This window comes from Bradyrhizobium sp. BR 10261, from assembly GCF_019455395.1.
In the GTDB taxonomy this organism is placed as follows: domain Bacteria; phylum Pseudomonadota; class Alphaproteobacteria; order Rhizobiales; family Xanthobacteraceae; genus Bradyrhizobium; species Bradyrhizobium manausense.
This window is the reverse complement of record NZ_JACOFQ010000030.1, coordinates 1-57,347: the sequence shown is the minus strand read 5'-3', so window position 1 is coordinate 57,347 and position 57,347 is coordinate 1. Positions and strand designations below refer to the sequence as shown.

At 63.6% G+C, this 57,347-nt stretch carries 53 protein-coding genes and 1 pseudogene (1 of these 54 running past the window's edge); 46 read left to right on the top strand and 8 right to left on the bottom strand.

Annotated elements, in window-relative coordinates:
- The 3 genes from HYH07_RS28765 to HYH07_RS28755 all read left to right on the top strand — a co-directional run.
- On the top strand, positions 1-465 hold the 3' end of the coding sequence (locus HYH07_RS28765; RefSeq protein ID WP_220005624.1) for an ABC transporter ATP-binding protein. It extends 573 nt beyond the left edge of the window; 465 of the gene's 1,038 nt are visible here — the last part of the coding sequence; the start codon falls outside the window, past its left edge; the stop codon is at positions 463-465.
- Positions 466-784: 319 nt separating this feature from the next.
- A complete protein-coding gene (locus tag HYH07_RS28760) occupies positions 785-4,162 on the top strand; it encodes an adenylate/guanylate cyclase domain-containing protein (protein WP_220005623.1) in 3,378 nt (1,125 codons plus the stop codon).
- 9 nt (positions 4,163-4,171) lie between these two features.
- Positions 4,172-4,858 carry a class I SAM-dependent methyltransferase gene (locus HYH07_RS28755; RefSeq protein ID WP_220005622.1) on the top strand — a complete coding sequence of 229 codons (687 nt, stop codon included), beginning with the start codon at positions 4,172-4,174 and terminating at the stop codon, positions 4,856-4,858.
- Positions 4,859-4,879: 21 nt separating this feature from the next.
- On the opposite strand, the gene HYH07_RS28750 is transcribed toward HYH07_RS28755, so the two are convergent.
- Both HYH07_RS28750 and HYH07_RS28745 read right to left on the bottom strand, forming a co-directional pair.
- The gene (locus HYH07_RS28750) at positions 4,880-5,704 is read right to left on the bottom strand and encodes a hypothetical protein (RefSeq protein ID WP_220005621.1); all 825 of its coding nucleotides are present in this window, start codon (positions 5,702-5,704) and stop codon (positions 4,880-4,882) included.
- Positions 5,705-5,875: 171 nt separating this feature from the next.
- The gene (locus HYH07_RS28745) at positions 5,876-6,091 is read right to left on the bottom strand and encodes a hypothetical protein (RefSeq protein WP_220005620.1); all 216 of its coding nucleotides are present in this window, start codon (positions 6,089-6,091) and stop codon (positions 5,876-5,878) included.
- 415 nt (positions 6,092-6,506) lie between these two features.
- Here HYH07_RS28745 and HYH07_RS28740 point away from each other — a divergent pair, with 415 nt between their 5' ends.
- From HYH07_RS28740 to HYH07_RS28710, 7 genes are all read left to right on the top strand, one after another.
- Positions 6,507-6,716 (top strand): hypothetical protein, encoded by a 210-nt coding sequence (locus HYH07_RS28740; RefSeq protein ID WP_220005619.1) that lies wholly within the window; start codon positions 6,507-6,509, stop codon positions 6,714-6,716.
- A 53-nt stretch (positions 6,717-6,769) separates the two neighbouring features.
- Positions 6,770-7,492, top strand: a complete 723-nt coding sequence (locus tag HYH07_RS28735) for a hemerythrin domain-containing protein (protein WP_228749814.1) — start codon at positions 6,770-6,772, stop codon at positions 7,490-7,492.
- 163 nt (positions 7,493-7,655) lie between these two features.
- Positions 7,656-7,826, top strand: coding sequence for a hypothetical protein (locus tag HYH07_RS28730; protein ID WP_220005663.1), 171 nt, complete (start codon positions 7,656-7,658; stop codon positions 7,824-7,826).
- A gap of 37 nt (positions 7,827-7,863) precedes the next feature.
- Positions 7,864-8,097: a hypothetical protein gene (locus HYH07_RS28725; protein WP_220005618.1), complete on the top strand. Its 234-nt coding sequence runs from the start codon at positions 7,864-7,866 to the stop codon at positions 8,095-8,097.
- The gene (locus tag HYH07_RS28720) at positions 8,094-8,231 is read left to right on the top strand and encodes a hypothetical protein (RefSeq protein ID WP_220005617.1); all 138 of its coding nucleotides are present in this window, start codon (positions 8,094-8,096) and stop codon (positions 8,229-8,231) included. The genes HYH07_RS28725 and HYH07_RS28720 overlap by 4 nt, the downstream gene beginning before the upstream one ends.
- 53 nt (positions 8,232-8,284) lie before the next feature.
- A complete protein-coding gene (locus HYH07_RS28715) occupies positions 8,285-8,881 on the top strand; it encodes a superoxide dismutase (protein WP_220005616.1) in 597 nt (198 codons plus the stop codon).
- 28 nt (positions 8,882-8,909) lie between these two features.
- Complete coding sequence (locus HYH07_RS28710; RefSeq protein WP_220005615.1) at positions 8,910-9,086, top strand: hypothetical protein; 177 nt, start codon at positions 8,910-8,912, stop codon at positions 9,084-9,086.
- A 68-nt stretch (positions 9,087-9,154) separates the two neighbouring features.
- Here HYH07_RS28710 and HYH07_RS28705 read toward each other — a convergent pair whose 3' ends face one another.
- Positions 9,155-9,445, bottom strand: a complete 291-nt coding sequence (locus HYH07_RS28705; RefSeq protein ID WP_220005614.1) for a hypothetical protein — start codon at positions 9,443-9,445, stop codon at positions 9,155-9,157.
- Here HYH07_RS28705 and HYH07_RS28700 point away from each other — a divergent pair.
- The 3 genes and pseudogenes from HYH07_RS28700 (at position 9,444) to HYH07_RS28690 (ending at position 11,429) form a co-directional block, all read left to right on the top strand.
- On the top strand, positions 9,444-10,349 hold the full coding sequence (locus tag HYH07_RS28700; protein ID WP_228749813.1) for a hypothetical protein: 906 nt from the start codon (positions 9,444-9,446) through the stop codon (positions 10,347-10,349). The genes HYH07_RS28705 and HYH07_RS28700 overlap by 2 nt on opposite strands.
- 28 nt (positions 10,350-10,377) lie before the next feature.
- Positions 10,378-10,879 (top strand): annotated as a pseudogene (locus HYH07_RS28695) (GlcG/HbpS family heme-binding protein).
- A gap of 220 nt (positions 10,880-11,099) precedes the next feature.
- On the top strand, positions 11,100-11,429 hold the full coding sequence (locus tag HYH07_RS28690; protein WP_220005613.1) for an MmcQ/YjbR family DNA-binding protein: 330 nt from the start codon (positions 11,100-11,102) through the stop codon (positions 11,427-11,429).
- 998 nt (positions 11,430-12,427) lie between these two features.
- Here the strand turns inward: HYH07_RS28690 and HYH07_RS28685 are convergent.
- The 3 genes from HYH07_RS28685 to HYH07_RS28675 are packed head-to-tail and all read right to left on the bottom strand — an operon-like array spanning position 12,428 to position 16,001.
- Positions 12,428-13,456 carry an ABC transporter permease gene (locus HYH07_RS28685; RefSeq protein WP_220005612.1) on the bottom strand — a complete coding sequence of 343 codons (1,029 nt, stop codon included), beginning with the start codon at positions 13,454-13,456 and terminating at the stop codon, positions 12,428-12,430.
- A 12-nt stretch (positions 13,457-13,468) separates the two neighbouring features.
- Complete coding sequence (locus HYH07_RS28680; RefSeq protein ID WP_220005611.1) at positions 13,469-14,971, bottom strand: sugar ABC transporter ATP-binding protein; 1,503 nt, start codon at positions 14,969-14,971, stop codon at positions 13,469-13,471.
- A 7-nt stretch (positions 14,972-14,978) separates the two neighbouring features.
- Entirely contained in the window at positions 14,979-16,001 is a 1,023-nt protein-coding gene (locus HYH07_RS28675) for a sugar ABC transporter substrate-binding protein (RefSeq protein ID WP_220005610.1), read from the bottom strand.
- A 771-nt stretch (positions 16,002-16,772) separates the two neighbouring features.
- Between HYH07_RS28675 and HYH07_RS28670 the strand changes: the two genes are divergently transcribed.
- From HYH07_RS28670 to HYH07_RS28625, 10 genes are all read left to right on the top strand, one after another.
- Positions 16,773-17,156 (top strand): DUF2946 family protein, encoded by a 384-nt coding sequence (locus tag HYH07_RS28670; protein WP_409363920.1) that lies wholly within the window; start codon positions 16,773-16,775, stop codon positions 17,154-17,156.
- 62 nt (positions 17,157-17,218) lie between these two features.
- Positions 17,219-18,250, top strand: coding sequence for a hypothetical protein (locus HYH07_RS28665; protein WP_220005609.1), 1,032 nt, complete (start codon positions 17,219-17,221; stop codon positions 18,248-18,250).
- A 39-nt stretch (positions 18,251-18,289) separates the two neighbouring features.
- Positions 18,290-18,610: a copper resistance CopC family protein gene (locus HYH07_RS28660; RefSeq protein ID WP_228749812.1), complete on the top strand. Its 321-nt coding sequence runs from the start codon at positions 18,290-18,292 to the stop codon at positions 18,608-18,610.
- Complete coding sequence (copD, locus tag HYH07_RS28655) at positions 18,607-19,557, top strand: copper homeostasis membrane protein CopD (RefSeq protein ID WP_228749811.1); 951 nt, start codon at positions 18,607-18,609, stop codon at positions 19,555-19,557. Before HYH07_RS28660 ends, copD begins: the two co-directional genes overlap by 4 nt.
- A gap of 25 nt (positions 19,558-19,582) precedes the next feature.
- On the top strand, positions 19,583-20,101 hold the full coding sequence (locus HYH07_RS28650; protein WP_220005658.1) for a copper chaperone PCu(A)C: 519 nt from the start codon (positions 19,583-19,585) through the stop codon (positions 20,099-20,101).
- A gap of 31 nt (positions 20,102-20,132) precedes the next feature.
- A complete protein-coding gene (locus tag HYH07_RS28645; protein ID WP_220005607.1) occupies positions 20,133-20,651 on the top strand; it encodes a YcnI family protein in 519 nt (172 codons plus the stop codon).
- A complete protein-coding gene (locus HYH07_RS28640) occupies positions 20,651-22,213 on the top strand; it encodes a CopD family protein (protein ID WP_220005606.1) in 1,563 nt (520 codons plus the stop codon). Before HYH07_RS28645 ends, HYH07_RS28640 begins: the two co-directional genes overlap by 1 nt.
- Before the next feature lie 146 nt (positions 22,214-22,359).
- Entirely contained in the window at positions 22,360-23,679 is a 1,320-nt protein-coding gene (gene proS, locus HYH07_RS28635; protein ID WP_220005605.1) for a proline--tRNA ligase, read from the top strand.
- Between the two features lie 73 nt (positions 23,680-23,752).
- Positions 23,753-25,033 (top strand): lipoprotein-releasing ABC transporter permease subunit, encoded by a 1,281-nt coding sequence (locus tag HYH07_RS28630; RefSeq protein WP_220005604.1) that lies wholly within the window; start codon positions 23,753-23,755, stop codon positions 25,031-25,033.
- A gap of 7 nt (positions 25,034-25,040) precedes the next feature.
- Positions 25,041-25,745 (top strand): ABC transporter ATP-binding protein, encoded by a 705-nt coding sequence (locus tag HYH07_RS28625; RefSeq protein ID WP_220005603.1) that lies wholly within the window; start codon positions 25,041-25,043, stop codon positions 25,743-25,745.
- 130 nt (positions 25,746-25,875) lie between these two features.
- Here HYH07_RS28625 and HYH07_RS28620 read toward each other — a convergent pair whose 3' ends face one another.
- The gene (locus tag HYH07_RS28620) at positions 25,876-26,955 is read right to left on the bottom strand and encodes a zinc-binding alcohol dehydrogenase family protein (RefSeq protein WP_220005602.1); all 1,080 of its coding nucleotides are present in this window, start codon (positions 26,953-26,955) and stop codon (positions 25,876-25,878) included.
- Positions 26,956-27,063: 108 nt separating this feature from the next.
- Between HYH07_RS28620 and HYH07_RS28615 the strand changes: the two genes are divergently transcribed.
- The 5 genes from HYH07_RS28615 (at position 27,064) to HYH07_RS28595 (ending at position 31,838) form a co-directional block, all read left to right on the top strand.
- Positions 27,064-27,837: a helix-turn-helix transcriptional regulator gene (locus tag HYH07_RS28615; RefSeq protein WP_220005601.1), complete on the top strand. Its 774-nt coding sequence runs from the start codon at positions 27,064-27,066 to the stop codon at positions 27,835-27,837.
- A 173-nt stretch (positions 27,838-28,010) separates the two neighbouring features.
- Complete coding sequence (locus HYH07_RS28610; RefSeq protein ID WP_220005600.1) at positions 28,011-29,177, top strand: serine hydrolase; 1,167 nt, start codon at positions 28,011-28,013, stop codon at positions 29,175-29,177.
- Between the two features lie 94 nt (positions 29,178-29,271).
- Entirely contained in the window at positions 29,272-29,886 is a 615-nt protein-coding gene (locus HYH07_RS28605; protein WP_220005599.1) for a TetR/AcrR family transcriptional regulator, read from the top strand.
- A gap of 70 nt (positions 29,887-29,956) precedes the next feature.
- The gene (locus tag HYH07_RS28600) at positions 29,957-30,814 is read left to right on the top strand and encodes a DMT family transporter (protein WP_220005598.1); all 858 of its coding nucleotides are present in this window, start codon (positions 29,957-29,959) and stop codon (positions 30,812-30,814) included.
- A gap of 91 nt (positions 30,815-30,905) precedes the next feature.
- Complete coding sequence (locus tag HYH07_RS28595; protein ID WP_220005597.1) at positions 30,906-31,838, top strand: dihydrodipicolinate synthase family protein; 933 nt, start codon at positions 30,906-30,908, stop codon at positions 31,836-31,838.
- A gap of 20 nt (positions 31,839-31,858) precedes the next feature.
- On the opposite strand, the gene HYH07_RS28590 is transcribed toward HYH07_RS28595, so the two are convergent.
- On the bottom strand, positions 31,859-33,133 hold the full coding sequence (locus tag HYH07_RS28590) for a hypothetical protein (RefSeq protein ID WP_220005596.1): 1,275 nt from the start codon (positions 33,131-33,133) through the stop codon (positions 31,859-31,861).
- A gap of 587 nt (positions 33,134-33,720) precedes the next feature.
- On the opposite strand from HYH07_RS28590, the gene HYH07_RS28585 reads away from it, so the two are divergent.
- The 18 genes from HYH07_RS28585 (at position 33,721) to lpxB (ending at position 57,282) form a co-directional block, all read left to right on the top strand.
- Positions 33,721-34,440, top strand: a complete 720-nt coding sequence (locus tag HYH07_RS28585) for an outer membrane protein (protein WP_220005595.1) — start codon at positions 33,721-33,723, stop codon at positions 34,438-34,440.
- 502 nt (positions 34,441-34,942) lie between these two features.
- Complete coding sequence (gene dnaE, locus HYH07_RS28580; protein ID WP_220005594.1) at positions 34,943-38,446, top strand: DNA polymerase III subunit alpha; 3,504 nt, start codon at positions 34,943-34,945, stop codon at positions 38,444-38,446.
- 187 nt (positions 38,447-38,633) lie between these two features.
- Positions 38,634-39,314 carry a carbonic anhydrase gene (locus HYH07_RS28575; RefSeq protein ID WP_409363921.1) on the top strand — a complete coding sequence of 227 codons (681 nt, stop codon included), beginning with the start codon at positions 38,634-38,636 and terminating at the stop codon, positions 39,312-39,314.
- Positions 39,315-39,467: 153 nt separating this feature from the next.
- On the top strand, positions 39,468-42,101 hold the full coding sequence (locus HYH07_RS28570) for a caspase domain-containing protein (protein WP_220005592.1): 2,634 nt from the start codon (positions 39,468-39,470) through the stop codon (positions 42,099-42,101).
- 209 nt (positions 42,102-42,310) lie between these two features.
- Positions 42,311-43,306: a 30S ribosomal protein S2 gene (locus HYH07_RS28565; protein WP_220005591.1), complete on the top strand. Its 996-nt coding sequence runs from the start codon at positions 42,311-42,313 to the stop codon at positions 43,304-43,306.
- A 136-nt stretch (positions 43,307-43,442) separates the two neighbouring features.
- Complete coding sequence (tsf, locus tag HYH07_RS28560) at positions 43,443-44,366, top strand: translation elongation factor Ts (protein ID WP_220005590.1); 924 nt, start codon at positions 43,443-43,445, stop codon at positions 44,364-44,366.
- 61 nt (positions 44,367-44,427) lie between these two features.
- Positions 44,428-45,144 (top strand): UMP kinase, encoded by a 717-nt coding sequence (pyrH, locus tag HYH07_RS28555; RefSeq protein ID WP_220005589.1) that lies wholly within the window; start codon positions 44,428-44,430, stop codon positions 45,142-45,144.
- A 66-nt stretch (positions 45,145-45,210) separates the two neighbouring features.
- Positions 45,211-45,774 (top strand): ribosome recycling factor, encoded by a 564-nt coding sequence (frr, locus tag HYH07_RS28550; RefSeq protein WP_057756077.1) that lies wholly within the window; start codon positions 45,211-45,213, stop codon positions 45,772-45,774.
- Between the two features lie 11 nt (positions 45,775-45,785).
- Positions 45,786-46,544, top strand: coding sequence for an isoprenyl transferase (locus HYH07_RS28545; RefSeq protein WP_220005588.1), 759 nt, complete (start codon positions 45,786-45,788; stop codon positions 46,542-46,544).
- Positions 46,541-47,383 (top strand): phosphatidate cytidylyltransferase, encoded by an 843-nt coding sequence (locus HYH07_RS28540; protein WP_312016700.1) that lies wholly within the window; start codon positions 46,541-46,543, stop codon positions 47,381-47,383. Before HYH07_RS28545 ends, HYH07_RS28540 begins: the two co-directional genes overlap by 4 nt.
- A gap of 4 nt (positions 47,384-47,387) precedes the next feature.
- On the top strand, positions 47,388-48,611 hold the full coding sequence (gene dxr / locus HYH07_RS28535; protein ID WP_220005587.1) for a 1-deoxy-D-xylulose-5-phosphate reductoisomerase: 1,224 nt from the start codon (positions 47,388-47,390) through the stop codon (positions 48,609-48,611).
- Between the two features lie 44 nt (positions 48,612-48,655).
- On the top strand, positions 48,656-49,807 hold the full coding sequence (gene rseP / locus HYH07_RS28530; protein ID WP_220005586.1) for an RIP metalloprotease RseP: 1,152 nt from the start codon (positions 48,656-48,658) through the stop codon (positions 49,805-49,807).
- 174 nt (positions 49,808-49,981) lie between these two features.
- Positions 49,982-52,516: an outer membrane protein assembly factor BamA gene (gene bamA, locus HYH07_RS28525; RefSeq protein ID WP_220005585.1), complete on the top strand. Its 2,535-nt coding sequence runs from the start codon at positions 49,982-49,984 to the stop codon at positions 52,514-52,516.
- 145 nt (positions 52,517-52,661) lie between these two features.
- A complete protein-coding gene (gene lpxD / locus HYH07_RS28520) occupies positions 52,662-53,729 on the top strand; it encodes a UDP-3-O-(3-hydroxymyristoyl)glucosamine N-acyltransferase (protein WP_220005584.1) in 1,068 nt (355 codons plus the stop codon).
- Positions 53,726-54,187 (top strand): 3-hydroxyacyl-ACP dehydratase FabZ, encoded by a 462-nt coding sequence (gene fabZ / locus HYH07_RS28515; RefSeq protein WP_057756061.1) that lies wholly within the window; start codon positions 53,726-53,728, stop codon positions 54,185-54,187. The genes lpxD and fabZ overlap by 4 nt, the downstream gene beginning before the upstream one ends.
- A 251-nt stretch (positions 54,188-54,438) precedes the next feature.
- Positions 54,439-55,230: an acyl-ACP--UDP-N-acetylglucosamine O-acyltransferase gene (lpxA, locus tag HYH07_RS28510; protein WP_220005583.1), complete on the top strand. Its 792-nt coding sequence runs from the start codon at positions 54,439-54,441 to the stop codon at positions 55,228-55,230.
- A gap of 19 nt (positions 55,231-55,249) precedes the next feature.
- Positions 55,250-56,107 (top strand): LpxI family protein, encoded by an 858-nt coding sequence (locus tag HYH07_RS28505; protein ID WP_220005656.1) that lies wholly within the window; start codon positions 55,250-55,252, stop codon positions 56,105-56,107.
- Positions 56,104-57,282 carry a lipid-A-disaccharide synthase gene (lpxB, locus tag HYH07_RS28500; protein WP_220005582.1) on the top strand — a complete coding sequence of 393 codons (1,179 nt, stop codon included), beginning with the start codon at positions 56,104-56,106 and terminating at the stop codon, positions 57,280-57,282. The genes HYH07_RS28505 and lpxB overlap by 4 nt, the downstream gene beginning before the upstream one ends.
- Positions 57,283-57,347: the final 65 nt, after the last annotated feature.

The window sequence follows — 57,347 nt, the reverse complement described above, 5'->3', positions numbered from 1 at the left end:
CTCGACGTCTCGATCCGCGCCCAGATCATCAACCTGCTCTTGGAATTGAAGGACACGCTTGGTCTGTCCTACATCATGATCAGCCACGACCTCGGCGTCGTCGAGCATATGAGCGACCGTGTCGCCGTGATGTATCTCGGCCGCATCGTCGAGAACGGCGACTGGCGCGAGATCTTCGAGCGGCCTGCGCATCCCTATACGCGCGCCTTGATCGCGGCGATCCCCGATCCCCTCCACCATGCACCGCTGGCGACGACGGGCGGGGATCTTCCCAACCCGCTCAATCCGCCCAACGGATGCGCTTTCAGCCCGCGCTGCCGTTACGCGGAAGATCTGTGCCGCCATGAGCCGGGACCGAGGCTTGAGACGCGGCCTGATGGGCATGCAGTGAGGTGCTGGCGGAGCGAGGAGATTGCCGGGCAGGCAGCAATGGCCTCGGGCGAAAATGGGCCTACCCAGGCATAGAGCGCACCGACGGTCTGCGGCAAACGACTGGACGGCTCGCATGAAAGGGTGCTCCCGCACGCTGTGCCCGGGCCAAGAAGGCAACAGAACGTGTGTTCGGGGTTGTGGAGCGAGGGTTGACAACCTGAGACCGCAGTATGGCAAAACTCAACTATGGCGATGGGCTGAGTCTTCCCGGTTAGGGGATCCGAAGCCGTCGTCATGGCAGTCCCATGCCCGGGCGGTGGTTGCCGAAGGGGCAATGATTTTGTCGCAGTACCCCTGCCGCCACGTGACAGCGGGCCAGCACGACTCTAAGCTTTTGTCAGGATCAAGTGTGGTGTGGTACGGTCCGGATCAGCAGGTGGAAATGCTCTGCTCGCGCTGTGGATTGCATGTTGCGACCGGCTCCAAGTTTTGCCGAGACTGCGGCATGCCTCTTTCATGGCAATGCGCTTCGTGCGAACACCAGAACGCTGCGGGCGCGCGCTTTTGCTCTGTCTGCGGCCAGACGAGCGCCAAGGAATTTCCCGAAGATCGCGAAGCGGCCGATGCTGTCAAGGCCAGCGCAAAGCCGCAGGTTGAGCGTCGCCGGCTAACGGTCATGTTTGTCGACCTGGTTGGGTCGACGGCGCTTGGAACGAGGCTGGACCCGGAAGATTTGCGCGAGGCGATTTCCGCGCACCACAATTGCGTAACGAACCTGGTCACCGAAAACGGAGGATATGTCGCTCGTTACATTGGCGATGGCATCCTCGCATATTTTGGCTATCCAAGCGCGCACGAGGACGACGCCGAATGCGCGGTGCGGAGCGGCTTGCTCGCGGTCGAGGCCGTTCATCGTCTGAGCAGCCCGGCCGGGCCTCCGGGCTCGCTGAGCTGTCGCGTGGGTATCGCGACGGGCATCGCCGTGATCGGCGCTATCGTGGATGGGGACAGGGATTCGCAGACCGCGGTCGGCGAAACTCCGAATTTCGCAGCTCGATTGCAGGCCATCGCAGAAACCGGCGCGGTGGTGATCGATGAGGCGACTCGCCGACTGACTGGCGAGATCTTTCAATACCGGCGCCTGGGGCCGCTGGCCCTGAAAGGCCTGGCGGGGCCGGTCACGGCCTGGGCGGTCACCAAGGAAAATATCATCGAGAGCCGTTTCAAGGCTCTTCGTTCGATCGAGACGCCGCTGGTCGGCCGAATCGAGGAGAAGAGCCTGCTTCTGCGCCGATGGGAGCAGGTTCTCGCCGGTCAGGGGGTGATGTGTCTGTTGATCGGTGAAGCGGGGGTCGGGAAATCCAGGCTCATTTCGGTCCTCGAAGATGCAAGTCAGGAAGGAGATCGACTTCCGCCGCTGCAATTCTCGTGCTCGGCACACCAGCAGGACGCTCCGCTCTATCCGATCATCCGCCACATCGAACTCGCCGCGAAGATCGAGAGCGGAGATTCGATGTCTGTGAGGTCGCAGAAGTTGGCGCTTCTGCTCGCGGAATACGGCGCGACCGAAATCGATGGATTCCTGATCGGCGATCTTCTTTCGATTTCCATGCCGGCGCCAAGCCTGCCGCTCGACTTGTCGGCGCGCAGGAAAAGGGACATGACCCTGGCTTCGATCATTCGGCTGCTGAGAATGCAGACGGCTCAATCCGCCCGGTTGGCTGTCTTCGAAGACTTGCATTGGGCGGATCAGGTGACGTTGGATCTGATCGACAGGCTGGTCGACGAAATAGATCAATTTCCTCTCATGGTGATCGCCAGCGGTCGGCTGGAGTTCCGGCCGCCCTGGATCACCCGTCCGCAGGTGAGCCACTTGATGCTGACCGGGCTCGACCGGCGTCATGCCGCCCTGCTTGTCGGCGCGGTCGCTGGCGAGCATGCCCTGTCCGCAGAAATCATCGATGAAATCGTATCCCGCTCCGATGGGGTGCCGCTGCACATCGAGGAGCTGACCAAGTCAGTGTTGGAAATCCAGCTGGACCAGCTCAAGGTCGGCGTGGGACGTTCGTTGGTCCCTCCCTCGCTCCACGCTTCCTTGACCGCGCGATTGGATCGTCATCCCGATGCGAAAGAAGTGGCCCAGACCGCATCGGTGATCGGACGAGAGTTTTCGTTCGACGTTCTCAGGAGCATCAGTGACCTCGATGAGAGCGTTTTGATTGCCGCACTCAACGAACTGACCGCGGCCGGGCTCGTGAATGGCCGCGGGTACGCGCCCGAGAGCGCCTATTCGTTCAAGCACGCCCTGGTCCAGAATGCCGCTTATGATTCCATTCTGCGCAATCGCAGGCGGCACCTGCATCTCCGCCTCGCTTTGCTGCTGGAAGGAGCTGCCGAACATAGTCCGATCACCAACGCCGAGGTGTTGGCCCTGCATTTTGAAGAGGCCGGCGAGCCCGAGAGGTCCATAAAGTACTATCTGCTTGCCGCAGAAAAAGCATCGGGTCGCTCGGCACTGGCTGAGAAAGCCAGCCATTTGAAGAATGCCCTGCGTCAACAAGAGCTGCTTCCATCACAGGCACAGAGCGCTGAACGAGAGCTGATGTTGCAACTGCAGCTCGGTCGGGCACTGATAGATCTTCGTGGATCGGGCAGCGCAGAGGTCCTGACCTGCTATGAGCGGGCTCGTGCATTGGGCCTGCGCACCGGTGACGCCGTATCTCTCCTGAGAGTCTATGACGGTCTCATCAATTACTACTTTACGCATTCCGATGCGGAGAGCCTGTCGCGATGCGCCGCAGATATTCGAAATCTTCACCAGGATACAAACCTGGCCGGCTCCCGGTCGGAGGTGATGTCGTTGCGCGCTGCCGGATTGGCGCATTTCATCCGTGGACAGTTCGGCGAAACCTGCGATGTCCTCTCCAGGTTGCTGACCGACTATGAAGTCGATCGGGACGGCCCCGAGGCCAATTTGGCCAGCCGGGACATGAAGGCATCCATGTATACGATCATCGGGATGTCGCAGACCGCCATGGGCTATCCCGAATCCGGCTGCGATACGGCAATGAAAGGCGTGAGGCATGCGGAATCGCTCAATCACGTCATAACGCTGGTGCTCGCCATGAGGAGGGCGTGCGTACAGCGCATCATGTGGCGCGACGTGGAGGGCTGTGCAGCGCTCTCCGCACGGCTTCTGGAAGTCAACAGAGACCACGAAACCTTTCTGGGAAAGCGTGAAGGTGGTTTTTTCCACTCATGGGCGTTGTCGCGGACGCAAGCCTCGGTCAGTCATCTGGAAGCCATGAGGCGCCATATTGCCGAGCTGGACGAGGCTGGTCACTCCGTCATCCTGCCATTCTTCATGGCCGTGGCTGCGGAAGTGCACCACGAGCAAGGGCAGCATGCCGAGGCGTTCACGCTGTTGGAGAGGGCATTCCAGCTGGTGGAGCTGACGGGTGAGACCTGGTGCAAATCGGAGATCATGCGGATGCGGGCCCTGGTTTGCGCGGCAGGCGCGACTGAAAGAGACCTGTGGCTTGCCGAAGCGGTAGCGATAGCCAGAGGGCAGGGAGCCAGGCTCTGGGAGCTGCGAGCCGCGGCCGCCCAGGCAGCGTGCTGGCATGCCGAAGGCAAGGTGGACGCCGCCTACAAGGTCCTCCTGCCAGCTCTGTCCGGCATGACGGAAGGTCAATCGACGCTCGAGTTCAACACGGCCTCGAAGCTTCTCGCCCGCATAAAGGCCGCTGTCGGTGCAAGCTGCTTGTCTGGAAATGATGCCGAGGATTGAACCATTGCTATGCTGAAATTCGGTGGAGTGATGATCCGAAGCGGCTCCGGCGCGCTCAAGACGTACTACAAGCAACGATCGTCTGAATACGATGACATTTACAAATTGCGTCGGCGTCAGGCGGATCTCGCCAGGCTGCGCAGATGGGCGACGCGACACGTCAAGGGAAAGAGCGTGTTGGAGATAGCCGCAGGCACGGGCTATTGGACGGAGCTGTGTTCGCGATCGGCCAGGCTGGTGGTCGCCACCGATTATAACGCCGATACACTGGCCGTTGCAGCCGGGCGGCGCCTTGGTTCGAACGTTTCACTCGTCACCGCAGATGCATTCCGTCTACCCGCGTTCGAAACCAGATTCGAAGTTGGAATCGCCATGCTGTGGTGGTCACATGTGCGAAAACGGGAGCAAGGAAAGTTCATCGCGCAATTCTTGTCGCGGCTTGCGCCAGGCGCAAAGCTTCTACTCGTCGATGAAGTTTATCGCGGGAATGCGGCGAAGAATCCGATATCGAGGCATGATCGCTTCGGTGACAGGCACGAGATAAGGGTGGGGCAGGACACTTCGCTCTATGAAATCGTCAAGAATTACCCGACCGACGAGGATCTGAGGCGCTCGCTCTCTGAATATTGCGACCGCGTGCGGATCACGCGACTGACGCATTTTTGGGCGATCAGCGCACGCGTCAAGGCGACTTAGACTAGCCGGCGCACATCAGCGTCAGGGACGTGGTCCCAGCATGTTCATCGCTTTGACCCCGCACAGTTTCTCCGTTCTCGCCAGCAGGGTCGGCGTGTCTGTGCAGGGGCCGGTCAGCAGATCCGCCGCGAAGCCCATCTTTTCCAGGATACGCAGGCCGCCAAACGCCGCCAGCGAGTCGGGAGCGACGAGCACGAGCTTGTCAACTTGGCGCGCCTTCTTGAGACGTTCGAGGAAGACCGGAACGTTTGCACCCAGGATATCTCCGCCGCACTCGATCAACACGGCTTGAGCGGGCAGTCCGAGCATGTAGCGAATTGCGCGATCGAACACCGGCGCGATATCATTTCTCTCGGACGGATAGGTGGTGGGAAGGCCGAAGTCGACGCAGTCCAGCGTGGCGAAAGCGCCGAAATCCCGATAGGTCATAAGCTCCACAATCGAGGAGGTCCCGGTGGCCTTGAGGACCGCGATCTTCGAATAGCCCTGATGAAGAAGCGACCGCAAGATCGTAAGCCCGGCCGTTGTCTTTCCGACCTCCGCAGACGTGCCCACGATCAGGTACAATTCCGCGCCTTTGTCCGCGCTTCCCTCGTCGTTGATTGCCGAAAAATCTCGAATATTCGGTTGGTTCGACCCCCACCGGCCCAAAAATTCGACTTTGCCGAGGGGGCTTTTCCTTTGCGAGGATGAGCCGACCAATTCGCCGACGATTCCGCAACTCGAGAGTATCGAATACTCCTTGTCGGGAATGAGTCCCTCCTTGGGGACACCGCCGACGACCCATCGGGTCGACTCGCGATGTCCGGGAGTCGCAAGAAAAACGTCCCCCGGAAGGACCGCCATGGACCTTCCGGATGGATGTTCCAACGAGACAGGCGTTTCAGTCGACAGCAGCTTGAACGCGCCAAGATCTCCCTCAAAGGCGGGAGACCTTGTCAATCGAGACCGTTTCAGTGATCCCGAGCGCCTAACAACCGAAGTAAGCTTCCAGTCACTCGTCAATGTCTGCGACGCCTACTTCTTCGCCGGCCGTCGCTGTGATTTCCTCGCAGCGGGTTTCCTCTTTTGCACGATAAACGCGGCGCCAGGGACAAAACTAGCCCTGTGCTTCTTTGCAACGCCGAGCGCGGTGAGAACCTGGTCCAATTGCTCCGAGGTCAAATTGACGCGCACTGCAACAAAATCCTTTGCGAGCGGGCCTTCGCCCTCTGCTTTCTTCTTCGCAGCCATATTACTCTCCAGGTTGAAAACGCCTGACGATACTATGACCTCGCAGCCAGTGGAACACCCCGTCATCGATGCCGATCGCTATCCCACAACCTTTGCGGGTCCGGCTTCGTCCCGCCAAGATGCCATTTTGGGGTCAGTGATGCAGCGGGGCGGAGTTGGAAGGCGTGCCGCTCTGGGAGGCATGGGGCGTCCGCAGTCGGTGTGCCGCGCGGGCACAGCCGACCAGATTGGCGCAGCCGTGTTCGTCGATCCGCTCGGACCCGGTCAGCCGATCCGTCAGCCGATCCCTGGACCTCATGCACCTTAGCGCACTTCGTGGTTGGAACGAGGTCGGTCGTCGTCCGTTGATGCGCCGTCGCGCCAGAAGCTTTTCGGGGGCTCGGAGGCGCCATAGTAGCAGCGAGGAGAACCGGCCATGGCAACTGCGGCAGATCGCGATCCGCGACACCATACGCAGAAGATGCAGAAAGCCCTGCACGATATCCGGAACCACCTGCGCGAAGACATCCAGAAGGTCGATGAACCGCAGTTGAAGGCGATGTTCGAAACGTCCGCCGAGGTTTTGGGCGGGCTCGAGAAGGCTTTCAGGGATTACGAGCAGAAAAACGAAAAGGCCTGGCGCTGATAGGCCTGGCGCTGACAGGTCCACTGCGGCCACCAGCGCATTCAGGGAGAGTCATGATGGACGTGGTGCCCGGCAGGCGCCGCCTGCTTGTGCTCGCGGGATCGCTCGCCACGGTCGCGGCTCCGGCGATCCTGACCAGGGCAGCGCTTGCTGACAGGAAGGGCATCGGCGGCAAGCAGAAAGGCGCGGAGAAGGACGAGGAGGTCACTCCGCCTGAAGACCTGATGCGTGAGCACGGGGTGCTCGATCGGGTGCTGCTGCTCTACGAAGCGGGAATACGGAAGTTCTCGGCGAATGAGGATTTCGATCCCGGCCTGATCACGCAATCCGCCGGCATCATCCGCGACTTCATCAACAACTATCATGAGAAGTCCGAAGAGGAGCACGTCTTCCCGCGCTTCAGGAAGGCCGGCCAGATGACCGATCTGGTGGATACCTTGCTGCGCCAGCACGAGGCTGGGCGGAAGGTTACGGAAAGCATCCTCAAGCTCGCACCGTCAGGTCGAAGCAACGACGCCGACCGCAAACAACTGGTCGAGGCGATGCAATCGTTCATCACGATGTACCGGCCGCACGCGGCCCGCGAGGACACGGATCTCTTTCCCAAGCTGAAGCACGTCGTCTCCTCAAACGAGTACGACGCGATGGCCGAGGACTTCGAGAAGAAGGAACATCAACTGTTCGGCGAGGACGGCTTCGAGAAGATGACCGCGCGCGTCGCTCAGCTGGAGCGGCAAATGGGCATTTACGATCTGAACCAGGTCACGCCGCACTGATACGGGGATCTCCAGACGCTGCGGGCACCTCGCAGGCCCAATGCAGGGCAGTATCCCCCTCCGATGATTTCTTTGCCCCTTTCGGCGCAGCACCGGGTTGACAGCCCGGCGGGCAGGGCTTTTATTCATGGCACGGGGAATTGCGATCTCCCCGCGAGGCGACATGCCCAAGAATCGCGTCCTGATCACCAAGGGCGCCGCATGTCGACATCAGACAACCTCCATCTCTTCCGACAAACTATCGCGACTGATCGGCTCAGCGGACGCGCCGGCGCTTATCGATGTGCGCATCGACGAGGACTCGCTGCAATGCCGTCGTCGTCTGGCGGTCTGACTGAACCTGGGCTGGGAGCAACACCAGGAGAACGATCATGCCAAGCCAAATCATCGCGTCTGTAGCCTTGCTGCTGGCGATCGCGGGCGGACTCTCGCCCGCGCTTGCCCGGACCCAGGAGGAGCTGGTCGCCAGAATACAGGCGGCCGGCTACGCGCAAGCCAGCGACATCAAGTCGACCGCCGAAGGCACGACTGCCAAGGCGGTGAAAGACGGCAGGCAAGTCCGGCTTGTCGTCGACAGCAGCGGCCAGATCAAAGAGCAGAAATGAGCGAGCGCACGATGCGAAAAACCACCGCTTTATTGATCAGCGCCGCAAAGGCCGTCGCCATCCTCGGCGCGAGCGGGCCGCTCGCTGAAGGACTGCGAGCTGTCCGCAGCAGAACTGCCGCCACGAAGAGCTGAGGCAATGGCCGCAAGATCGCGGCCGACAAGGAAACGCAGATGGAGTCGATACAATGTCGTACCAGGTCAAACCGCTGCCGTTCGATCCGAAATCGATCAGCGGCATTTCTGAAAAGATCCTCGTCAGCCACTACGAGAACAATTACGGCGGTGTGGTGAAGCGGCTCAACGCCATCGGCGCGCAACTCGCCGAACTGGACTTCACCACGGCGCCAAACTTCGTCGTCAACGGACTGAAGCGCGAGGAACTGATCGCGATGAATTCGATGATCCTGCACGAGATCTATTTCGACGGTCTCGGCGGCGCGAGCAGGCCGGGCGGCGCGCTCGCCGAGGCGATCGTGCGCGACTTCGGCAGCATCGAGCGCTGGCGAACGGAGTTCGCTGCGATGGGTAAGGCGGAGGGGGGCGGCTCCGGCTGGGTGATCCTTTCCTATTCCCCCCGCAGCAAGCGGCTCGTCAATCAATGGGCCGCCGACCATACGACCACGCTTGCAGGCGGTCGCCCCGTGCTGGTGCTCGATATGTACGAGCATGCCTATCACATGGATTTCGGCGCGGCTGCCGCCCGCTATGTCGACATCTATATGGAGGCGATTCGTTGGGACAACGCCGCCGCGCTCTACGATCAATATGCGAGGGAAAGCTGAGGAGGACGAGATGAGGGAGAAGTCGCTAATGAGAGGTCTTGCTGTCGCAATGTCCGTGCTGGCCGGCTTGCTGGCCAACGCACACGCGGCTCACGCGCAAGCCTGCAAGGTCTGCGCCGAACAGCGAGCTGCCTGCACGAAGAACTATGCCGGCCCGGCTTGCAAGACCGAGTACCAGATGTGTCTGAAAGCCTGCAAGAAGTGAAGAGCGGCGATGCGCACGGCAATCAGTCTCAGCGCCGCAGGCATGAGGTCCGCAATCCACCGGGGAGTCTATTGGCGATCCCGATCCTCCGGGTGAGCGCGCCAGTCGCGGCCCACGGTTTGATGGTCGTCGTTCGGCGCGGTCTGGCCGGCGTGATCAGCCTCGCTGCCCTGGGTCTTCCAGTCGCGTCCGATCGTGACATCCTCCGCGCGGCTGCGGTCCTGCTCGCGGGATTGTTCCGACTGCTGTGGCGACTGGGGTTGCTGGACAGGGGTGGATTGCGCTTGTGCAGCGCTTCCGCCGAACAGGAAAGCTAGCGCCAGAACGGAAAACACGGCGGCTGATGTTGAATGTTTCATGATGGTCTCCCTTCCTTGCAGGAAGTCTGCACCAACTCGCCGTGACGAGCTTTGTTCGGAAGGTATCGCGTTTTGCTGTGCGTGCAGTGCAGCGGAACCGGCAGCTTTGTGCACGTTTCATCGCATTTGGGTGAAGGGACGTGACAGTGCTGACGCAGTAGCGAACACCACAACCGTTTCGGGGATGGCCCTGATGTCGATAGCATTGCGATCAATAATGGACACCGTCGCAGCCTTTCTGCCGCGATCTTCCTTGCGTGCGTGGCTCGCCGCGGCATTTGCGCTGAGCTTGTCAGTAGGAGGAAACGCCGTGGCCGAGACCCTGAATTTTGACAATGCTCCTGCCGGAATGCCGCCCGACGGGTGGACCTTGACGATGACCGGCAGGGGAGAGCCGAAATGGACCGTCGAGGCCGAGCCCTCGGCGCCAAGCAAACCGAACGTTCTCAAGCAATCCGGACGAGCGACGTTTCCGCTTGCGATCAAGAGCGACACCGCGATCCGCAACGGCTTCGTCGAAGTCAAATTCAAGGCGGTCGCGGGGTCGGAAGATCGAGCTGCGGGACTCATCTGGCGCGCGAAGGATGCCAACAATTACTACGTCGTCCGGGCCAACGCCCTGGAGGACAATGTCGTGCTTTACAAGACGATCAAGGGCGTCAGGACGTCGCTGGAGATCGTCGGCCGCAAAGGCGGATATGGCGTCAGCACGCCGGTGACATCAGGGCAATGGCACGTGCTGCGTTGCGATTTCGCAGGAAATCGATTCAAGGTGACCTACGACGGAAAGTCGCTATTCGAAGTGGAGGACGCCAGCATCGTTGATGCCGGCATGATCGGCCTGTGGACCAAGGCGGATAGCGTGACCTTGTTCGACGATCTGACTTACGGCGAGATCAAATAGGTGTTCGTCCAACTTGGCGGGGATAGCAATGAATGTCGGACGTTTGTCGATCGCGACGGCGCTGCTGATCGCGTCCAGCTGCCCAATGCGGGCGGAAGAGGCGTTGGTCGCCTATAAATCACTCACCCCCGGAGCTGGCGCTCGATCTGGCGACCGCCGCACTCGGCAGCTGCCGTAGCCATGGCTACCAGGTTGCCGTCGCCGTTGTCGATCGCTTCGGCGTGACGCAAGTGGTGTTGCGCGATCGCTTTGCGGGCCCCCATACGCCGTCAACGGCATCCGGCAAGGCGTGGACGGCTGCGTCGTTCAAGACCAGCACGATGGAGCTGAATGCGGTCAGCCAGCCAGGCATGATGCCATCGGGCATTCGGAGCCTTCCCGGAGTGGTCGTCATAGGAGGAGGATTGATCGTCGAAGCAGGTGGCTCTCTGGTCGGAGCAATCGGCGTGTCCGGAGCACCAGGCGGCGACGCGGACGAAGCGTGCGCGAGAGCCGGGATCGCGGCCATACGCGACAAGCTGGAGTTCTGACGGAGGACGACGACAAAATATCGAACTGAGATTCGCGAGGCCCTTCCCAGGAGCTTGGCGGTTGATCCACTGATCATGGCAACCTCCACGCAGGAAAAAAACCGCGCACGATCGATGAGCCGCAGGTGGATGATTCTCGAGACAATGTTGCAATGATCCGCGTGCGAGGTCGCGCTGTACCAGGGCGTGATCCACGAAGCTGTTCTTCGATGAGTTGCAGATGGTCACGAGCGCAGACCTTCGCCGCATAGCCCTGTCGCTGTCCGGGACGACGGAGGCCCCCCACTTTGATCGGACCGCGTTCGAGGTGGCCCGCATCTACGTGACCCTTGCTGCCAACGGCAAGAAGGCCAACTTCAAGATCACGCCGGACGAGCGGGAGCTCAAATGCCTCACGGCGCCGGAGGCGTTCGCTCCGGTGCCCAACGCCTGGGGCAAGCAGGGCTGGACCGCGGCGACACTGGCGAAGCTGTCACCGAGCGAGCTGAAGTCGGCCTGGAGACAGCGTGGCGCCACGCTCGATATATCGATGGCATGCCAGCACGCGTAACTGATATTCGCTGCTTCATTCCGGGTCGCATGATGTGATTCAAAATCAGCAACATCACTTCCGCTTGTGCGACCCATGCGTTTCCACACAACCAAGGCCCGCAGCTGACATAGACGCTGCTGGCGACGTCCTCGGTTTGCCTTTGATCCACGTCAAATAATTATACGAGCCGGCATCATAGGCTTACGTCACTTCAAAGAAGCCGAGGTCAGCGCTCAACCTTGCGGGGTTGAAGGATGCTGTCATGGTTGGCGAGGCAGGCAATGCGACAAACCAGAATCACCTTGGCCGACCTTGACAAGTCCCTCTCTGACTTAGGCGACGGAGCTCTCCACAATTTGTCGACGGACGACTACAAGCGGCTCTTTGGCGAAAACGACGCGGCTCTGAGCCGCCTTCGTCATTTCGTTAAGGGGCATGGATGCGTTGCAAGCTTCTCGGATGACAGCATCGTCTTTCGGAAGCTGGTTTCGACCGCGCCGCAATCCTGCATTCAAAATATTGAATAGGCCGCATCGGCAAGATGATCGGTGTGGATATTGAAGAGCGGCCGAGTTCCTTAAGAAGGCCCGGACGAAACTGAACGCCGCCTCGTTGGCATCAGCCTACGCATTTTCGCTTCTGGCCGCTGCCAACCCGCGCGCAATACGCCGATCCGCGCGCGAGTTCTGTACGGCATGGACAATGAGCGGGATCGCTGCGGTATTCCGTTCTTGCGCTTCCCAACAACCCAACTTAAGTTAACTCGCTCTAGCAGGCGACTGCACGCTGATCGGCGTCATGCAGGGGTCGCGACCGCGGGTCGCATCACTGACGAGAGCACCAGCTTGAGCTCAGCGCGGCACCGACATCAGGTCGTTGCCATCGTGACATCCTACTCCTGTTTTGCCCGACGCGTCAAACCGAATTTCGGAAATGTCGTAGTCCGCTTCGCATCAAATTCCCCAATGATTTGTACTGTGCATGGGGTTGTTTTCGCGGGTTTGTTTCGAGGGCCGCTATTCCGCCGCTTTTTCCCGCAACCGCTGCGCATAGACGTTGATGATCAGCGCCGCCAGCAGGATCAGGCCACGGATCAGGATCTTCAGGAAGCTGTCGATGTTGACGTGGTCGAGGCCGTTGTTGAGAACACCGAGAACGAACAGTCCGACGATGGTGTTGCCTATGCCGCCGCGGCCGCCAAAGAGGCTGGTGCCGCCGACCACGACGGCGGCGATGGAGTCGAGCAGATAGGTGTCGAACTCGTTCTGCTGCGCGCTGCCGAAATGGGCGACGCCGAGCATGCCGCCGATGCCGGCGCACACCGCGGAGATGATCATCACGCTGCCAAGGATGAGCTTGACGTTGAGGCCGGAATATTCGGCCGCCTCGCGATTGCCGCCGACCATGTAGACGTAGCGGCCGAAGCGCGTGTAGGTCAGCACGAGGTGCCCGCCGAGCAGCATGACGGCAGCGACGATGACGATCCAGGGGATGCCGCCGATCGAGCCCGAGCCGAGCGTCGAGATCAGGCTCGGGACCTTGTAGGCGATCTGGCCGCGCACCAGCAGCGCCGAGATGCCGGCCGCGATCTGCATCATCGCCAGGGTCATGATGAAGGAGGGGATGCCGATCACGGTCAGGCCCAGCGCGTTGACGAGGCCGAGAGCCGCGCAGAGCAGGAGCGACAGGATGATCGCGATTGCGCCGGGCAGGGGGATGTTGGCGATGTTGACGTAGGATTCCTGCAGCGTGAAGTAGGCGACCGCGATGCCGGTGACGTTGGCGATGCCCGCGATCGACAGGTCGATCTCGGCGCAGAGGATCACGAAGGTAAGTCCGACGGCGATGATGCCTGTCACCGACACCTGCGTCAGGATATTGCCGAGATTGTCGATGGTCGCGAAGGAGGGGCTGGCGACGGCGAAGAAGGCGGACAGGAAGATCAGCGTCAGGAACGGCGCGATGTTGCGCATCTGCGAGCGCAGGAACGTCGCAGCGCCCCGTGCGCGCTGGCTTGCTGCTGGTGCCGTCTCACTGCTCGCCATTGTGCTTCTCCGTCACGCCGCTTCCAGCAGGCGGTCCTTGCTGACCGGCTCGTTCCTGAATTCCCGCACCAATGCGCCGCGCTTGAGCACGAGGATGCGGTCGGCCAGCGACAGCACCGTTTCCGGCTCGGTCGACAGCACGATGATCGCGAGCCCCCTGGCGCGGAGGCCGCGGACGATGTTGATGACGTCGTTCTTGGCACCGACATCCATGCCGCGGGTCGGCTCGCACAGGACGAGCAGCTTGGGCGGATAGGTCAGCCATTTTGCCAGCGCAACCTTCTGCTGGTTGCCGCCGGAGAGCATGCCGAGGTCGAGGCCGACCACCGGCGGTCTGATCTGCAACTGCTCGACCTGGCGCCTGGCGATGTCACGCTCCTGCGCCGGTTTGAGCAGCAGCGACGAGATGCGGTCGAGGATGCTGATCGAGATGTTCTTGTACACCGGCTCCTGGTGAAACAGCATGGCGCGCCGGCTCTCCGGCACCAGCGCGATGCCCGCGCGGCGCGCCGCCGCCGTGCTGGCGAAGGTCTTCGGCCGGCCCTCGACGATCAGCGTGCCGGCGTCCGGCTTCAGCTTGCCGAACAGGATGCGGGACAATTCTTGTTGCCCGCAGCCCATGAAGCCGTAAATGCCGAGCACCTCGCCGGCGCGGGCCTCGAAGGAGACGCCCTTGAGGCTGCGCGCCAGCGACAGCTGGTCGACCTTCAGCACGACCGAACTGTCGCTCGGCCGCGGCAGCATCAGATCGTCGGTGTAGCTGTGCTCGAGCGCCTCGCCGCCGCGGCCGATCATGGCCTCGATCAGCGCGCCCTTGGTGGTCGCGGCGCTCGCGGTCTCCGCAACCTTCCGCCCGTTGCGAAACACGGTGACCGTATCGGACACGCGAAGAATGTCCTCGATGAAATGGGAGATGAAGACGATGGCGGTGCCTTCCTCGCGCAAGCGCCGCAGCGTCGTAAACAGCCGCTCGACCTCGGGCGGGGAGAGGGCGGAGGTCGGTTCGTCCAGGATGACGATGCGCGCGCCCGAGAACAGCACACGGGCGATTTCGATCAGCTGCTGCAGCCCGATCGGCAAGTCGCCGAGCCTCGACATCGGATCGACGTCGATGCCGAAGCGGGCGAGCTGCTCGCCGGCCTCGTGCGCCATGCGTCGCCATTGCACGAGGCCAAGGGCGTTGGTTGGCTGGTTGCCGAGGAAGACGTTCTCGGCGACCGTGAGATCAGGCGCGACCGAGAGCTCCTGATGCACCATGGCGATACCCGCGGCATGCGCATCGCGCGCCGAGCGGAAATGGGTCTCATGGCCGTCGATCAGGAAGCGGCCGGAAAATTCGGTGTGCACGCCGGCGATGATCTTCATCAGCGTGCTTTTTCCCGCGCCATTCTCGCCGACGAGACCGTGGATCTCGCCGGGGAGAAGCGCGAAGTCGACACCACGAAGCGCTTCGACGCCGCCGAAGCTCTTCGTGATGCCCTGCAGTTCCAGGATGGGCCGTCGACCCTCAGGCATGGAGATTTCAGATCAGGAAGTGATCCTGCATCCACTGCATGCCCGCGGCATTGGCCTTGGTCACGACAGGGCCGTCGGTGACGACGTTCTTGGGAATGCCCTGGCCGCTCTTCTCGCCGCCAACGACGGCCGCAACGCCTGCAATGATCGCGCCGCCGTGGATGCGGCACGACGGATTGCGCACGGTCGCGTACATCCGGCCCTCGCTCACCGCCTGGATCGCCGGCGGCATCGCGTCCACACCACCGATCAGGATGTTGGTGCGGTTGTGGGCCTTCATGATGTTGGCAGCGGCCAGCGCCATGTCGTCATTGTGGAAGAACGCCGCGTCGATCTGCGGGTACTTGGTCAGATAGGTCTCCCAGAGCCGCGCGGTCTTGGAGACGTCCCAATCGGCCGGCTGGGTGTCGAGCACCTCGATGGCGGGGAATTGCTTGACCACCGAGTTGAAGCCCTTGGCGCGGCCCTGCGCGCCGGTGTGGCCGAGGGCTCCTTGCGTCATGATGATCTTGCCCTTGCCGCCCATCGCGTTGCAGAGCGCCTGCGTCACCGAGGCGCCCATGAACTCGTTGTCGGGGGCGAGGAAGGAATGGACGTTGATTTGGTCAAGAGGAGCAATCAGCGTGTCCATGTCGATGACGGGCGTGCCAGCGTCGATCATCTTCTGCACCGGCTGGGTGAGGGTACCGATGCCGAACGCCTGGATCGCGACGAAATCCCATTTCTGCGAGGCCATGTTGTCGATCGCCGCGCGCTGCTTTACCGCATCGAGCTGGCCATCGAACCAGGTGACTTCGACATTGAACAGCTTGCCCCAGAATTCCGCGGCCTGCTTGCCCTGCGCGCACCAGGTGGCCTGAAGGCCTGCGTTGGAGAACGCCGCCCTCAGCGGCTTCTCACTTCGTCCCATCTCGGCTGCCAATGCTGGGTTTATGCCCATGCTGCCGAGGATGGCAGTCGCGGCGCCGGCGGTCGCAGCCGCCTGAAGAAGATCGCGCCTCGTCGTCGAGAAATCTTTCGTCTCGGACATCGCTCGCTCCCATATATCTTGTCGTCGGCGCGTCATTGGTTGCGCTACCGATCTGGAAAGTGTCTCACAATCGACGAGCTCACGCCACCCAATCTGCAACACGAGAGTTGGTGCAGCGCAAAGCGCGCTACGCTGCAAGTCCACTGCGCCCGCCCGCGACGTCGAGAACCGTCTTGATGGTGAACGCAAGCATCGATCCCATCACGGGCTCGCTCCGCGTCTCAGGATGCTCATCGAACGGCCGTTGGTAGACGAGGGGCGTCAGATCGGCGTAATGCGAGGCTGCGAGCTCAAAGCTCTGCTCGATCAGTTGGGAGAGGCAGACAAAAAAAGAGCGGGGCCCTAGCCCCGCTCAAAAATTGTGTCGACCCTATTATCCCCGATTCTAAGATTTGATCTTGATTGACGGGGCGACGCTGCGTTTTGCGCGCCAGGGGCTCCTCCCGAGACTTGGACCACCAGACTTCGACCTCACGGCCAGCCTGAGCAAGAGGGATGCTAGATCAACTTTTCTCACTTGTCATCATTTTCAGCAACGATTGTTCAAAATTCGAGCAGCTGACGAAACGATCGGGCTGTTATGTGTCGTAAGTATATGACAAATATAAGAATTCTGTGGAAATCGCCGGGCGATGCCGCTGCCTCAAATGCCGGACACCGCCCCCGGACGGACGCCCTCCGAAAACATTTTCGAGAAATATGCGCCGCCGCCAGGGCAGCGATGTGATCTCGACTCGCGCCAAGCGTGGTGTTTAGTTAGCAGGCGAACGAATGGTTCGGCGGATGCGCGCACGGCTACAAAAATTCCTACCGGTTGTCCTGCTTGCGCTCGTGATGCAGGTGCTGGCGCCAATTGCCGCCTGCTGGGCCGCCGGCCAAGCCGTTGTCGACCCGCTTGGTACCGGCGTCGTCTGCCATAGCGTCAGTGAGCAGGGCGCCCCGAATGACCAGGGCGCGCCCACGGCACATGCCGGTACGTGTGCCCTGTGTTGCTTGGCGCATGCTAATGCGTCCTTCGATTCGCCGCCGCAGGCGACACTCTCCATTCCCTTACGCCCCGCTGAGCGCTTGGTGTGGCGCGAGGCGGATGCGAGCGCAGTCACTGCACATGGCAGGTCCAACGCCCAGGCGCGTGCGCCTCCGCATTTGACGTAAGCATAGCGGCCGGATCGGCCGCTTGAACCCTGTACGTCACTTTGCTTTCTTGCGGAGACATCATGTCTATCAGTCGCGCGTGCGCGGGCCTGTGGGGCCTCGCGATTGCGCTTTGCTCTCTTTGCCCAAGCCTTGTTTCCAGAAGCCTTGTCTCCAGAAGCCATGCTCACGAGATCGTTGGCAACCGCTTCTTTCCGGCAACGCTTGGCATCGACGATCCCGGCGTCAACGACGAACTCTCGCTTCCCACCTTCGACAGTTTCAAGACCGGCGACGTTCCGCCCGTTCGGCAGCGTGACGTGTCCGGCGAGTTCTCCAAGCGGATCACTGAGGATTTCGCCATCTCGTTTGGCACGACCTACACCTTCCTCGGTCCGATCGATGCGACGGTTCCTGGGGCCAACGGGTTCCAGAATCTGGAGACCACGTTCAAGTACCGGGTGTTCAAGGACCCCGTGCATGAATTCGTGGTCTCGGTGGGCCTGAGCGTGGAATGGGGCGGCACCGGCGCGCAAAGCGTGGGAGCGGATCCGTTCAACACCTACACGCCCACGATCTATTTCGGCAAAGGCTTTGGCGATCTTCCTGACACGCTCTCCTGGCTTCGGCCGGTCGCGATCACTGGGCAGGTCGGCTACGCCATTCCGGGCCGGAACTTCACCACCACCTTCGGGATCGATCCGGACTCGGGATTGAGCACTGCCGACACTGAATTCCATCCACGGGTGCTGAACTGGGGCGGCACTATCCAGTACAGCATGCCCTATTTGAAATCAGCGGTCGTGGATCTCGGCCTGCCAGACTTCATCAATCACCTGGTCCCGCTCGTCGAAGCCACCCTGCAGACCCCGGTGGCGAACACGCTTACCTCGGGCACGATGACGACGGGAACGATCAATCCGGGAGTCATCTGGGTCGGCGACAGGTTCCAGATTGCCGCTGAGGCGCTGATTCCGATCAACAGGCAAAGCGGAACCAATGTCGGCTTCATCGCTCAATTGCATTTGTATCTGGACGACATCGATCCGCGCGGCATCGGTAAGCCGATCTTCGGTGGGCCTCTCCAGCCTGCCAGCCCATTTACGAGGAATTGAGCTATGCGAGCGTCTTTATTTTTCTCGATGATTCCGTTGTTGCTGCTGCTCGCCTCCGGTGAAGCCGCGGCTCACGCGACGCTTGACTATGCCGAGCCGCGGGTCGGCAACAAGGTTGCGAACCTGCCGCGCGCGGTGACGCTGACCTTCACGCAGAAGCTTGAGGCTGCATTCAGCTCGATCACTGTCACGGGGCCTAATGGGCAACGTGTCGACGCCGGGAGGGCGAGCGTCAAGGACAACCAAATATCTGTTCCACTGAAGCCGGGCGGCGCCGGCACCTACCACGTGAACTGGCATGTGCTGTCGGTGGATACGCATACGACTGACGGGAGCTTCACCTTCCAGGTCGGCCCTTGAAGGCCCAACTGCCGATGGATTGGTCAACGCCCGATGCGCCCCTGGTCGCGATCCGTGCTGTGCATTTCGCGACGACGGCGATGATGGCCGGAAATATCCTGTTCCAGGCTTCCGTCGTCGAGCCCGCTTCGCTTGAGTTGGCAGGCGAGGCTGAGCGCGCGCGGCTCCGTGCATTGCGGATGTCATGGGGGTGCCTTGCCATAGCCGTGATCTCCGGCGGGATTTGGCTGACGCTTCAGGCGGTGTCGATGAGTGGCATGCCGCTCGAGGAAGCGCTGAGCCCTGACGTGCTGTCTACCGTTGTCAACGAAACGCAGTTCGGCCAAGTGGCAGCCCTACGGGCCTGCACTGCGGTTTGTTTGGCGATCTGCCTCATCTGCAATCGTGCGGCGATCGCGCGATGGCTTGGACTTGCGGCGTCTCTTGCATTTGCTGCAATGCTGGCCTGGACCGGACATGCCGGCGCGACCTTTGGTATCGTCGGCGACCTGCATCTTGCTGCGGATGCGCTCCATATTCTGGCCGCTGCCGCCTGGATCGGTGGCCTGGTGCCGCTGATTCTCTTCCTCGCCGCCGCCCACTATAGTAGCTCGCCGTTGCTCGCCTGCGACGTTGTTCGGCGATTTTCGACGATGGGCATCATCAGCGTGGCAACTCTCATACTGACGGGCGTGGTCAACACCGTGGTCCTGGTCGGCTCTGTGCGTGGGCTGATCGCCACAGAGTACGGCCGATTATTGTTGGTCAAGCTCGCCGTGTTCGCCTTCATGCTGACATTCGCTGCGGTCAACCGGCTGTCACTGACCCCGCGGCTGGGCAAGTACGGGGATGCTGCGCGCGCCTCTCTCATGCGAAACAGCACCATCGAGCTCGTTCTCGGCCTTGTCGTTTTCGCTATAGTCGGGCTGCTCGGCACCCTGCATCCCGCCATCCACCTCGCGAACTGAAATCAAAGAGGAGCACAAAGTGTACATCAATAAGGCTTCGTTCGGATCAATCGCGGGCGCCGTCCTGCTCACTCTCGCCCTGCGTGCTCCCGCCAGCGCCGACGACGTGAAGGCCGGTGACCTCGTCATTTCGCAGGCGTGGAGTCGCGCAACGCCTGGAGGCGCCAAGGTCGCCGGAGGCTTCCTGACCATCGAGAACAAGGGGACGGCGCCCGACAAGCTGATCGCCGTGTCGGCCGAGATCGCCGGCAAGGCTGAGGTCCACGAGATGGCGATGGACAATGGCGTGATGAAGATGCGCCCGCTGGACAATGGCCTCGTCATCGAGCCCGGCAAGACCGTGAAGCTTGCGCCCGGCGGCAGCCATCTGATGCTCCAGGACCTGAAGGGCCCCTTCAAGGAGGGCCAGAAAGTGCCGGTGACGCTCGAGTTCGAGAAGGCCGGCAAGGTCTCCGTGTCGCTTGACGTCCAGGGCGTCGGCGCGCCCGGTGGCGGAGGCATGATGATGAAGAAGATGCCCGATCATTCGGGAATGAAGATGTGACAGACGCGATCTAATGTCCGGGAGATAGAGCATGTCGAAGGCACCCTGGCTGATCCTGATGGCTGCGCTCGTCGCATCGCCGGCGGCAGCCCACGTATATCTGGAAGGCAAGCAGGCCACTGTCGGCGCGTCCTACAAGGCCGTCTTCGCCGTGCCGCATGGCTGTTCCGGCTCGCCGACCGTCAAGATCCGCGTGCAAATTCCGGAAGGCGTGATCGCCGTGAAGCCGATGCCGAAGGCCGGCTGGAATGTCGATATCGTCGAGGGCCAGTATGCCAGCGCATACGACTATCACGGCAACAAGCTGACCTCGGGCGCGAAGGAAATTGTCTGGTCCGGCGGCAAGCTGCCGGATCACAATTACGACGAGTTCATCGTCAGCAGTTTCCTCACCGACAGCCTGAAGCCGAACACGACGCTGTATTTCCCTGTCGTGCAGGAATGCGAGAAGGGTGTCAGCCGTTGGATTGAAATCCCGGCCGAGGGTGCAGCGTATTCGCATGAAGACAAGTCGCCGGCGCCTGGCGTGAAACTGCTGCCCAAGCCTTAATGCGTCTCATCGCCGCGCTCGTCACGCTGCTCTTGCTTGTCGGCACTGTGACCGACGCGATGGCGCATGCGGCGTTGATTTCGGTTGAGCCGGCGAGCGGCAGCATCCTGGCAACCGCGCCGAAGGCGGTGGAATTTCGCTTCAATGAGGCGGTGACCCCGGGCGCGATCCAGTTGATCGACGGCGCGGGCAGGGCGCGCGACGATGCGCGCGTCACGGCATCGGACGAGGGCATATCGATTGCGGTGCCGCCGGACCTGCCGCAGGGCACGGCGGTCGTGAGCTATCGTGTCATCTCGCAGGACGGTCATCCTGTGGCGGGATCAGTGATCTTTTCCGTCGGTGCGCCGACGGCCACGCAGCCTACGGCCAATGCCGATGGCCTGTTGAAGGCGCTGATCCTGATATCGCGGATCGGTGTCTATCTCGGGCTGTTCGTCGGCGTCGGCGGCGTGTTCTTTGGCCGCTGGATTGCGTGGTCGATGACGGGCATGGGCATGCCGCGCGCGGCGCTTCTCATCGGCATCCCGAGCGCGATCGTATCTCTTGGCGCGCTGGGCCTCGATCTCCTTGGCCTACCGTTGCCAGCGGGTCTGACGACGGCGCCTTGGACCATCGCATTCGCGACCAGTGCCGGCCCCGCCTTGCTTCTCGCCATCGTGGCGATGCTGCTGGCGCTGATGGCGCTGAACCGGGCTTGGTACGCGCGCGAGTTTGCCGCGATCGCGTTTGCCGGCGTCGGCCTGTCGCTCGCGATAACCGGACACGCCGCGACGGCATCGCCAGAGTGGCTGACGCGGCCGGCGATCTTCGTCCATAGCCTCGCAGTCGCTGTCTGGATCGGCGCGTTGGCGCCGCTGGCAGCGCTGGTCTCGAAGCCGACGCCGGCCGTGCTGCCGCTGCTGAACCGCTTCTCGCGCATCGCCATGCCCGTGGTCGCGGCGCTGGCGCTGACTGGGCTTACCCTTGCGATCATTCAACTCGAAAAGCCGTCGGCTTTGATAGAGACCACCTACGGCATCATTCTGTCGGTCAAACTGGGGCTGATCCTGCCCTTGTTGGTACTGGCTGCGCTCAATCGCTTCCGATGGACGCCGGCCCTGGCGAAAGATCGCGGGGCTGCGTCCGCGCTCAAATGTTCCATCCTGCTTGAGTGCGGGGCCGCGCTCGGCGTCTTTGCCGTCGTCGCTGGCTGGCGCTTCACGCCGCCGCCGCGGACTATCGTGCCGGAGACGCCGCTGGCGATCCACATCCACAGCGATAAGGCGATGTTTCAGGTGCTGGTGTCCCCGGGCAAGCCCGGCATGGACGATTTCGTGCTCCAGCTCATGACCGGCGAGGGGACGCCGCTGAAGGCCAAGGAGGCGACGCTGACGCTGAGCCTGCCGGAGCGCGGCATCGAACCGATGGAACGCGACGCCGAGCTCGGGCCCGACGGTCACTGGCATGTGGGCAAGGTCGAGCTGCCCTTCGCTGGCCGCTGGCATATGCGGATCGACGCGCTGGTCACCGATTTCGAGAAGGTCACGCTCGAGGACGACTTCGAGGTCGCGCCGCCTTGAGGCCGACGCGGTTCAAGTCCAACTTGAAGTCGACGGAAAATGACAGGAATTCCGCCGCGTTAGCGGCTTTTCTTCATTCCCGGCCTTGTGTTTTCGCTCCCAATCCGGTTTCACTGCAACCCCTCACTGATTCCCAGAGTATTGCCATGCGGTTGTCGCGGTTCTTTCTGCCCATCCTGAAGGAAAATCCGAAAGAGGCGGAGATTGTCTCGCATCGGCTGATGCTGCGCGCTGGCATGATCCGGCAGGAGGCCGCCGGCATCTATGCGTGGCTGCCGCTTGGCTTCCGGGTGTTGAAGAAGATCGAGCGGATCGTGCGCGAGGAGCAGGACCGCTCCGGCGCGCTGGAACTGTTGATGCCCACGCTCCAGCTCGCCGACCTCTGGCGTGAGAGCGGACGCTACGATGCTTACGGTCCGGAGATGCTGCGCATCGCCGATCGCCACAAGCGCGAGCTTTTGTACGGGCCGACCAACGAGGAAATGATCACGGAGATCTTCCGCGCGTATGTGAAGTCTTACAAGAACCTGCCACTGAATCTCTATCATATTCAATGGAAATTCCGCGACGAGCAGCGTCCGCGCTTTGGCGTGATGCGCGGCCGCGAATTCCTGATGAAGGACGCCTATTCCTTCGACCTCAACGAGGCCGCCGCGCGCGTCGCCTACAACAAGATGTTCGTCGCCTATCTGCGCACCTTTGCGCGGATGGGGCTGAAGGCGATCCCGATGCGCGCGGAGACCGGCCCGATCGGTGGCGATCTCAGTCACGAGTTTATCGTGCTCGCCGAGACCGGCGAATCCGGCGTGTTCATCAATCGTGACGTGCTGGACCTGCCGGTGCCGGACGAGAATGTCGACTATGACAGCGATCTGACGCCGATCATCAAGCAATGGACCTCGGTCTACGCCGCGACGGAGGACGTCCATGATCCTGCCCGCTTCGAGCAGGAGGTGCCGGCCGAGAAGCGCGTCAACACCCGCGGCATCGAGGTCGGTCAGATCTTCTATTTCGGCACCAAATATTCCGAGCCGATGAAGGCGATGGTGGCGGGCCCCGACGGCGTCGACGTGCCGATCCATGGCGGCTCCTACGGCGTTGGCGTCTCGCGCCTGCTGGGCGCGATCATCGAAGCTTGCCATGACGATGCCGGCATCAAATGGCCGGAGGCGGTGGCGCCGTTCCGCGTCGCGATCCTCAATCTGAAGCAAGGCGATGCGGCCGTCGATGGCGCCTGCGAGAAGCTCTATGCCGAACTGACCGCCAAGGGTGTCGACGTGCTCTACGACGACACCGACCAGCGCGCCGGCGCCAAATTCGCCGCCGCCGACCTGATCGGAATCCCCTGGCAGATCATGATCGGGCCCAAGGGGCTGGCCGACGGCAAGGTCGAGATCAAGAAGCGCAGTGACGGCGCCCGCGAGACCATGTCGCCTGCGGACGCGGTTGCGCGCCTGGTCGGCTGAATATTGTTCATCGCCCGATATCGCGGCCGCCAATCCGGCCACAATTGACCCCGAATCATGGGATTATCGAGCGATGGATGAAACCATGACCGAAACCGTCCAAACTGCGCCGTTCGCGCCCTTCGAGTGGATGCTCTCGGCCCGCTATTTGCGGGCGCGGCGCAAGGAGGGATTCATCTCGGTCATCGCCGGGTTCTCCTTCCTCGGCATCATGCTGGGAGTCGCCACGTTGATCATCGTGATGGCGGTGATGAATGGCTTCCGCAAAGAGCTGCTCGACAAGATCCTCGGCTTGAACGGCCATATCCTGGTGCAGCCGCTGGAATCGCCGCTGACCGACTGGAAGGACGTCGCCGAGCGCATCAGCCAGGTCGAGGGCATCCGGCTCGCGGCTCCCGTGGTTGACGGCCAGGCGCTGGCCTCCTCGCCCTGGAACGCCTCGGGCGTCCTGGTGCGCGGCATCCGCTCCGACGACCTCAACAACCTCACCTCCATCGCCAAGAACATCAAGCAGGGTTCGCTCGAGGGCTTTGACGACGGGCAGGGCGTCGCGATCGGCCGGCGGCTTGCCGACCAGCTGTCGCTGCATGCCGGCGACAGCGTGACGCTGGTGGCGCCGAAGGGCGCGGTGACGCCGATGGGCACGACGCCGCGGATCAAGCCGTACAAGATCGTCGCCGTGTTCGAGATCGGCATGTCCGAATACGACCTCGGCTTCGTCTTCATGCCGCTCGCCGAAGCGCAGGCCTATTTCAACCGCAGCAGCGACGTCACCTCGATCGAGGTGTTCACCACCAACCCCGACAGGATCGACGCCTTTCGCAAAGCGGTGACGGAAGCCGCGGGCCGGCCGGTGTTCCTGGTCGACTGGCGCCAGCGCAACTCGACCTTCTTCAACGCGCTCCAGGTCGAGCGCAACGTGATGTTCCTGATCCTGACCATGATCGTGCTGGTCGCAGCCCTCAACATCGTCTCCGGCCTGATCATGCTGGTGAAGGACAAGGGCAGCGACATCGCGATCCTGAGGACGATGGGCGCCTCGCAGGGCTCGATCATGCGGATCTTCCTGATCACGGGTGCCTCCATCGGGGTGGTCGGCACGCTGGTCGGTTTCTTCGTCGGGCTCGTGATCTGCCTCAACATCGAATCGATCAGGCAATTCCTGTCCTGGCTGACCTCGACTGAATTGTTCTCGCCGGAGCTCTACTTCCTGTCGAAGCTGCCCGCCGAGATCGACGTCGGCGAGACCACGGCCGTCGTCATCATGGCGCTGACGCTGTCGTTCCTGGCGACGCTGTACCCGTCGTGGCGCGCCGCGCGCCTCGATCCTGTCGAAGCGCTGCGCTACGAGTGAGGGGCTGATGGAGCAGCAGCATGGGGCTGAGGATGTACCGGTCATTTATCTCCACGAGATAAGACGTCAGTACCTCCAGGGCGAAGCGGCGCTGACGATCCTCGACAACGCCAAGCTGGCGCTGTGGGCGGGACAGTCCGTGGCCCTGGTCGCGCCGTCGGGGTCGGGCAAGTCGACGCTGCTGCACATTGCCGGCCTGCTCGAGGCGCCCGATTCCGGCGAGGTCTATGTCAACGGCGCGCCGACCTCGCAACTGCCCGACATCGAGCGCACCCAGCTGCGCCGCAGCGATATCGGCTTCGTCTACCAGTCGCACCGGCTGCTGCCGGAATTCTCGGCGCTGGAGAACGTGATGATGCCCCAGATGATCCGCGGCCTGAAGAAGTCCGAGAGCGTCAAGCGCGCCAAGGAGATCCTCGGCTATCTCGGCCTCGGCGAGCGCATCACCCATCGGCCCGCCGAGCTGTCGGGCGGCGAGCAGCAGCGCGTCGCCATCGCGCGTGCGGTCGCCAATGCGCCGCGCGTGCTGCTGGCGGACGAGCCGACCGGCAATCTCGATCCGCATACGGCCGATCACGTGTTCCAGGCCCTGATGCAGCTGGTCAAGGCGACCAAGGTCTCGATGCTGATCGCGACCCACAACATGGAGCTCGCCGGCCGCATGGACCGGCGGGTGTCGCTCTCGAACGGCCAGGTCATCGAGCTCGAATAGCCAAAACGCGAAAACAACCCCAAGCACAGTAGAAGGCCATGGCCGTCTACATCAGGGGTGCCCGCTTCCAGCTAGCTGATCAATCAGGCCTATCCGCCGCGACGGCGCATCGCCGCAGCGAGCAGGGTCGTTACGGCTTGATCACCGTCATGTTGAACGCGCCCGCATTGGCGGCCGCATAGTCCACGGCCTCGTTGGCGTGGTCGAGATCGAATGACGTCGTCTCGAAGTGATCGAGGCGCAAGAGGCCGGCGCGGACCAGGGCGATCAGGCGAACCGCGGCATCCGGCGGATACATCCAGACGCCATGAATCGTGATGCACTCGCGCATGATCCAGTTGTAAGGCAGCTCCAGCCCGGGGCCGCCTTGCATGTTGACGCCGCCCATCAGCACGATACGGCCATTGGGCCGCACAGTCATGATCGCGGCGCGGACCACCGTCGTCGAGACGGAAGGCGGCATGATGTCGAACGCGCAGTCGATCGGGCTGGCTGCCGCACGCTTCATCAGCTCGCGGTCGTCGTTTTCGTTGCCCGTCAGCTTCACCGGCCTGACACGCGCGCCATGGCGACGCACGAGCTCGGCGAGCATCTTCTCGTTGCGGCCCGGCGCAACGACGCAAGCCGCACCCATCGCGAGTGCCACCGCCACGGCTGCGCTGCCGAAATTACCGGTCGCGCCGCTCACCAGGACTGTCTCGCCGGGCTGCAGCCTGGCGGCAAGGAAACCGCCATAGGGCACCAGCAAGGTTCCGAGCGCGCACCATTGCGCGGCCTCTTCTTCGCTGATTTCGCCGAGCCGCGTCACGTTCTCGGTCGGCACCCTCATCCGCTGGGCAAAGGAGCCGTCATGAAAATACTTCTGCAGCCGCATGCCGCCTTCGCCGCGCGCGCTGACACCCTGCAGATGAATATCGGGAGCGATCGCGTCGTCGCGCGAGCGGACCGTCGGATCGCAGAGGACCCAGTCGCCGACGGACAATTTGGTTGAGTCCGGGCCAATCGCGCGCACGCGTCCGACCCCGCCGGCTCCTGGAACGGCGGGTAGATCCAGTGCGTATTTGCGTTCGCCGCTGAACACTTCCTTGGAATAGGACAGCACGCGGGTGGCGACGACGTCGACGATCACCTCTCCGGTGCCGAGCACGGGGTCGGGAACGTCCTCGATCGCTAGCGGGGACCCGAAGGATTTCAATACGGCAGCTTTCATGATGTTCACCTCAGAGATGGGTGATACCCATCTAAGGCGGCCTTGAAGGGACAAGAAGGCCTGGTATTATCCTAGTATTCCGACGACCCTCCATCACTGGAGCCTCCTATGGCTGACCCCCGCCGCGTCGAATTCGGCGACTTCCTCCGCTCCCGCCGCGAAAAGCTGTCGCCGAAGAGCGTCGGCCTTCCTGCGGGGCCACGGCGGCGCACGGCGGGGCTGCGGCGCGAGGAGGTGGCGCAGCTCGCCGGCATCGGGGTCGACTGGTACATCCGGCTCGAGCAGGGCCGTACCGTCAGCCCGTCGGTCACGACGGTCGATGCGCTGGCGCGGGCGCTGCGGCTGAGCAAGACCGAGCATGCGCATCTCAAGGACCTCGCGCGCGATGGTGCGAGGGGCCCCTTCACCCGCGAGGTGGTGCCGCCAGCCATTCGGCGCCTGGTCGAGAGCCTGCCGCATCCGGCCTACATCACCGGCAGGCGCTGGGACGTGCTGGCCTGGAACGAGGCCGCCGAGGAGGTCTTCGCGTTCGGGCGGCTGCCGGAAGAGGACCGCAACACGCTGCTGTTGATGATGACCAACAAGAAGACGCGGAAATCCTACGGCGCAGGCTGGGCTGACGTCGCCAAGCGCATGGTCGCGATGTTTCGCGCCACCCACGACGTCTGGGCCGGCGATCCCGCCTTTGCCGAATTGGTGGCGCGCCTGCGCGAAGGCAGCCCCGAATTCGTCAAGTGGTGGGGCGCGCACGAGGTGCACGGCACCTTGTCGGGCCGCAAGACCATGACCCATCCCACCAAGGGCGTGCTGCATTTCGAGCACACCAGTTTTCAGGCCAACGACGATCCGGCATTGAAGCTCGTGATCTACACGCCGGTGTAGGGGGCTCGATGGCGGGCCCACCAAGGCGGGCATGAGATTGCGCTCGCTGGCGCCTCAACCCATCGTTGCGGTTGAGGAGAATTAATGTTACAATCCGTAGCATAAATCGTGCGCGGTCAGGATGTGGCGCGACGGCACGGCGATCGAAAAAGTGGGTCACGAGAGAGAGCCGGATGCAACGTCGGCAATTCATGTCGCTGCTTGGTGGGGCAGCCCTGACTCCGATCGCCGCGACGCCTGCGTTTGCTGCCGCTCATGCCAATTGTGCTGGCCCGGCGAGGCGTGAGGACGGCTGGTCCGTTCCGTCTGCCAGCGAAGACAACGACATCAACCTCGCCGCCTTGTGCGGGATGGCGGATCGGCTCGAAAGCTCGGGCGCCAACATTCATGCCGTGCTGGTCGCCCGTCATGGCAGGCTGGCGTTCGAGCGATACTTCAAAGGATCTGATGAGGTCCCCAGTCGCTTCTTCGGCGTCCGCGTCAGGGACATCAGCTTCGACGCCGATACGCTGCATAATCTGAAATCGTGCTCGAAGAGCGTCGCGTCGCTGGTCATCGGCATCGCGATCGACCAGGGCCTCATTCGAAGCATCGACGAACCGGTCTTCAACTTCTTCCCCGAATTGTCCGACCTGCGGTCCCCGGACAAGGATCGCATCCTGCTCTCACATCTGCTCACCATGTCGCTGGGCCTTAAGTGGGTGGAGGCGACGGCGGCGACGGGCGACGACAACGACGAGGTGCGCATGCACATGGCGCAGGATGCCTGTCGCTACGTCCTCGGTCTTCCCGTGACTGCACCGGCCGGGCAGGAGTTCTTTTACAACACCGGCGCGCTTGCGCTGCTCTCGGCGATCGTCCGCAAGGTCACCGGCCGTCCGCTCGATGAATTTGCGCGTAGCGTGCTGTTCGAGCCCTTAGGCATCACTGAATTCGAATGGAGCAGGTTCAAAGGCGACAGCGACGCCGGTGGGGGATTGCGCCTGCGTCCGCGCGACATGGCGAAGATCGGCCAGCTCGTCCTCGCGCGCGGTCGCTGGAACGATCGGCAAATCGTGTCCAAGGCATGGATCGAGGCGTCGACGGCAACGAAGCTCAAGGCGGATGACTATCAATCCTACGGATACTTGTGGTGGTTGGGACGCTCTCGCCTCAATGGGCGTATGGTCCCGTGGATTGGCGCACTTGGCCGAGGCGGCCAGTCGATCCGCATCGTCCCGGAGCTCGATCTCGTCGTCGCGGTGACCGCGGGATATTATCAGGACTACAGCCCTGCAGCTTTCAAGCTGCAGTACGATGTGTTCAGGGACGTCTTGCAGGCGATCTCGCCTCCGGTCTGAATGGGGAACTCGCGTTAGCGTTTGACCATTGAGCAAAGTCCGCCCGGGAAAAGTGGTCCTTCCATTTTAAGACCATTCGGTCTATATATATGGCATGCGCCGCAAGACCTCAGCGCCATCGCCCCGTGGCCGTCCCCGAACGTTCGACACCGAAGCTGCCGTCGAACGCGCGATGAATGTGTTCTGGACGCGCGGCTACCACGCCACGGCGCTGCCTGATCTTCTTCGTGCGACGAGGCTCTCGCGCGGCAGCCTTTATGGCGCCTTCGGCGACAAGCACTCGCTCTTCCTGCGTGCACTTGATCGCTACATTGCCGACGCCCTCTCTCGCATGGATGTCGAGTTTGCTCCCGATAGAGAGCCGGTCGATGGCCTGCGGGCCTACTTTGCCGGCTATGTTGAGCGCAACAGCGGCGCCAGTGGTCGGCGCGGATGCCTGCTGGTCGCCACAGCCATGGAGCTGGCTGGCCGTGACGCCGAGGTTGACCGTCGCATCGATGGCTTTTTCAAAGCCATGGAGAGGAAGGTGGCCAGTGCGTTGTCCCGTGCGAAGGCCGCGGGCAAGCTCGCCGATGGCGTCGAGCCTTCGAGTGCCGCCCGAATTATCGTTTGTTTCGTCGAGGGCATGCGGGTGGTTGGGAAAACGGCACCCACGCGAGTCATCTCGCAAGCCACCGTCGACGCTTTGCTCGACCGCTTCATCAGGTAGACAAGCCATGGACGTTTCCGCTGCTCGCAGACCTATATCTGGACCGAATGGTCTTGAAAGTAACGACGCCATGTCCGCCATCCAGATCGTCTGTGCTGTGGCCGTCCCCTTGCTCTGGGGTTATCAGTTCGTGGTCATCAAGGTCGGCGTGACGGAGTTTCCGCCGCTCTTCTTTCTGGCGCTGCGCTTCCTGGCCATCGCGCTGCTGCTCGTTCCTTTCGTCAGGCGGCCGACGCGGCAGCAATTCGGTCCTGTCGCAGCAATTTCGCTTTTCCTCGGCGGACTGAATTTCGGGCTGTTCTATGTTGGTCTTGGGCTCGGCTCGGGAAGCCTGTCGGCCGTCGCATACCAGCTCGCTCCACCCTTCACCGTCCTGTTGGCCTGGCCGCTGCTGGCGGAGAAGCCGTCGCTCCCCACCTCCGCCGGCGTCGTGATCGCGTTCGCCGGCGTGGCCGTGCTGGCTGTGGGCCCCGGCCTGTCGGCCAACGCGCTTCCGCTGCTGCTCGTGGTCGGAGCCGCATTCGCGTTCGCCGTGTCCAACGTCCTGACCAAGCGCTATGGCCCCTTCGATCCCCTGATGCTGATGGGATGGTCGTCGCTGCTCACGGTGCCGCAGGTTCTGGTGATGTCCTTCCTGCTCGAGCATGGACAGCTCGCAAGCCTTGTCGTCGCGGATGAACGTGGCTGGCTGGCGCTGGCCTACACGATCTTCATCGGAGGGATCGTCGGATTCGGCCTCTGGTTCTGGCTGATCGCCCGGTGCTCCATGGGTCGCGTCGCGCCGTTCGGCCTGTTGCTGCCGATGTTCGCCTTGATATCGAGTGTGGTGTTCCTCGGCGAGCAATTGACGCCAAAACTTGTCGTCGGCGGGCTGCTCGCGATATCAGGTGTTGCGATGACGCAGATGCGAGCGGCGGCTCGTTCGTGAGCGTGGACAGCCTCCACCGAACCTCTTTGCGAAACGACGAAGTTTCGGGGTAGGCTCGTCGGCATAGTCAGATGCTGTTTGGAGCCCGCCTGTGACCATCGCCCTCAAGGGCATCATTCCCGTGATGCTGACGCCGTTCACCGAAGCGAACACGGTCGATTATTCCGGCCTCGAACGGCTGATCGAATGGTACATCGCAGGCGGTGCCGACGCGCTGTTCGCGGTCGCCCAGTCGAGCGAGATGCAGTTCCTGACCCTGGACGAGCGCGTCGCGCTGGCGCGGTTCGTCGCCGAGACCGTGGCCGGCCGGCTTCCGGTCATCGCCTCCGGCCATATCAGCGCCTCCAGGGAGGACCAGCTTACCGAGCTAACGTCGATCGCAAAGACCGGTGTCGACGGCTTGGTGCTGGTGACGAACCGTCTTGCCTCGCCCGATCAGACGGGGACTGATTTCACCGACAATCTGACCTGGCTGCTCGATCGGCTGCCCAGGGAGATGACGCTCGGCCTCTATGAATGCCCGGCGCCATTCCGCCGGCTGCTCTCGGACGACGAGCTGGCCTTCTGCGCCGACAGCGGCCGCTTTGCGGTCCTCAAGGACGTCTCATGTGACCTGCCGACCGTGCAGCGCCGCGTCAGGCTGGTCAGCGGCTCGCCACTGACCATCGTCAATGCCAATGCGGCGATCGCCTTCGATGCGATGAAGTCAGGCGCTCCCGGCTTCACCGGCGTGTTCACGAACTTCCATCCCGATCTCTACAAATGGCTGCTGACGCAGCACCAGAAGCATCCCGAACTGGCGAACGAGCTTTCGGTGTATCTGGCGCTCGCCGCGATGGCGGAGCCGATGGGCTATCCCAAACTGGCGAAGCTCTATCACCAGCGGCTCGGCACTTTTTCCTGCATCGAGAGCAGGGCGGTGGACTTCGATATCAGAGAGCGGTTCTGGGCGCTGGATGCGCTGATCGACAAGATCGTCGAGGGACAGCAAGCGTTCCGCGCGAGGATCGCGGCGGCAGGCTGAGCAAGACCTGCATGGCGAGCTTACGGCGACGGCACCGCGGAAGGCGTCGCATCGACTTTCGGTTGGGGGATTGCCGGCCACGGGCCTCTCGGGGCTGACGTCGCCGGCGGCGGGCAGGATTCCGAAAGTTGCGTCCAGGCCGAAGGCAGGCCCGTGGCGTCGATGTCGAACTTTGTCGTGTCTGCCGTTTGGTCCGGCTTCTGCGTGGTCTCCCGGACATGCAGGGAGCGGGACGCCATGATCGCCCTGAACGTGCCGAAATCGAGCGAGCCGCTCCACATTTCGTATTTGCCTGACCGCACCGGACGTCCTCCGGCTTCCTCGGTGGGCGCTGCGTCCGCCGTCATCATGACAGTGTGCTGGCCGCTCGCCGCCTCGTCGATCTCAGCCGCGAACATCAGCGGCACTCGATTTTTGTTGTCGCAGTACAGGCGCCATTCCATGGTTCGGAACGACGGACCGTTATCGCCTCTGAGCGTCGCGAACTTGCTGATATAGGGCCGGGCTCCCTTCACCAGCCGCCACATCGTCTCGGCAACGGGACGCGTGTCGATGCCGAACCTGTCGAGCTCGGCGCGCGTCAGCACGTGCAGGTTTTCGAACTTCACGGTGCGAATTAAATCGTCAAGCTCGCGGCTGATGCCCATCGCCGCGATATAGGCCGCCCGCTGGTGGTCGGCGCTTGCGGTCTGACGCCGCCTGAATTCAGCGACCAGCGCCTCTGGCGGATGGCCGTGAATCGCGAAGACGAGCCTGGAATTATGCACCGCCAGCGCAGCGTCGGGCGCCACTTCGCGCGATATCGCACCGAGAAACACGTAGCCGCAGGCCGAGTTACACATAGCACGATAGGTGGTGAGATCGGCCTCGATTTCGCCGCCTGCGTTCTTCGCCTTCAGGCAGGCGGCATCAACCTGCGTGCCTGCAGCACATGCTGATGCGATCGTCTGGCCAACGCGGGCGACCGCCTTGCGGCTGCGCAGCAGCCGTCCGACGACATAGGACTGCTCCACATTGCCGCCGGGCGAATGCAGGTAGATCGGGCGCTGGGTGTCCTTGACGGCGGCGAGGAAGCGGCGAACGCGGGACGCTGCGTTTGCGTCGATCTCGCCCTCGATGGCGATCCAGCGGTCGCAGCCCGGTCCGCACGCGCCGGGTGCCCCCTTGGCAAGATAGATCGTCAAACTGGGGGCAAACCCGGCTTTCTCAGCCGCCGTCTGCTCTGCATGCAATGCGCCGGGGAAGGTCAGCGAGGCCAGGAGGAGCACGGCGCGGAGCAGGATGCGGACGAACATGGACTGGGGAGGCCGGGGTGATGCAGGTTGTGAAGCAACGTTACATGACGATCGCAGCTGCCACAACTTTCAGTGGCGCAGTGGACCTCCCTGACGCGGATGGCGTCGCGTGCCCCAGTGTTGAGACGCGCGTGTCCTGTTTGCACGCGAAGAGCTGGCGCAGCGAGGCGAGGGGAGGGCGGTCGAGACTGCACGCATTATTGCGTGTGCCACTCCGAATTGCGTGTGCCACTCCTCGGTTGAAACACGCGACGAGCCGGCGCCTGCGCGCGGCGAATGCGAATGTGGCGAACGCGCGTGAGAATGTGGCGGCAATGCGGAGAGAACATGCTCGTCGTTTTTCCAATTCACGGAATCGTGCGTGCGACCTCGTTACGCGGGATTCCGATGCAAGGCGGGTGTCGACGTTGGAATCGCTGAATACTCTTGTTTCAAAGGGTTTCCGCGCACGCGCTGCTAAACACTCGTTAATGAAGCCGGGCCCTTTGGCGCGAACTGTTGCGTCGAGGCTACAGCAATTTCGTCGATCATTGTTATGAGGACGCCAAGGCCGGGGGGCCTAACGACGAAACTGGAACGGGAATCAAATGAACAAGAATTTGTTGCTCGCTGCTGTGAGCCTTGTCGCGATCACCGCGGCCGCGCCGGCGCTGGCTGCTGACCTCGCTGCGCGTCCTTACACCAAGGCGCCTGCGATGATCGCCACGGTCTATGACTGGAGCGGCTTCTACATCGGTATCAACGGCGGCGGCGCTTCGGGTCATTCGACCTGGGATCTGACCGGCGTCGGTCGCGAAGGCTCGCACGATGCGACCGGCGGCACCGTCGGTGGCCAGGTCGGCTATCGCTGGCAGTCCGGCCAGTGGGTGTTCGGCCTCGAAGGCCAGGGCAACTGGGCTGACTTCACCGGCGACAACACCAGCGCACTGCTCGCTCAGCGCAACCGCACCAAGATCGACTCGTTCGGTCTGATCACCGGTCAGGTCGGTTACGCCTGGAACAACGTGCTCGTCTACGCCAAGGGCGGTGCGGCCGTCGTCGGCGTCAAGAACGAAGTGTTCAGCACCGCGACCGGCGGTCTGCTCGCCTCGAACAGCGACACCCGCTGGGGCGGCACGGTCGGCGCCGGCCTCGAGTTCGGCTTTGCGCCGAACTGGTCGGTGGGTGTCGAGTACAACCACATCTTCCTGGCGGACAAGGACGTCACTTTCACCGGCCTGAAGACCGACAGCATCAAGCAGGACGTCGACATGGGCCTCGTCCGCCTGAACTACAAGTTCGGCGGCCCTGTTATCGCCAAGTACTGAGCAACTCCGCTCTGGAAAGAGCTGACGTCGAAAGCCCCGGCCTTGCGCCGGGGCTTTTTTATTCCGTGAGTTCAGCGAGTTAACCATTTCGCCGCGAGGAGGCGGAGTTGGCTTGACTCCCGAGAACGAAATGAGAACAATGTTCTCCATACGTTCTGGTGATGGAGCAAGCCATGTTCAGGATTTTCGTGGAAGAAGCCGCTGCACTGACGTCGATCGCGCTGTTCGTCGGGATGATCGCGATCTGGGCCCAGGTCATTCCCCAGCTCTGATGCTGCGGAACCGGGGTAGCGGTTCTGTAAACCGATGCTCGGGAACCTCTCTTGGTCTCCTTGGGGAAAAGCGGGATGAGGCGGCGAAGCGGCGGCTTCAGCGTGGACTCTGGCGCGGCGAGCCCCCACCATTGTGAGGCGAGTCGGCAAGGGTACTCCAATGGCGAGTGGATGATGATCCCGACGCCGGCGACCGCTCCATCCCATCTGCAAGAGGCCGTTACGCGACCATGCCGAGCGCCGGATTTGTCCACCTTCACGTTCACTCGGCCTATTCGCTGCTCAAGGGCTCGATCAAGATCGCCAAGCTCGGCGAGCTCGCCAAGAAGGACCACCAGCCGGCGCTGGCGCTGACCGACACCGACAATCTGTTCGGTGCGCTCGAATTCTCCGACAAGATGGCCGGCTACGGCATCCAGCCGATCGTCGGCCTGGAACTCGCGATCGATTTCGGCGACCAGGATCCCAACGCGCGCAACGCGCTGCCGCCCTCGCGCGTGGTGCTGCTGGCCGCCCAAGAGCGCGGCTATCGCAGCCTGATGCGGCTGAACTCGCGCGCCTTCCTCGAATCGCCCGACAGCCACGCGCCGTTCATCAAGTTCGACTGGTTCGACGGCGAGACCGAAGGCCTGATCGCGCTGACCGGCGGCCCTGACGGACCGATCTCGCTCGCGCTCGCGAGCGGCCAGGCCGAGGTTGCGGCCGCGCGCTGCGAGCGTCTCGCCGGCCTGTTCGGTGATCGCCTCTATGTCGAACTGCAGCGTCACAACATCGACAAGGAGCGGCGGATCGAGAGCGCCCTGATCGACCTCGCCTACGGCAAAGGCCTGCCGCTGGTCGCGACCAACGAGCCGTATTTCGCCTCGACCGACGATTACGAGGCGCATGACGCGCTGCTCTGCATCGCCGGCGGCCGGCTGATCGCCGAGACCGAGCGCGAGCAGCTCACGCCGGACCATCGCTTCAAGACCCGCGCCGAGATGGCGGTCCTGTTCGCCGACATTCCGGAAGCGCTGGCATCCACCGTCGAGATCGCCGAGCGCTGCTCGTTCCGCCCCCTGACGCGCAAGCCGATCCTGCCGTTCTTCACCGTCGGCGCCGCCGGCAGCACCGATGCGGCCGCGGTCGAGGCGGCCGAGTTGAAGCGGCAGGCGGAGGAGGGGCTTGCCAATCGCCTACGCGTGCACGGCCTGTCGCAGGGGACCACGGAGGAAGACTACAACAAGCGACTGGCGTTCGAGCTCGACGTCATCATGCGCATGAAATACGCGGGCTACTTCCTGATCGTGTCGGACTTCATCAAATGGGCGAAGAGCCAGGGCATTCCGGTCGGGCCGGGCCGCGGCTCCGGCGCCGGCTCGCTGGTCGCCTGGGCGCTGACCATCACCGACCTCGATCCGATCAAGTTCGGCCTGCTGTTCGAGCGCTTCCTCAATCCCGAGCGCGTCTCGATGCCGGACTTCGACATCGACTTCTGCCAGGACCGCCGCGGAGAGGTGATCAAGTATGTCCAGGAACGCTACGGCCGCGACCAGGTCGCGCAGATCATCACCTTCGGTACGCTGCAGGCGCGCGGCGTGCTGCGCGACGTCGGCCGCGTGCTGCAGATGCCCTATGGCCAGGTCGACAAACTCACAAAGCTGGTGCCGCAGAATCCGGCCGCGCCGGTGACGCTGGCGGCCGCGATCGAGAGCGAGCCGAAGCTGCAGGCGTTCCGCGATGAAGATCCGATCGTGGCGCGCGCCTTCGATATTGCCCAGCGCCTCGAAGGCCTGACGCGGCACGCCTCGACCCACGCGGCCGGCATCGTGATCGGCGATCGCCCCTTGAGCGAGCTGGTGCCTCTCTACCGCGATCCCAAATCCGACATGCCGGTGACCCAGTTCAACATGAAATGGGTCGAGCCGGCGGGCCTCGTGAAGTTCGACTTCCTCGGCCTGAAGACGCTGACGGTGCTCGACGTCGCCTGCAAGCTGCTCAAGCCGCGCGGCATCCATGTCGATCTCGCCACGCTGCCGATCGACGATGCCGAGAGCTATCAGATGCTGGCGCGCGGCGAGGTGGTCGGCGTGTTCCAGGTTGAAAGCCAGGGCATGCGGCGCGCGCTGGTCGACATGCGGCCCGACCGTTTCGAGGACATCATCGCGCTGGTCGCGCTGTATCGCCCGGGCCCGATGGCGAACATCCCGACCTATTGCGCGCGCAAGCACGGCGACGAAGAGCCGGAATATCTGCATCCCGTGCTCGAGCCGATCCTGAAGGAGACGTTCGGCGTCATCATCTACCAGGAACAGGTGATGCAGATCGCGCAGGTGATGTCGGGCTACTCGCTCGGCGACGCCGACCTCCTGCGCCGCGCCATGGGCAAGAAGATCCGCGCCGAGATGGACAAGCAGCGCGACATCTTCGTCGCGGGCGCGGTGAACAACGGCGTGCCGAAGGGGCAGGCCGAGACCATCTTCGAGCTGCTCGCCAAGTTCGCCGATTACGGCTTCAACAAGAGCCACGCGGCGGCCTACGCGCTGGTATCCTATCACACCGCCTATATGAAGGCGCATTATCCGGTCGAGTTCATCGCAGCGTCGATGACGCTCGATCTGAACAACACCGACAAGCTTTCCGAATTCCGCTCCGAGGCGCAGCGCCTCGGCATCAAGGTCGAGCCGCCGAACATCAACCGGTCCGGGGCGACCTTCGAGGTCGGCGAGAAGACGATCTATTACGCGCTCGCAGCGCTGAAGGGCGTCGGCATCCAGGCGATCGAGCAGATCATCGAGGAGCGCACCAAGCGCGGGCTGTTTACCTCGCTCGCCGACTTCGCCGCGCGCGTCAATCCGCGCGCGATCAACAAGCGCATCATCGAGAGCCTCGCCGCCGCCGGCGCGTTCGACACGCTGGAGCCGAACCGCGCCCGCGTGTTCGCCGGCGCGGACTCGATCCTGGCCGCCTGCCAGCGCGCGCATCAGGCCGAGACCAGCGGCCAGAACGACATGTTCGGCATGGCGGCGGACGCGCCGACCATCATGCTGCCGCAGATCGAGCCGTGGCTGCCGGCCGAAAAACTCCGCCGCGAATATGACGCGATCGGCTTCTTCCTGTCGGGACATCCGCTCGACGATTACGCCACCGTTCTGAAGCGGCTGCGGGTGCAGAGCTGGGCGGAGTTCTCGCGTGCGGTGAAGACCGGGGCGACCGCCGGCAAGGTCGCGGCGACCGTGGTGTCGCGCATGGAGCGGCGCACCAAGACCGGCAACAAGATGGGCATCATGGGACTGTCCGATCCCACCGGCCATTTCGAGGCGGTGCTGTTCTCCGAGGGCCTTGCGCAATATCGCGACGTGCTGGAGCCGGGCGCGGCCGTGCTGCTCCAACTCGGCGCCGAGCTTCAGGGCGAGGACGTCCGCGCCCGCGTGCTGCATGCCGAACCGCTCGATGATGCCGCCGCCAAGACGCAGAAGGGCCTGCGCATCTTCGTGCGCGACACCAAGCCGCTCGACTCGATCGCCAAGCGCCTGGCTGGCCCCGAGGCAGCTGGCGCAAACGGCGCCGCGCCGAAAATCGGCAGTCCCGGCATTGCGCCGCGCGGAAATGGCGACGGCGAGGTCTCGCTGGTGATGATGCTCGACCTCGAGACCGAGGTCGAGATGAAGCTGCCGGGCCGCTTCAAGGTCTCACCGCAGATCGCCGGCGCCATCAAGGCCGTCGCCGGCGTGGTGGACGTGCAGCAGATCTAGCTCCGGTCGCGATATGTCCGCGGCGTGCAACGCCGTGGATGCGGTAGTTTCGTTGCTCAATCTGCGCTATTATGATTGCGATGGTGCTCTCTATAAGGGCACGTCCTTTCGCCGGGAGGAGCGGGACATGTGCGACCAAAGCTCTGGAGCCATGCGGGACAAATTCGCGTCGTCGCGGCGATCGGCGATGCTGCTGGCGGCTGCCGCGCTTGGCACCGCCTTCAGTGGCCGCGCCTTCGCCAAGGAGACCAAGGCGCCGCCCAAGCCGCACAACGTGCTCTCGCCGGACGCGGCGCTGAAGCGGCTGATGGACGGCAATGCGCGCTACGTCGACGGCGTGACGCGGCGCCACGATTTCAAGCATGAGCGCGAGGCGCTGGCGGGCGGGCAGAATCCGTTCGCGGCGGTGCTAAGCTGCGCGGACTCGCGCATCGCGCCGGAATACGCCTTCGACACCGGACGCGGCGATCTCTTCGTCTGCCGCGTCGCCGGCAATTTTGCCGGCACCGAGACCGTTGCCAGCATGGAATACGCGGTCGCGGTGCTCAACACGCCGCTGATCCTCGTGCTCGGCCATGACGCCTGCGGTGCGGTCGATGCAACGCTGAAGGCGCTCAAGGACGACAAGCCGCCGCCGGGACATATCCCCTCTCTGGTCGATGCGATTGCGCCGGCTGCCAAGACCGCGATGCAACAGGGCGGGGACGCACTCGACAAGGCGATCCGCCAGAACGTGATCGACAATGTCGCGAAGCTGAAGGCGGCGGCGCCGATTCTCAACGCGGCCGTGGAGCAGGGCAGGCTGAAGATATCAGGGGGCATCTACCGGCTCTCGACGGGAACAGTGGATCTGATCGCGCAAGGCTAAGGCTGACGCAAAGGCGGAAGCTTACGCGGAGCTGACGCGACTGGCCGATGCCATGCCGCCGCCTCAATCCGAGCCTTTCGTTCAACTGCCGTTCAGCCGGCCGCGCGCCTCATGCGTGGTGGACACTCAACAACAATAACGGGCGAGCAAGCCATGCGCGGGACACACAAGGCCTTCCTCTGCTTCCTTCTACCAATCCTCTTCGTTGCAGGCGTGATTGCTCCGGCGTGCGCCCAGCAGCAGGAAAAGCGCATTGCGCTCGTGGTCGGCAACGGCGCTTATTCCAAGTCGCCGCTGGCAACCACCGCCAATGATGCCGGCCTGATCGCGCAGACGCTGCAGGCCGCGGGCTTCGACGTGGTCGGCGCGCGCGATCTCGACGGCGACACGCTGCGCAAGAGCATGCGCGATTTCATCCAGAAGGCGCAGGCCTCCGGACCCGGCACCGTCGCGATGATCTATCTGTCCGGCTATGGGGTGCAGCTGGCCGGCGAGAACTATTTCATCCCTGTCGATTCCAACATCACGCGGGACACCGACATTCCGACCGAGGCGCTGCGCATCAGCGACTATGCCCGCCAGCTCGCCGCCGTCCCGCTCAAGGCCAACATCATCGTGCTCGATGCCGCGCGCGCGCAGCCCTTCGTCGAGGGTGGCCAGCAGCCGATCGCGAGCGGCCTTGCGCTGGTCGAGCCGGATCCGAACATGCTGATCGCCTTCAATGCAGCGCCAGGCACGGTGGCCCCGGAGGAGCCGGGACCCTACGGCATCTATGCGCAGTCGCTCGCCGAGATGATCCGCACCGGGGGCCTGTCATTGCCCGAGGTATTCGACCGCGTCCGCCTGCGCGTCAACGAGGCCTCGAAAGGCGCGCAGGTGCCGTGGGACGACCACAAGATCTCCGCACAGTTCGCCTTCTTCGAGCGCGCGCCCGATGCGCCGCCGCCGGCGGCTGCGCCCGACCAGGTCGCCGCGATCCGCAACAAGCCGATCCGCGAACTCGGCGTGCAGGACGCCTATGCCGCCGCGCTCGAGCGCGACACGCTGCCGGCCTATGAGGATTTTCTCGCCGCCTATCCCGGCGATCCCCTGGCCAAGCGCGTGATGGCGATCGTCGCGGCGCGCCGAGAGGCGATCACCTGGCGGCGGACCTACCGCGCCGACACGCCGGACGCCTATTGGTCGTATCTGCGCCGCTATCCGCGCGGGCCGCATGCGGGCGATGCACGGCGCAGGCTTGCGATCCTGACCGCGCCGATCGAGCCGCCGCCGACTTTCGCGATGATGGATTACGACGTGCCGCCGCCGCCGCCGGAGGAGGTCGTCTATGTCGATCGTCCGGTACTGTATTTCAGCGATCCCGTGTTCGACTTCGTGCCGCCGCCGCCGCCGCCGGTCTATTTCTGCCCGCCGCCGCCACCTGATTTCGTGGTGCTGCCGCCGCCGCTGCCGGTGGTCGGCCTGTTCGTGCTGCCGCAGCCGGTCTTCGTGCCGATCCCGGCGTTCTACAATCCGCCGGCCTATGTCGCGCCGCCGCCGAACAACATCATCGTCAACAACATTCATAACACCACGGTCATCAACACCGTGATCAACCAGCCGCCGGCGCCGCCTCCCGCCGGCAATGCCGCTGCGGCCGCAGCTGTTGCCGCCAATGGGCCAGGGCGCCCGAGCGGGATGACGCAGGTGCCGAAGGTCGTGCAACAGCAGGCGCAACAGATCCAGGCCAATCCGACCCAGCACCTCACGCCAAGCCAGCAGGCGCTGGTCAGCAACCCCACGGCAAAGCCGGCGGCGATGAAGGTGATGCAGGTGCACGCGACGCCATCAGGGACCGGGACGCCGACCGGAGCGGCGCCGCCGGCATCGCCGCCGCCCGGTCATGCGCTTCCTGTTCCGGGGACGCAGAACACGCCGGCTGCGCCGGCCGGTGCGGCACAGGTCCCCAACGGCAAACCGGCGCCGACGGCCGCAGCGCCCGCCAACGGTCAGCCTCAGGGCCATCCCAATACGGCGACCACGACCGCCCCGGCCGGGGCCGCAACCACGCCGGCCGCACCTGCCGGCGCAACCCAGGCCCCCAACGGCAAGCTGGCGCCCACGGCAAATGCACCCGCCAATGGCCAGCAGCAGGGCCATCCCAATACGGCAACCGCGCCTGCCACCACGACCGCCCCGGCCAACGCCGCAACCACGCCGGCCTCCAAGCCGCCGGTGGCACAAACACCGCCGACGGGCGCACCGAATCCGCATGCCAAATCACTGGCGCATGAGCCGGCGGTGACGCCGCCGACTACGACCCCGCCGGGCAAGCCGGCTGCGACCGCGACGAACCCCGCCACGACAACCGTGACCAACGGGAAGCCGACGTCGCCGACTTCGTCGCCAGTCGCGGCGCGCGAGCCGATCAAGCCGCAGGGGCTGCGGCCTGCAACGCCATCGCCCGCGCAGGTCACGCGGACGCCGCCGCCGCCGCAAGCGCCGCACCCGCAGGCGCTCGCGCGGCCAACGCCTCCGCCTCCGCCGCACGTGGCGCCGCCTCCGCCGCGGGTCGCGCCCCCGCCACCGCGGGTGGCCGCGCCGCCGCCTCCGCCGCCGCATCCGCCAGTTGCAGCTGCGCGGCCCGCTCCGCCGCCTCCGCCGGTGGCCAGGCCGGCTCCGCCGCCGCCACCACGAATGGCGGTCGCGCCACCGCCTCCGCCGCGACCGGTCGCCCCACCGCCGCGACCGCCTGCGCCGCCGCCGCCAGCGGCGAAAAAATGCCCGCCTAACCAGCCGAAGTGCTAGCGGGCAGGGCGGAAATCCCGGAAAGGGCCTTTCGCGGGCGGTAAAAGCCCCGAAAGGCCCTTATTTCCTTGCTTCTGGCCGAAATGGCGCTATATAGCGCGCCATCTCACACGGAAGCATGGCTCACAAGGCCGTCCGGTGGCAGCCGGGGCGACATCGCTCCGTTTTGCTCACACGCTTCCGGAGGAACCAACCGGAGAATTCAAACGATGGCACTCCCCGATTTCACTATGCGTCAGCTGCTCGAAGCTGGCGTGCACTTTGGTCACCAGTCGCACCGCTGGAATCCGAAAATGGCTCCGTTCATTTTCGGCACCCGTAACAACATCCACATCGTCGACCTCGCCCAGACCGTGCCGATGCTGCACACGGCCCTTCAGGCCGTCAGCGACACGGTTGCCAAGGGCGGCCGCATCCTGTTCGTCGGCACCAAGCGCCAGGCCCAGGACGGCGTCGCCGACGCTGCCAAGCGTTGCGCGCAGTATTTCGTCAATTCGCGCTGGCTCGGCGGCACGCTGACCAACTGGAAGACGATCTCGGCCTCGATCAAGCGTCTGCGTCACCTCGACGAAGTGCTGGCCGGCGGCGAAGCCAATTCCTACACCAAGAAGGAGCGCCTCACGCTGCAGCGCGAGCGCGACAAGCTCGACCGCTCGCTCGGTGGCATCAAGGACATGGGCGGTCTGCCCGACATGATCTTCGTGATCGACACCAACAAGGAAGACATCGCGATCCAGGAGGCCCAGCGTCTCAACATCCCGGTTGCCGCGATCGTCGACACCAATTCCGATCCGAAGGGCATCACCTATGTGGTGCCGGGCAATGACGACGCCGGCCGCGCGATCTCGCTCTATTGCGACCTGATCGCGCGCGCGGCGATCGATGGCATCTCGCGCGCTCAGGGCGAGTCGGGCGTCGACATTGGCGCGTCGGTTCGTCCGGCCGCCGAAGAGCTGCCGGCCCCGTCCTCGAGCGGCTTCCAGGGTCTTGCCGGTCCGCGCGGCACCGCCGACGACCTCAAGAAGCTCCCGGGCGTGTCGGGCGCGATCGAGAAGAAGTTCAACGACCTCGGCATCTTCCACTACTGGCAGCTCGCCGAGCTCGACCACGACACCGCGCACACGATCGGCGAAGAAGTCGGTCTGCCGAGCCGCGCAGATGCCTGGGTGGCCAAGGCCAAGGCACTGACCGCGGAAGCGGAATAGTCAAAACGGCGATGGGTTGGCCGGACAGGATCCGGCCACCATTTCATTCAGTTGACGCGAATTCCTGAGATGGACCGCGGCGGGGCAATTGGAAGCCACGCCGCGGCAAACCGGCAGGCAAGAAGGATTTTCAACGATGGCAACGATCACAGCTGCGATGGTCAAGGATCTGCGCGAGTCGACCGGCGCAGGCATGATGGACTGCAAGGCCGCGCTGACCGAGACCGACGGCAACATGGAAGCCGCGCAGGACTGGCTGCGCAAGAAGGGCCTGTCCAAGGCCGCCAAGAAGTCGGGCCGTGTCGCGGCCGAGGGGCTCATCGGCGCGCTCACCAAGGGCAACCAGGGCGTCGTGGTCGAGGTCAACTCCGAAACCGACTTCGTTGCGCGTAACGGCCAGTTCCAGGGCCTCGTCAAGATGATCGCCCAGGTCGCGTTCGACACCGGCGCCGATGTCGAGAAGATCAAGGCCGCCAAGGTCGGCGACGTCACGGTCGAAGCCGCGATCAACGACGCGATCGCCACCATCGGCGAGAACATGACGCTGCGCCGCGCTGCTTCGCTCGAAGTGAGCCAGGGCGTGGTGTCGAGCTATGTCCACGGCGCGGTCGTCGATGGCGCCGGCAAGATGGGCGTGATCGTCGCGCTGGAATCGCCCGGCAAGGCCGACGAGCTCGCAAGCCTCGGCCGCCAGATCGCCATGCATGTCGCGGCCGCCAACCCGCTTGCGCTCGATCCCAGCGGTCTCGATCCGGCCGTCGTCAAGCGCGAGAAGGACGTGCTCGCCGACAAGTACCGCCAGCAGGGCAAGCCCGAGAACGTGATCGAGAAGATCGTCGAGTCCGGCCTGAAGACCTACTACAAGGAAGTCTGCCTGCTCGAGCAGGCCTTCATCCACGATACCGGCAAGTCGGTGGCGCAGGCGGTGAAGGAAGCGGAAGGCAAGGTCGGCGGTACCGTGAAGATCGCCGGCTTCGTGCGCTATGCTCTCGGTGAGGGAATCGAGAAGCAGGAATCGGACTTCGCGGCTGAGGTCGCGGCGGCCAGCGGCAAGAAGTAAGCGCTGGAACACCTCCTTCCGGCGTGCCGCCGGAAGCGGCGCCCGGACGAGGAAAGTGCTCATGACTGATCCGGTCTATCGTCGCGTCGTGATCAAGCTGTCCGGCGAATATCTCGCAGGACGGCAAGGCTTTGGCATCGATCAGCCGACCATGGACCGGGTTGCCGACGATCTGATCGCGGCCCGTCAGCTCGGATGCGAGGTGGCGGTGGTGATCGGCGGCGGCAATATCTTTCGCGGCGTCGAGGTCTCCTCCCGCGGCGTCTCGCGCACGACCGGCGACACCATGGGCATGCTTGCCACCATGATGAACTGCCTCGCGCTGGAAGCGACCATCGAGCGCAAGGGCGCGCCGGCGCGGACGCTGTCGGCGTTTGTCATGCCCGAGATTTCCGAGCTGTTCACGCGCACCGCGGCGCACAAATACCTCGCCGAGGGTCGAATCATCGTGCTCGGTGGTGGCACCGGCAATCCGTACTTCACCACGGACACGACGGCCGTGCTGCGGGCCGCCGAGATCGGCGCCGAGGCGGTGCTGAAAGCCACCAACGTCGACGGCGTCTACTCGGCCGATCCGAAGCAGGACCCTTCGGCCAAGCGGTTCGACCGGCTGACGCATTCGCAGGCGATCGAGGGCGGCTACAAGGTGATGGATGCGACCGCCTTCGCACTTGCCCGCGAGACGTCGCTGCCTATCATTGTATTTTCGATCGCGGAACCCGGTTCGATCGGCGCGATTCTGCGCGGTACCGGCCACGGGACTGTTGTCGCCGGCTGACGACTCGTTCTGGCGCCCCGAAGCAGGGGCGCGGTGAGGTCGCCGGAACATTGAAGGAGAAACGTGATGGCCACGGGTAATTTCGACCTCAACGAAGTGAAGCGCCGCATGCAGGGCGCGGTCGCATCGCTCAAGCATGAACTTGGCGGACTGCGGACGGGCCGTGCATCGGCCTCGATGCTCGATCCGGTGCAGGTCGATGCCTATGGCAGTCACATGCCCCTCAATCAGCTCGCCACCGTCAGTGTGCCCGAGCCGCGCCTGATCTCGGTGCAGGTCTGGGACAAGTCGATGGTCAAGGCCGTCGAGAAGGCGATCGTCGATTCCAATCTCGGACTGTCGCCGGCAACCGAGGGCCAGGTGCTGCGCCTGCGCATCCCCGAGCTCAACGAGGAGCGCCGCAAGGAGCTCGTCAAGGTCGCGCACAAATATGCCGAGGCCGCCAAGGTCGCCGCGCGCCACGTCCGCCGCGACGGCCTCGATGTGCTCAAGAAGCTCGAGAAGAATCACGAGATGTCGGAGGACGACCAGAAGCGTCACGCCGACGAGGTGCAGAAGGCCACCGACGGCACCATCGCGGAGATCGACCAGCTGCTGGCCGCCAAGGAAAAAGAAATCCTCACCGTTTAAGGCCTTTTTCCATGTCCAACGCCGCCGCGCCCGCAACGGACGGACCTGATCGGTCCGATGTGCCTGCGCATGTCGCCATCATCATGGATGGCAACGGGCGTTGGGCGGCCGCGCGCGGTCTGCCGCGGGCCGAAGGCCATCGCCGCGGCGTCGAAGCGCTGCGGCGTGTGGTGCGGGCCTCGCACGAGCTCGGCATCCGCTATCTCACCATCTTCTCGTTCTCGTCCGAAAACTGGTCGCGACCGGCAAGCGAGATCGGCGATCTCTTCGGTCTGCTCCGCCGTTTCATCCGCAACGATCTGGCGAGCCTGCATCGCGACGGCGTCAAGGTGCGCATTATCGGCGAGCGCGCCGGCCTCGAGGGCGACATCTGCGCGCTCCTCAACGAGGCCGAGGAATTGACGCGCGACAACACCCGCCTCACGCTCGTCGTCGCCTTCAATTACGGCTCGCGGCAGGAGATCGCGAAAGCCGCGCAGAAGCTCGCCCGCGAAGTCGCCGACGGCACGCGCGATCCTGCCACGATCGACGCCGACGCACTCGGCGCCCATCTCGACGCGCCCGACATTCCCGATCCCGATCTCATCATCCGCACCAGCGGCGAGCAGCGCCTCTCCAACTTCCTGATGTGGCAGGCCGCCTATAGCGAGCTCGTCTTCGTGCCGGTCCACTGGCCGGATTTCGACAAGGCGGCGCTCGAAAGCGCGATCGCCGAATTCGCCAGGCGCGAGCGCCGTTTCGGCGGCCTGGTTGCGAAATCAGCCTCGTGAGCGAACCCGACGCCGCACCGGCGGGCACGACGCCTGCTTCGAACAATCTGGTGATGCGAGTTCTCGCGGCGCTGGTGCTGGCGCCGATCACGCTCGCGCTCGCCTATGCCGGCGGCTGGCTGTGGGCGCTGCTCGTCACCCTGATCTCGATCGGGCTGTTCACGGAATGGCTGATGGTGGTGGGTGCAAGCTCGACCGCTCTGACCGGGGCAGGGACCATCGTCCTTGCCATGATGGGCTTGTGCGTTGCCGCCGGCGCGCTCAAGACCGCTGTCATTGTCGGCTGCATCGGCGGCGCGATGGTGACGCTGATTGCGCGCGGCAAGTTCATCTGGGCCGCGACCGGATTTGCCTATGCAGCGGCGGCGCTGCTGGCCTCGATCCTGGTGCGGAAGGATCTCGTGCACGGCTTCGCCGCGCTGATGTTCGTGCTGCTCGTGGTGTGGGCGACCGATATTGGCGGCTACTTTGCCGGCCGCGGGATCGGTGGGCCGAAGCTTTGGCCGCGCGTCAGCCCGAAGAAGACCTGGGCCGGCGCGTTCGGCGGCTTCGTGGCGAGCCTTGCGGTTGCGGGCGCGTTCGCCGCTTTCGGTATTGGGAAGGTGGTGCCATTGCTGTTCGTCAGCGCCGTCCTGTCGGTGGTCTCGCAGGCGGGCGACCTGTTCGAATCCGCGGTGAAAAGGCGCTTCGGCGTCAAGGATTCCAGTCACTTAATTCCCGGCCATGGCGGGCTATTGGACCGTCTGGACGGCTTTGTCGCCGCCATCCTGGTGGCATGGATTATCGGCTTTCTCCGCCATGGTGTGCATAGCGCCGGAAGCGGTCTTATGGTTTGGTGAGGATATGAGCGCAGTCCCATTGCGTAACAACAGGCTTGCTGCGACCGACATCCGCAGCGTCACGGTCCTCGGCGCCACCGGCTCGATCGGCGACAGCACGATGGATCTGCTGCGCGCTTCGCCCGAGCGCTATCGCGTCGAGGCGCTGACGGCGAACAGCAATGTCGAAGCACTGGCAAAACTCGCGAAGGAATTCTCCGCGCGCTTCGTTGCGATCGCAGACAGCACCAAGCTCGCCGACCTGAAGGCCGCACTCGCGGGCACGAGCACGGAATGCGGCGCCGGCGAAAGCGCGGTGATCGAAGCCGGCGCGCGCCCGGCTGACTGGGTGATGGCCGCGGTAAGTGGCGCTGCCGGACTGAAGCCGGCGCTGGCCGCGGTCGATCGCGGCGCCCATGTCGCGCTCGCCAACAAGGAATGCCTGGTCTGCGCCGGTGATTTCTTCATGCAGCGCGCGGCGAAAGCGGGCGCCTGCATTCTGCCGGCGGATTCCGAGCACAATGCGCTGTTTCAGGCGCTGGCCTCCGGCAATCGCGACGAACTGGTCCGCGTCATCATCACGGCATCGGGCGGCCCTTTCCGGACCTGGAAGCCCGCGGATATCGAGCAGGCGACGCTCGAGCAGGCCCTCAAGCATCCGAACTGGAGCATGGGGCAGAAGATCACGATCGATTCCGCCTCGATGATGAACAAGGGCCTCGAGGTGATCGAGGCGTCGTATCTGTTCGCGCTGTCGCCTGACGAGATCGACGTGCTGGTGCATCCGCAGTCGATCATCCACGGCATGGTGGAGTTTTCGGATCGCTCGGTGATGGCCCAGCTCGGCTCGCCCGACATGCGCACCCCGATCGCCCATTGCCTTGGCTGGCCCGACCGGATCAAGGGTCCGGCGGCCAAGCTTGATCTGGCCAAGATCGGCCAGCTCACCTTCGAGGCGCCCGACTTCGAGCGGTTCCCCGGACTTCGCCTGGCGTTCGAGTCGCTCCGGACCGGGAAGGGGGCGACCACTGTCTTCAATGCCGCCAACGAGGTTGCGGTCGCAGCCTTCATCGCCGGCAAGATCCGCTTCGGTGCCATCGCCCGCCTGGTCGAGGCGACGTTGGAGGACTGGATCCGGGGCGGGAACCAGGGACCCATGATGTCAGCGGATGATGCAATAAACGTTGACCATGTTGCGCGAAATAAAGCTGCCGCCCTGTTGCCTCAAATTGCCTTAAAGGCATCCTAGATGGTTCGGGGCCAGGGCCTTGCGGCGCTGGATGAGGGAATTCGATGATCGACTTTTTTACCCATAGTTTCAATATGTTGAGCCATGGGCTCCTCGGCTACGTCGTTCCCTTCCTGTTCGTCCTGACCATCGTCGTGTTCTTCCATGAGCTCGGCCATTTTCTGGTCGCGCGATGGGCAGGCGTTCGGGTGCTGACCTTCTCGCTCGGCTTCGGACCCGAGCTGGTCGGATTCAACGACCGCCACGGCACGCGCTGGAAGATCTCGGCGATCCCGCTTGGCGGCTACGTCAAGTTCTTCGGTGACGAGAGCGAGGCCTCGACGCCGTCGGCCGCGACGCTGGAAGCCATGACGGCAGAAGAGCGCGCCGGCAGCTTCCATCACAAGAAGGTCGGCCCGCGCGCCGCCATCGTTGCCGCCGGACCGATCGCCAATTTCATCCTCGGCGCCCTGATCTTCGCAGGCATGGCGCTGTATTACGGCAAGCCAAGCACGATCGCGCGCGTGGACGGCGTCGTCGCCGACGGTGCCGCGGCTGCCGCGGGCTTCAAGGTCGGCGACGTCGTCGTGCAGATCGATGGCAAGCCGATCGATAGCTTTGCCGACATGCAGCGCATCGTTGCGACGAGCGCAGGTTCAGCCCTGGTTTTCCAGGTGAAGCGGGATGGTTCGGTGGTGTCGCTGACGGCGACGCCGGCGCTGCTCGAGCGCAAGGATCCGTTCGGCAATAGTCACAAGGTCGGCGTGCTCGGTGTCGAGCACAAGTCGCAGGCCGGTGAAGTTTCGACCTCGCCGGTCGGGGTCGGCGAGGCGCTCAAGATCGGGGTCGAGCAGGTCTGGTTCATCATCACCAGCACCTTCAAGTTCCTGGGCTCGCTGTTCGTCGGGCAGGGCAATCCGAACGAGGTCAGCGGCGTCCTCGGCATCGCCAAGATGTCGGGGCAGGCGGCCAGTGCCGGGTTCCAGTTCGTGATCAATCTGTGCGCGGTGCTGTCGGTCTCGATCGGCCTTCTGAACCTGTTCCCGATTCCGCTGCTCGATGGCGGTCACCTTCTGTTCTACACGGCCGAGATCGTCCGTGGCCGTCCGCTGTCCGAGCGGACTCAGGAGATGGGGTTCCGAATCGGGCTTGGTCTGGTGCTGATGCTGATGGTCTTTGCGACCTACAACGACATCCTGCGGATGGCCGCTTCCTGATCGGGGCTTTTTTGTGGCGTTGCTGTTAGGCAACGTCTTGGAATGAAATTGAAATTACCCTGTCAGCTGCCGTTTGCGATGTCCGGGAAATTGGCTACAAGCGGCTAGAACTTGGGGAATCTCCCAGACCGGCTTTGGGGTTGGGTCTGGTAAGTTGATAAGGGCGCGTTGCGCATGAAGTTTGGACTGCGACTCCGGGGGGGCTTGCTCGCAACCCTGATCATGTTCGGCGCGCCGGTGGTTGCCCCGGTTGGGGCTGTTTTGGTGTCTTCGTCTGCGCTCGCTCAGACCGTGCAGTCGATTTCCGTCGAAGGAAATCGCCGCGTCGAGGTGGAGACGATTCGGTCCTATTTCAAGCCTGGCCCCGGCGGGCGCCTCGATCAGGGCGCTATCGATGACGGCCTCAAGGCACTGATCGAGACCGGCCTGTTCCAGGACGTGAAGATCAACCGCGGCCCCGGCGGCCAGTTGATCGTCTCGGTTGTGGAAAACCCGGTGATCGGGCGCATCGCGTTCGAGGGCAACAAGAAGATCAAGGACGAGCAGCTCACCGCCGAAGTGCAGTCCAAGGCGCGCGGCACCTTCTCCCGCGCCATGGTGCAGTCGGACACGCTGCGAATCGCCGAAATCTATCGCCGTTCCGGCCGCTATGACGTGACCGTCACGCCAGAGATCATCGAGCAGCCGAACAACCGCGTCGATCTCGTCTTCACGATCAACGAAGGTGCCAAGACCGGCGTCAAGTCGATCGAGTTCGTCGGCAACAACGCGTTCTCCTCCTACCGCCTGCGCGACGTCATCAAGACACGCGAGACCAATCTGCTGAGCTTCCTCGGCAGCGGCGACGTGTACGACCCCGATCGCGTCGAGGCCGACCGCGACCTGATTCGCCGCTTCTACCTCAAGAACGGCTTCGCCGACGTCCAGGTCGTGGCCGCGCTCACCGAATACGATCCGGAGAAGAAGGGCTTCAACGTCACCTTCAAGATCGAGGAAGGCCAGCAATATCGCGTCGGCACCGTCGATTTCCGCACCAGCATCCCGAACTTCGACCCAACCACGTTGCGGTCCTTCTCGCGCGTCAATGTCGGTTCGCTCTACAACGTCGAATCGGTCGAGAAGTCGGTCGAGGACATGCAGATCGAAGCCTCGCGCCGCGGCTTTGCCTTCGCGGTGGTGCGTCCGGCCGGCGATCGCAATTTCGATGCGCATACCGTCGCCGTCGTGTTCAACATCGACGAGGGGCCGCGCACGTACATCGAGCGCATCAACATCCGCGGCAACACCCGCACCCGCGACTACGTGATCCGCCGCGAGTTCGACCTCTCCGAGGGCGATGCCTACAACCGTGCGCTGGTCGACCGCGCCGAGCGCCGCCTGAAGAACCTCGACTACTTCAAGACCGTGAAGATCACGACGGAGCCGGGTTCATCCAGCGACCGCGTGGTCCTGATCGTCGATCTCGAAGAGAAGTCGACCGGCGACTTCTCGGTCTCGGGCGGTTACTCGACCACGGACGGTGCGCTGGCCGAAGTCTCGGTCTCCGAGCGTAACCTGCTCGGCCGCGGCCTTTTCGCCAAGGCATCGGTCACCTACGGCCAGTATGCGCGCGGCTATTCGCTCTCGTTCGTCGAGCCGTATCTGTTCGACTATCGGATCGCGCTGGGCCTCGACCTCTATCAGCGCCAGCAGCTGTCGAACAGCTACATCTCCTACGGCACCAAGACGCTCGGCTTCTCGCCGCGTCTCGGCTTCTCCCTGCGTGAAGATCTGTCGCTGCAGCTGCGCTACTCGATCTACCGGCAGGAAATCACGCTGCCGTCCTATCTGGCGAACTGTAACAACATCCCGACATCAGGCGCGTTCAATCCGAGCCCGGCCTACGCTGCCGTCAACGGCATTGATCTGACCTCGACCAACGGCCTCGGCTGCTACAGCGACGGCGAGGCTTCGCTGCCGGTCCGCAAGGAGCTTGCGAACGGCAAGACGCTGACCTCGGCGCTCGGCTACACGCTGACCTACAACACGCTCGACAACAACAAGAACCCGACCGACGGTCTGCTCGTCGACTTCAGGCAGGACTTCGCCGGTGTCGGCGGCGACGTCTCCTACCTGAAGACCGCCTTGGACGCGAAGTACTACCAGTCGCTGGTGTCTGATCTCGTCGGCCTCGTCCACCTCCAGGGCGGTGTCCTGAACAAGGTCGGCAGCAAAGACCTGCGTATGCTGGATCACTTCCAGATGGGCCCGAACCTCGTCCGCGGCTTCGCGCCGAACGGCATCGGCCCGCGCGACATCAACCCGTATGACACGCAGGACGCGCTCGGCGGCACCAAATATTGGGGCGCTTCGCTCGAATTGCAGATGCCGTTCTGGTTCCTGCCGAAGGAAGTCGGTCTGAAGGGCGCGGTCTACGCCGACGCCGGCGGTCTGTACGACTATAAGGGCCCGACGACCTGGGCGCTGACAGGCGAAACCACGACGACCCAGAACTCGAACTGCACCGCGTCGACGATCAATCCGAACACTCCGGGAACCTGTACCGGCCTGGTCTACGATGACAGCAAGGTCATCCGTTCGTCGGTCGGTGTCGGCTTGATCTGGGCTTCGCCGTTCGGGCCGCTGCGCTTCGACTACGCAGTGCCGCTCACCAAGGGCAAGTATGACCGTACGCAGGAATTCCGGTTCGGCGGCGGCACCTCGTTCTAATTTGATCGGCAGGGCGTGACCGGCCGCTTGGGAATTCCTCCGGGAATTGCTGGGGCCGGCCGCCAAAAAGATCGTGCTCAATCCGTGAGATTAGGCATGATGCGGCTCACCGCTTCATGCCGAAGCCGGACCGCGACGGGGTGGAATGGCACAGCCGACCTTCTTCAAGAAACCGCCTGCGACGGCGCTGGCCGATATCGCCACGCTGACCAAGGCGCAACTGGTCGATCCCAGCAGGGGCGGTCATGTCATCACGGGTCTCGCTTCGCTGGACGAAGCCGGCCCGATGCATTTGGCGTTCTTCGACAACCTCAAATACGCCGATGAGCTGAAGGCGACCAAGGCTGGTGCCTGCCTGGTGAGCCCGCGATTCGAGGCGCAGGTGCCGGCGCATACGGCCGTGCTGCGGGTGGCGCAGCCGTTCCGGGCCTTCGTCAGGATCGCCCGGGAATGGCACGCGGACGCATTGCGCCCGCAGTCCTGGTTCGGCAATGACGGCATTGCGCCATCGGCCATCATCGACCCGTCGGCACGGCTGGAGGACGACGTCATCGTCGAGCCACTGACTGTCATCGGTCCTGACGTGGAGATCGGCAGCGGCACCGTGATCGGGGCAGGCGTCGTCCTCGGGCCGGGCGTCAAGATCGGCCGGGACTGCAATGTCGGCGCACGCACGGCCATCCAGTGCGCGCTGATCGGCAACAACGTGCTGATCCACCCCGGCTGCTCGATCGGCCAGGACGGCTACGGCTTCATCTTCTTCGGCCCTGAGGGCCATTTGAAGGTGCCCCAGACCGGTCGTGTGCTGATCCAGAACAACGTGGAAGTCGGTGCCGGCACCACCATCGATCGCGGCTCCCTGCGCGACACCGTGATCGGGGAGGGCACCAAAATCGACAATCAGGTCCAGATCGGCCACAATGTGACGATCGGCCGTAATTGCCTGCTGGCGGCTCAGATCGGGCTCGCGGGCAGCCTGACCATCGGCGACAACGTGGCGCTGGGAGCGAAGGTTGGTATCAACAATCACCTCAAGATCGGCGATGGGGCCCAGGTGACCGCCATGAGCGCGGTCAAGGACGACATCCCGCCGGGGGGACGCTGGGGCGGGCATTTCGCCAAGCCTACCAAACAATGGTTCAAGGAGATCATCGCGGTGGAGCGTCTGGTACGCGACAGCAAGACCGATCCGAAGGATGAGGGACGGGAATGACGGAGGAATCACCGATCAAGTTTGCACTGGTGGACATCAATGCGATCCTCCAGACCCTGCCGCACCGTTTTCCGATGCTGCTGATCGACCGGGTGATCAACATCCGCGCTGATTACAGCGGCATCGGCATCAAGAACGTCACCTTCAACGAGCCGGCCTTCCAGGGGCATTTCCCCGAGCGTCCGGTCTATCCCGGCGTCATGATGATCGAGGCGATGGCGCAGACCGCAGGCGTGATCGGCATCAAGTCGGTCGAGGGCACTGAGAAGCCGCGGGCGGTGTATTTCCTCACCATCGACAAGTGCAAGTTCCGCAAGCCGGTGCTGCCAGGCGATACCATCGAGTATCACATGCGCTCGCTCGGCCGTCGCAAGGCGATGTGGTGGTTTCACGGTGACGCCAAGGTCAACGGTCAGGTCGTCGCCGAGGCCGATGTCGGAGCCATGCTGACGGACTGAGGGGAGCCAGGCCTTCCGCTTGTCATTCCGGGGCGCGACGAAGTCGCGAGCCCGGAATCCATTGGACTGCGGTGCGGGTGGTGAGATGGATTCCGGGCCTGCGTGCTTTGCACGCATCCCGGAATGACGGTCGACCCGAAACACGCCGAGATCATACGTCACTGGACAGATCGGGCGCAGTCGCGCTAACAGGCGGAAAGCCGAGCAAGTTCAACACATAGTCAGACCTTGTTGATAAGTAAGATCGCTTGATGAGTAAGATCGACCCCACCGCGCGGGTGGAAGACGGCGCCGTGATCGGCGAGGGCACCGAGATCGGGCCCTTTTGCATCATCGGTCGCAACGCCCGGATCGGGGCCAATTGCAAGCTGCTCGGACAGGTCACCATTATCGGCCACACCACGGTCGGCGACGGCTGCGTGATCTCGCCTTTCGCGGTGCTCGGAGGCGCGCCGCAGGACCTCAGCTACAAGGGCGAGCCGACCACGCTCGAGATCGGTTCCGGCAACGTCATCCGCGAGGGTTCGACGATGAATGTCGGCACCGTCAAGGGCGGTGGCAAGACGCGCGTCGGCAACGATGGCTACTTCATGAACAACAGCCATGTCGGCCACGACTGCGTGGTCGGCAACAACGCGATCTTCGCGACCTCGGCGACGCTCGGCGGCCATTGCGAGATCGGCGATGCCGTCTATATCGGCGGGCTGTCCGCGGTGCATCAGTTCACCCGCATCGGCTCCTATGTGATGGTCGGCGGCCTCTCGGGCGTGCGCGACGACATCATCCCGTATGGGCTCGCCAACGGCCAGTATGCGGTGCTGGAGAGCCTCAACCTTATCGGGATGAAGCGGCGCAAGTTCACCAAGCAGCGGCTTGCGACGGTGCGGGCGTTCTACCAAAAACTCTTCCACGGTCCCGGCACGTTCGCCGAGCGGCTGGAGGCGGTGCAGCCGCTTGCAAGCGAAGATCCCGCGATTGCGGAGATCCTCGGCTTCATCGGCAAGGGCAAGCGTCCACTCTGCCTTCCGACCATCGAGAAGTGATCCTGGCATGGCCGCGGACATGACATCGGCGGCATCTGGGATTTCATCGCCGGTCGGCGTTGTCGCCGGCGGCGGCGCCATGCCGTTCGCGGTCGCCGACTCGCTCGCCGCGCGCGGCATCACGCCGGTGCTGTTTGCATTGCGCGGCGCCTGCGATCCGGTGCAGGTCGAGAAATTCCGCCATCGCTGGATCTCGGTCGGCCAGCTTGGCCGCGCCATGCGGCTGTTCCGCGAGGAGGGGTGCCGCGACCTGATCTTCATCGGCACCCTGGTGCGGCCCTCGCTTACCGAGATTCGCTTCGACATCAAGACGCTGCGATTGCTCGGCAACGTCATCCGTGCGTTCCGCGGCGGCGACGATCATTTGTTGTCGGGCGTCGGCCGGATCCTCGAGCAGGACGGCTTTCGCATGGTCGGCATCAAGGACGTCGCGCCCGACCTCCTGATGCCAGAGGGCTGCATCAGCCGCGCCTGGCCGGCGGACAACGCCAAGGGCGACATCGAGCGCGGGCGCGCGGTGCTCACAGCGCTCGGGCCGTTCGATATCGGGCAGGCCGCGGTCGTGATCGATGGCCATGTGGTGGCGATCGAGGACATCGAGGGCACCGATGCGCTGCTGGCGCGCGTGGCGCGGTTGCGCGAAGAGGGCCGCATCCGCGCAGCCACGGGGCGTGGCGTGCTGGTGAAGGCGCCGAAAAGCGGCCAGGACCTGCGCTTCGACCTGCCGACGATCGGCCCGCGTACGATCGAGGGCGTCGCCAGGGCCGGCCTCGCCGGTGTCGCTGTGATCGCCGGCAACACCATCGCTGCCGAACCGCAGGCGATGATCGCGCTCGCCGACGCCAAATATCTTTTCGTTGTCGGTCTGCCGGCGTGATGCAGGTTCGCGATCCCATCAGGAAGATATTTCTGATCGCGACGGAGGAATCCGGCGACCGGCTGGGCTCGGCGCTGATGAGGGTGCTGCGCCAGCGGCTTGGCGATGGCGTGGAGTTCGTGGGCGTCGGCGGCCTCACCATGGCGCGCGAGGGGCTCGAGACGCTGTTTCCGATCGAGGAACTGTCGATCGTCGGCCTTGCCGCTGTGGTGCAGCAGCTGCCGAAGATCCTGCGGCTGATCCGCGAAACAGCAGATGCCGTGACCGATGCCGCGCCAGATGCGCTCGTCATCATCGACAGTCCTGATTTCACCCATCGGGTCGCCCGCCGTGTGCGCGCGAACAATCCGGCAATCCCTGTGATCGACTACGTCTCGCCCTCGGTGTGGGCCTGGCGGCCGGGCCGTGCGCGCGCCATGCTCGGCTATGTCGATCATGTGCTCGGCCTCTTGCCGTTCGAGCCGGAGGAATATCGCAAGCTGGGCGGGCCGCCCTGCAGCTATGTCGGCCATCCCCTGACCGAGCAGCTGTCGTCGCTGCGGCCGGATGCCGACCAGCAACGGCGCCGCGATGGCGAGCCGCCGGTGCTGCTGGTTTTGCCGGGCAGCCGGCGCAGCGAAATCCGGCATCATCTCGACGTGTTCGGCGCGGCCATCGGCCGGTTGCAATCCAGCGGCACCAAATTCGAATTGATGCTGCCGACCATGCCGCATCTCGAAGCCACCATTCGCGCAGGCGTCGCAAACTGGCCCGTCAAACCTGGAATCGCGGTCGGCGAAACCGAAAAGCGCGCCGCGTTCCGGATCGCGCGCGCGGCGCTGGCAAAGTCCGGCACGGTGACGCTGGAGCTGGCCCTGTCAGGCATCCCGATGGTGACGGCTTATCGCGTCGGGGCGATGGAGGCCTTCATTCTGCGCCGCGCCATCCAGGTGTCTTCGGTAATCCTCGCCAATCTCGTGATCGGCAAGGATGTGGTCCCCGAATTCCTGCAGGAAGACTGCACGCCCGAGAAGCTCGCCGGCGCGCTGTCGGAGGTGCTGACCGACACGCCGATGCGCCGTCAGCAGGTCGAAGCCTTCGCGCAGCTCGACACCATCATGTCGACCGGCAACAAACCGCCGAGCGTGCTCGCCGCCGACATCGTGCTCGCGACGATGCGGAAGGGGCGGCGGTAGACGACGGTCTCGTAGATGGGGTAACGGGCACGGAGGCCTCCCAAGCCAGCCGCGCTAGCTACGGC

Bases quoted from the DNA above. Each gene is read 5' to 3' on its own strand.
- HYH07_RS28755 (WP_220005622.1), top strand. From the start codon at position 4,172: ATGCTGAAATTCGGTGGAGTGATGATCCGAAGCGGCTCCGGCGCGCTC.
- HYH07_RS28750 (WP_220005621.1), bottom strand. From the start codon at position 5,704: ATGGCGGTCCTTCCGGGGGACGTTTTTCTTGCGACTCCCGGACATCGC.
- HYH07_RS28745 (WP_220005620.1), bottom strand. From the start codon at position 6,091: ATGGCTGCGAAGAAGAAAGCAGAGGGCGAAGGCCCGCTCGCAAAGGAT.
- HYH07_RS28740 (WP_220005619.1), top strand. From the start codon at position 6,507: ATGGCAACTGCGGCAGATCGCGATCCGCGACACCATACGCAGAAGATG.
- HYH07_RS28735 (WP_228749814.1), top strand. From the start codon at position 6,770: ATGATGGACGTGGTGCCCGGCAGGCGCCGCCTGCTTGTGCTCGCGGGA.
- HYH07_RS28730 (WP_220005663.1), top strand. From the start codon at position 7,656: ATGCCCAAGAATCGCGTCCTGATCACCAAGGGCGCCGCATGTCGACAT.
- HYH07_RS28725 (WP_220005618.1), top strand. From the start codon at position 7,864: ATGCCAAGCCAAATCATCGCGTCTGTAGCCTTGCTGCTGGCGATCGCG.
- HYH07_RS28720 (WP_220005617.1), top strand. From the start codon at position 8,094: ATGAGCGAGCGCACGATGCGAAAAACCACCGCTTTATTGATCAGCGCC.
- HYH07_RS28715 (WP_220005616.1), top strand. From the start codon at position 8,285: ATGTCGTACCAGGTCAAACCGCTGCCGTTCGATCCGAAATCGATCAGC.
- HYH07_RS28710 (WP_220005615.1), top strand. From the start codon at position 8,910: ATGAGAGGTCTTGCTGTCGCAATGTCCGTGCTGGCCGGCTTGCTGGCC.
- HYH07_RS28700 (WP_228749813.1), top strand. From the start codon at position 9,444: ATGATGGTCTCCCTTCCTTGCAGGAAGTCTGCACCAACTCGCCGTGAC.
- HYH07_RS28705 (WP_220005614.1), bottom strand. From the start codon at position 9,445: ATGAAACATTCAACATCAGCCGCCGTGTTTTCCGTTCTGGCGCTAGCT.
- HYH07_RS28690 (WP_220005613.1), top strand. From the start codon at position 11,100: ATGGTCACGAGCGCAGACCTTCGCCGCATAGCCCTGTCGCTGTCCGGG.
- HYH07_RS28685 (WP_220005612.1), bottom strand. From the start codon at position 13,456: ATGGCGAGCAGTGAGACGGCACCAGCAGCAAGCCAGCGCGCACGGGGC.
- HYH07_RS28680 (WP_220005611.1), bottom strand. From the start codon at position 14,971: ATGCCTGAGGGTCGACGGCCCATCCTGGAACTGCAGGGCATCACGAAG.
- HYH07_RS28675 (WP_220005610.1), bottom strand. From the start codon at position 16,001: ATGTCCGAGACGAAAGATTTCTCGACGACGAGGCGCGATCTTCTTCAG.
- HYH07_RS28670 (WP_409363920.1), top strand. From the start codon at position 16,773: ATGGTTCGGCGGATGCGCGCACGGCTACAAAAATTCCTACCGGTTGTC.
- HYH07_RS28665 (WP_220005609.1), top strand. From the start codon at position 17,219: ATGTCTATCAGTCGCGCGTGCGCGGGCCTGTGGGGCCTCGCGATTGCG.
- HYH07_RS28645 (WP_220005607.1), top strand. From the start codon at position 20,133: ATGTCGAAGGCACCCTGGCTGATCCTGATGGCTGCGCTCGTCGCATCG.
- HYH07_RS28640 (WP_220005606.1), top strand. From the start codon at position 20,651: ATGCGTCTCATCGCCGCGCTCGTCACGCTGCTCTTGCTTGTCGGCACT.
- proS (WP_220005605.1), top strand. From the start codon at position 22,360: ATGCGGTTGTCGCGGTTCTTTCTGCCCATCCTGAAGGAAAATCCGAAA.
- HYH07_RS28630 (WP_220005604.1), top strand. From the start codon at position 23,753: ATGGATGAAACCATGACCGAAACCGTCCAAACTGCGCCGTTCGCGCCC.
- HYH07_RS28625 (WP_220005603.1), top strand. From the start codon at position 25,041: ATGGAGCAGCAGCATGGGGCTGAGGATGTACCGGTCATTTATCTCCAC.
- HYH07_RS28620 (WP_220005602.1), bottom strand. From the start codon at position 26,955: ATGAAAGCTGCCGTATTGAAATCCTTCGGGTCCCCGCTAGCGATCGAG.
- HYH07_RS28615 (WP_220005601.1), top strand. From the start codon at position 27,064: ATGGCTGACCCCCGCCGCGTCGAATTCGGCGACTTCCTCCGCTCCCGC.
- HYH07_RS28610 (WP_220005600.1), top strand. From the start codon at position 28,011: ATGCAACGTCGGCAATTCATGTCGCTGCTTGGTGGGGCAGCCCTGACT.
- HYH07_RS28605 (WP_220005599.1), top strand. From the start codon at position 29,272: ATGCGCCGCAAGACCTCAGCGCCATCGCCCCGTGGCCGTCCCCGAACG.
- HYH07_RS28600 (WP_220005598.1), top strand. From the start codon at position 29,957: ATGTCCGCCATCCAGATCGTCTGTGCTGTGGCCGTCCCCTTGCTCTGG.
- HYH07_RS28590 (WP_220005596.1), bottom strand. From the start codon at position 33,133: ATGTTCGTCCGCATCCTGCTCCGCGCCGTGCTCCTCCTGGCCTCGCTG.
- HYH07_RS28585 (WP_220005595.1), top strand. From the start codon at position 33,721: ATGAACAAGAATTTGTTGCTCGCTGCTGTGAGCCTTGTCGCGATCACC.
- dnaE (WP_220005594.1), top strand. From the start codon at position 34,943: ATGCCGAGCGCCGGATTTGTCCACCTTCACGTTCACTCGGCCTATTCG.
- HYH07_RS28575 (WP_409363921.1), top strand. From the start codon at position 38,634: ATGCTGCTGGCGGCTGCCGCGCTTGGCACCGCCTTCAGTGGCCGCGCC.
- HYH07_RS28570 (WP_220005592.1), top strand. From the start codon at position 39,468: ATGCGCGGGACACACAAGGCCTTCCTCTGCTTCCTTCTACCAATCCTC.
- HYH07_RS28565 (WP_220005591.1), top strand. From the start codon at position 42,311: ATGGCACTCCCCGATTTCACTATGCGTCAGCTGCTCGAAGCTGGCGTG.
- tsf (WP_220005590.1), top strand. From the start codon at position 43,443: ATGGCAACGATCACAGCTGCGATGGTCAAGGATCTGCGCGAGTCGACC.
- pyrH (WP_220005589.1), top strand. From the start codon at position 44,428: ATGACTGATCCGGTCTATCGTCGCGTCGTGATCAAGCTGTCCGGCGAA.
- frr (WP_057756077.1), top strand. From the start codon at position 45,211: ATGGCCACGGGTAATTTCGACCTCAACGAAGTGAAGCGCCGCATGCAG.
- HYH07_RS28545 (WP_220005588.1), top strand. From the start codon at position 45,786: ATGTCCAACGCCGCCGCGCCCGCAACGGACGGACCTGATCGGTCCGAT.
- dxr (WP_220005587.1), top strand. From the start codon at position 47,388: ATGAGCGCAGTCCCATTGCGTAACAACAGGCTTGCTGCGACCGACATC.
- rseP (WP_220005586.1), top strand. From the start codon at position 48,656: ATGATCGACTTTTTTACCCATAGTTTCAATATGTTGAGCCATGGGCTC.
- bamA (WP_220005585.1), top strand. From the start codon at position 49,982: ATGAAGTTTGGACTGCGACTCCGGGGGGGCTTGCTCGCAACCCTGATC.
- lpxD (WP_220005584.1), top strand. From the start codon at position 52,662: ATGGCACAGCCGACCTTCTTCAAGAAACCGCCTGCGACGGCGCTGGCC.
- fabZ (WP_057756061.1), top strand. From the start codon at position 53,726: ATGACGGAGGAATCACCGATCAAGTTTGCACTGGTGGACATCAATGCG.
- lpxA (WP_220005583.1), top strand. From the start codon at position 54,439: ATGAGTAAGATCGACCCCACCGCGCGGGTGGAAGACGGCGCCGTGATC.
- HYH07_RS28505 (WP_220005656.1), top strand. From the start codon at position 55,250: ATGACATCGGCGGCATCTGGGATTTCATCGCCGGTCGGCGTTGTCGCC.